We start from the raw sequence: 57,492 nt of genomic DNA, 5'->3' as shown, positions 1-57,492 counted from the left end.
GCCCGGGCGACGGCGGCGGTCCGCGGGACGGCGGTCCGGACGGCCACCTCCCGGACGGCGGGCTCCTGGACGGCGGGCTCCCGGACGGCGGGCCGGCGAACGGCGACCCGATCGGCGCGCTGGCCGCGGCGGCCGGCCACGACGACGCCGAGCGCTGGTGGGAGGACGTGGTCGAGCACCGGGCGCCCGGCGCGGACGCGCTCGCGCCCTTCACCGCGGTCGCCGAGGCGATGACCGCGCTGCGCGAGGACGGCGGCGCCGGGCGGCGCGACGAGCTGCGCGAGGCGTACATGCGCCAGCAGATCCGGGCCGCCCGCCGGGCCGGACACCGGCGGATCGCCGTCGTCTGCGGCGCCTGGCACGTCCCGGCGCTGGCCACGATGCCGACCGTCGCGCACGACCGGGCCCTGCTCGCCACCCTGCCCAAGAAGGTCCGCACCGAGATCACCTGGGTGCCCTGGACCCACCGCCGGCTCTCCCAGCACACGGGCTACGGCGCCGGCATCGCCTCGCCCGGCTGGTACCACCACCTGTTCAGCACCGACGGCGACCCGCTCGCCCGGTGGATGACGCGGGCCGCCGACCTGCTCCGCCAGGAGGACCACCCCGTCTCGTCCGCGCACGTCATCGAGGCCGTCCGGCTGGCCGGCACGCTCGCGGTGATGCGCGGGCGCCCGCTGGCCGGGCTGACCGAGACGCTGGACGCCGTCCGCTCGGTGATGTGCGACGGCTCGGACGTCGCCCTGGCGCTGGTGCACGACCGGCTGGTGATCGGCGACGCCCTCGGCGAGGTGCCCGACGCCGCCCCGGCCGTGCCGCTCCAGCGGGACCTCACCCGGCTCCAGCGGACCTTGCGGCTCAAGCCGGAGCCCGAGGCCCGCGAGCTGGACCTCGACCTCCGCAAGGAGAACGACGTCGCCCGCTCGCGGCTGCTGCACCGGCTGCGACTGCTCGGCGTCGACTGGGGCACCCCGAGCCGGTCCGCGGTCAACTCCACCGGGACCTTCCGGGAGAGCTGGCGGCTGCGCTGGGAGCCGGAGTTCGCCGTCCGGATCGTCGAGGCCGCCCAGTGGGGCACCACGGTCGAGGACGCGGCGACCGGCAGGGCGGTGGAGACGGCCGCCCGGGCCGGCGAACTCGGCGCGCTGACCGGGCTGGTGGAGCGCTGCCTGCTGGCGGGCCTGTCGCGGGCCCTGCCCGCCGTGATGCGGGTGCTCGCCGACCGGGCCGCACTGGACACCGACGTCGCCCAGCTGGCCTCCGCGCTGCCCGCGTTGGTCCGCGCCCTGCGCTACGGCGACGTCCGGGGCACGGACAGCACCGCGCTGGACGCGGTGGCCAGGGGGCTGGCCGAGCGGATCTGCGTCGGTCTGCCGCCCGGCTGCACCGGCCTGGACGCCGAGGGCGCGGCGGCGATGCGGCGCTCGGTGGACGCGGTGCACGCGGCGATCGGCCTGCTGGAGAACGCCACCGAGAACGCCGCCGGAGCCGCCGTCGGCGACGGGGCCGGTGACGGCGCCGCCCCGCCGGCCGCCGACTCGCTCGCCGACCGCTGGGCCGCCACCCTCGCCTCGCTGGCCCGCCGCGAACCGGCCGGCGGCGCCGCGACCGGCGTCCCCGGGCTGCTCCGCGGCCGGGCCGTGCGACTGCTGCTGGACGACGGCCGGCTGGACTCCGCGGAGGCGGGCCGCCGGATGGGCCTGGTGCTCTCCACGGCCAGCGCACCGGCCGACGCCGCCGGCTGGGTGGAGGGCTTCCTGGCGGGCGGCGGCGCCCTGCTGCTGCACGACGCCCGCCTGCTGGGCCTGCTGGACGGCTGGCTGGCGGGGGTGCCCGGCGAGGTCTTCACCGATGTGCTGCCGCTGCTCCGCCGGACGTTCTCCGCCCTGGAGGCCGGCGTGCGCCGCACGGTCGGCGAGCAGGTGGCCGCCGGTCCGCTCGGCGCCCCGTCGGCGCGGCCGGCCGGCCCGGCGGCGGACCTCGACGAGGAGCGCGCGGACGCCGCGCTGCCCACCGTGGCCCTGCTGCTCGGCCTGGCCGGGCCGCCGCCGGACGGCCCCGGCCGACCGGACGACGGCCTGCGGCGGATCCCCCGCCAGGCCGACCGCCGCAGCGCCTGAGCCGGCCGGAGCCCCTCGACCAGGAGCGCCCGGGCCGGCCGGGCGCCCCGCTCCGGGAAGGCCCCGCTCGCCGGGAGGGCCGGCGGCGCGAGGACCGGCGCCCGGGAGCCGGGGTCCGGCCGGAGCGGGATCGCGTCCGGACCGTCAGAACGAGAGCCCGTCAGAAGCAGTCCGTCAGAAGCAGAGTCCGTCAGAAGGAGCGCCCGATGTCCGTCACGCCCCAGCTCGCCGGTGCCGATGGTGGCACCGCCTCCACTGCGGCCGCCGGCACCGCCGCCGGCACCGGCCCCGAGGCGGACGCCGAGCGGCTGCGCCGCTGGCGGCTGGTGCTCGGCGGGGAGGCCGACGGGACGGGCTGCCGCCTCTCCGGCCGGGACGCCGCGATGGACGGCGCCCTCGCCGCCCTCTACCGGGGGGAGGCCGGCGAGGGCGCGAGGCCGGGTGCGCGCAGCGCCGGACTGGGCGGGTCGGCGCCGCAGGTGGCGCGCTGGCTCGGCGACATCCGCGAGTACTTCCCGAGTTCGGTCGTCCAGCTGATGCAGCAGGACGCGATCTCCCGGCTGGGGCTGGAGCGCCTGCTGCTGGAGCCCGAGATGCTGGAGGCCGTCGAGCCGGACGTCCACCTGGTCGGCACCCTGCTGTCGCTGAAGCACGCGCTGCCCGAGACCACCCGGGAGACGGCCCGGGCGGTGGTCGGCAAGGTGGTCGCGGACCTGGAGCGCCGGCTGGCCGACCGGACGAGGGCCACCCTCGGCGGGGCGCTGGACCGCAGCGCGAAGGTCAACCGCCCGCGCCACCGCGACATCGACTGGGACCGCACGATCCGCGCCAACCTCAAGAACTACCTGCCCGAGGCCGGCCCGGACGGGCGCGGCACGGTCGTCCCCGAGCGGCTGGTCGGCTACGCCCGGGCGCAGCGGGCGGTGAAGAAGGACGTGATCCTGTGCATCGACCAGTCCGGTTCGATGGCGCCGTCGGTGGTCCATTCGGCGGTGTTCGGCGCGGTGCTGGCCTCGATGAAGACGCTCGACACCCGGCTGGTGGTCTTCGACACCTCGGTCGTCGACCTCACCGAGCAACTGAGCGATCCGGTGGACGTGCTGTTCGCGACTCAGCTCGGCGGCGGTACCGACATCAACCGGGCGCTGGCGTACTGCCAGTCCCGGATCACCCGGCCGTCGGAGACGATCGTGGTGCTGATCAGCGACCTCTACGAGGGCGGCATCCGCAACGAGATGCTCAAGCGGGTCGCGGCGATGAAGGCCTCCGGGGTCCAGTTCATCGCCCTGCTGGCGCTCTCGGACGAGGGGGCCCCGGCGTACGACCACGCGCACGCGGCCGCGCTGGCCGCCCTGGGGGCACCCGCCTTCGCCTGCACGCCGGACGCCTTCCCGGAGATCATGGCGGCCGCGATCGAGAAGCGCCCGCTGCCCGTTCCCGACCTGCAGAACTGAGCGGCCGGATCGGAAATTCACCCGGACGGGTGAACCGGGTCCGACCTCACCGGAGGCCGCCGGGCGTGGTGAGCGGCACGCCCGACACGCCGCGGCGGGGCCGTTGTGACGGTTCTCACCAAACCCGTGCCGGTCCCGGGCGAAACACGCCCGTCGTACGGGGATAACCTGCCAGACGGACGTGACGCGCGTGTTGATTGACGTGTGCGCCCGTGGCTGTGTGGGCCGCAAGGCCGTATCTCTGCGTACCTGCACCGCCTCGACGACCCGCAGCGAAGATCCTGCCGTGGCACGCTCGTAGAGACACAATCCGCGACCACGAACAAGGACGAACACACGTGGACCTGTTCGAGTACCAGGCGAGGGACCTCTTCGCCAAGCACGGTGTACCCGTGCTTGACGGGGACGTCATCGAGACCCCCGAAGCAGCTCGTGCCATCGCCGAGCGCTTCGGTGGACGCGCCGTCGTCAAGGCTCAGGTGAAGGTCGGTGGCCGTGGCAAGGCCGGCGGCGTCAAGCTCGCCGCCGACCCGGCCGACGCGGTCGCCAAGGCCGAGGCGATCCTCGGTATGGACATCAAGGGCCACACCGTTCACAAGGTGATGCTGGCCCAGACCGCGGACATCAAGGACGAGTACTACGTCTCGTTCCTGCTGGACCGCACCAACCGCACCTTCCTGGCGATGGCCAGCGTCGAGGGCGGCGTGGAGATCGAGGTCGTCGCCGAGGAGAACCCGGACGCACTGGCCAAGATCCCGGTCGACGCCAACGAGGGCTGCACCCCGGAGAAGGCCGCCGAGATCGTCGCGGCCGCGAAGTTCCCGGCCGAGGTCGCCGACCAGGTCGCCGACGTTCTGCAGAAGCTGTGGAAGGTCTTCATCGCCGAGGACGCGCTCCTCGTCGAGGTCAACCCGCTGATCAAGTCCGGCGAGGGCAAGATCATCGCGCTCGACGGCAAGGTGTCGCTGGACGAGAACGCCGAGTTCCGTCAGCCCCACCACGAGGAGCTCGAGGACAAGGCCGCGGCCAACCCCCTTGAGGCGGCGGCGAAGGCCAAGGGCCTGAACTACGTCAAGCTCGACGGTGAGGTCGGCATCATCGGCAACGGCGCGGGTCTCGTCATGAGCACCCTGGACGTCGTCGCCTACGCCGGTGAGAACCACGGTGGCGTCAAGCCCGCCAACTTCCTCGACATCGGTGGCGGCGCCTCCGCCGAGGTGATGGCGAACGGCCTGGAGATCATCCTGGGCGACACCGACGTCAAGTCGGTCTTCGTCAACGTCTTCGGCGGCATCACCGCGTGCGACGCGGTCGCCAACGGCATCGTGCAGGCGCTCGCGCTGCTGGAGGAGAAGGGCGAGGCCGTCACCAAGCCCCTCGTCGTCCGCCTCGACGGCAACAACGCCGAGCTGGGGCGTCAGATCCTGACCGACGCCAACCACCCGCTCGTCGAGCAGGTGGACACCATGGACGGTGCGGCCGACCGCGCCGCCGAGCTGGCCAACAAGTAAGGGAGAGGACTGAATCATGGCTATCTTCCTTACCAAGGACAGCAAGGTCATCGTCCAGGGCATGACCGGCTCCGAGGGCATGAAGCACACCCGCCGCATGCTCGCCTCCGGCACCCAGATCGTCGGCGGTGTGAACCCGCGCAAGGCCGGCACCACCGTTGACGTCGACGGCACCGACGTGCCCGTCTTCGGCACCGTGGCCGAGGCCATCGAGAAGACCGGCGCCGACGTCACGGTCATCTTCGTGCCGCCGAAGTTCACCAAGGACGCCGTCGTCGAGGCGATCGACGCCGAGATCGGCCTCGCGGTCGTCATCACCGAGGGTGTCCCGGTCCACGACTCGGCCGCCTTCTGGGCGTACGCCGGCTCCAAGGGCAACAAGACCCGGATCATCGGCCCGAACTGCCCGGGCCTGATCAGCCCCGGACAGTCCAACGCCGGCATCATCCCGGCGGACATCACCAAGGCCGGCAAGATCGGCCTGGTGTCCAAGTCCGGCACCCTGACCTACCAGCTCATGTACGAGCTGCGCGACATCGGCTTCTCCTCGGCCGTGGGCATCGGTGGCGACCCCGTCATCGGCACCACCCACATCGACGCCCTGAAGGCGTTCCAGGAGGACCCGCAGACCGAGATCATCGTGATGATCGGTGAGATCGGCGGCGACGCCGAGGAGCGTGCCGCGGCCTACATCGCCGAGCACGTCACCAAGCCGGTCGTCGGCTACGTCGCGGGCTTCACCGCTCCCGAGGGCAAGACCATGGGCCACGCCGGCGCCATCGTCTCCGGCTCCTCGGGCACCGCCCAGGCGAAGAAGGAGGCCCTTGAGGCCGCCGGTGTCAAGGTCGGCAAGACGCCGTCCGAGACCGCCCGCCTGGCGCGCGAGCTGATCGGCTGACCCAGCCGGTCGGCAGACAGGCCGATCGGGCGCGGCGGCCCCGGCCGCCCCGCCCGTGAGGGCGCCCCTCCCCGGACCACCGGTCCGGCGAGGGGCGCCCTCACGTCTTTCCCCGGTCGTCCGGGCCGGCGCCCCGGCGTCCGGGGCCGCGGCAGGGTCACGGCGGCCCGGCCCCGGCGTCCTGGGTGCGGCGGCCGGGTCACCGCGTCCCGGCCGCCCGGAACGGCGCCGGCAGCGGCGGCACCGACTGCGGGCGCGCCGCGCACGGACGGGGGGTCAGCACCGTGCACCGGGCGGCCGCCGCCCCGTCCGGCCCCGGCGGCCCGGCCGCGTCCGTCGAACCCCGGGCGGCCGTACCCACCGGCCCCCAGAGCGAGAGCGCCGGCAGCGGCGGGGGGCCGAGCACCGCGGCCCGCCCCGGCGCGAAACTGCACCAGGCGGTCCGCAGGCCCGGCGGCACCCCGCCCGGCGCGGCCGGTCCGGCACTGCCGTTCTGCGCGTTGGTGCAGACCGGGTGCGGCACCGGCGGCGACGGCTTGAACAGCTCACCCGGCCCCGCGCCGAACAGGGTGGTCCCCACGGCGGTCGCCATCGCCAGGGTGACCAGCGCCGCGCCGCCGGTCCGGCCGGCCGTCCGGAGCCGGTGCCGGGCGCTCAGCGCGGGGACGGGCGGCCGGTGCGGCTCCGGGCAGCCGCGGACGCCCGCCCGGTACAGCAGGGCGCTGAGCCGGTCGCCGAAGCCCGGGTCGGCCGGGTCCGCCCCGACCAGCTCGGGCAGCGCCGCCGCCAGTGCCACCCGGGCGGCCAGCACCCGGCCCTCGGCCGCGGCCGTGCTCGACTCCACCTCCACGGCCACCGCCGCGGCCGGCAGCCCGATCCCGTCGTGCAGCACCAGCGCCCGGCGCTGAGGCCGGGAGAGCCGCCGCAGCGCCTTGAGCAGGGCCCGGTCCTGGTCCGACAGGCGGTCGTGGTCCGGCAGGACGGCCTGGCTCTCGTCGGCGGGCCGGACGGCCTGTCGGCGCCACGGCCGCCGCACGGCCGCCGCCCGGCGCCGCCCGGCACGGTGCCAGGGGGAGAGCGCGGCCTCGCAGGCCCGGGCCCGGACCCACGCCTCCGGGTCGGGCAGCGCCGACACCTCGGGCCAGACCCGCAGCGCGGCGCCGAACGCGAGGTGCACGCAGTGCAGGGTGTGGCGGCGGGCACCGGTGAGCAGGAAGACCTGCTGGACCAGCCGGGTGTGCGCGGACTCGTAGAGCTCCTCGAAGCCCGGACCGGCCCCGCCGGCCGGGGGCCGGACGGGGGAGCGGGCGGCGGAGGTCCGCCCGGCGGGGGCGGCGGCACCGGCGGCACCGGCCGGCCGGGCGGCGTCCGGCCCGGTGGGCCCGGACGGGGTGGCGTTCGGCCGAACGGGCTTGGACGGGCCCGCGGACCGGCCCGCCGCGGGTCCGCCGGTCGCCGCGGGGGCGGCCGGGCCGGCCTTCGGGGTTCCGGCCTTCGGGGTTCCGGCCTTGGGGGTTCCGGCCTTCGGGTTGCCGGCTCCGGGGGCGCCGGCGTTCGGGGTTCCGCGCTCCCGGGTTGCTGCTTTCGGGGTCCCGGGCCGCGCGTCGACGGTGCCCGGGGCGCCGGCTGCCGGGCGCTCGGCACTCGGGCGCCCGGCACCCGGTGGTCCCGCCTTCGTGACGGCGACTGCGGCCGTCTCGTCCTTCGCCGGTCCTTCCCGGCCCGGCTCCTCCTGCGCCGGACCCTTCCCCCTCGACCCCTCCTCCACCGGGCGGTCCGTCACCGAGCCGCCCGTCACCTGCCCGTCCGTCGGCCCGCCGGCCGCGGGCCGGCACGCCGTCGTCCCGGTTCGCCGCGGGGCCGTCGCGGTGTCACCGGAGACGGCCTCACCTGCGGTGTTTCCGGCCGGAGCGGACGACGCGCCGACGCCGCGGTCCGCGTTCGGGCTCGCCTTGGGGCTCGCCTTCGGCGCCGAGGCCGGGCCCGCGTCCGGGACGCCGAGCAGGGCGGCCGCGGTGGCGGCGGCCTCCGCGGGGGAGCGGGCACCGATCTTGCGCATGGTCCGGTGCAGGTGGGTGCGGGCCGTGGCGGGGGCGATGCCGAGGGCGGCCGCCAGCTGTGCGGCGTCGTCCCCCGCGGCGAGGCGGGCCAGGACCTGCGCCTCACGCGGTGTCAGCAGCCCGAGCAGCCGCGCCGGGTCCGGCTGGGGCCGGGCCCGGCCGGCGTTGCGCCTGGCGCGGCGGCCCTTGGCCGCTGGCGCCTGCTCGACGGCGTTCTCGGAGGCGCGCTCGGCGGGGCGCTCGGCCGTGGGCGGCGTGGTCATCAGACCCTCCGGGCCGGGGTGGCGACGACGGCTTGGTGACGAGGTCTGAAAATGCGCATAAGCCAATAATCTGGGACACGGCGACGGTTTGCCTCTTCACGGGGCAGGGCGAGTCGCCTTGGCACCATGAGGCGCATGACGCAGCTGATGGGCCGTCCGATCCTGGATCTGCCAAGCGAGCTGAGCTCCCGCTCGGTGCTGGCCGACCTGCTCGCGGGGGTGCGGACGGCACTGCTGGGCCTCGCGGCGGTGGCGGTCCCGATTCTCGGCCTCTGGGTGGTCACCCCGTACGCGGACGACACGGCGAGCGGGGCCGCCCGGCTGGCGGGCACCGTCTGGCTGCTCGGGCACGGCGGCCCGCTCGGCCGGGGCGGGTCGGGGGCGCCGGTCACCGTCACGCCGCTGCTCCTCACGGTGCTGACCGCCTGGCAGCTGCACCGCGCGGGCCGGCGGGCGGCCGGCCCCGGCCGGACCGGTCGCCGCGTCGCCGGCGGTGGGCCGGCGGCGCGTCCGGCGGCGCACGGCGGTGGCGGCCGGGGCGGGGCGGTGGCGGTGGGCGCCGGGTACCTGATGGTGGTGACGGGCGTGGCCCTGCTGAGCGCGAGCGGGGAGACGGTCGGCGCGGCCGGGGCCGCCGGGGCGGCGTTCAGGGCCAGGGTGCTGCCGGACGTACTGGCGGCGGCGCTGCTGGTGTGGCTGGCGGTCGGGGCTGGTGTCCGCTCGGCCCGGCCGTACGGCGGGGCCCGGGGGCACGGGCGCCCCGTGCCGGGGCGGGTGCCGTCCTGGGCCTGGCCGGCGGCGCGCGTGGCGGCGGCGGCCGCCGTCCGGCGGGCGGCCCTGGCCGGGGTTCTGGGGCTGGTCGCGGCGGGCGCGCTGCTGGTCGCCACCGCGGCGGTGCTCGACGGCCTGGTGGGCGGCCGGCCGGTGCCGCCGGCCGGTGGCGGGGTGGCGGGGGTGCTCGGGCTGCTGCTGCTCTGCGTGGTGCTGCTGCCGAACGCCGTGGTCTGGGGCGCCGCCTACGCGCTGGGGCCGGGATTCGTGGTCGGTACGGGGGCGGTGGTCGCGCCGTCCGGGGCGCTGCTCGGACCGGTGCCGGCCGTTCCGCTGTTCGAGCTGCTGCCCACCTCGGGGGAGGGGGGATGGCGTTGGCTGGTCTGCCTGCTGCCGCTGCTCGCCGGGCTGACGCCGGCCGTGCTGCTGGGCCGGGCGGCGGCGGGCCGGGGCGGGCCGGCGGGACTCCCGCCGTGGGGCGGGGAGGACATCGGGGGGCCGGACGAAGCCGATGAGTCCGCGGGGGGCGTCGACGAGGACGGCGAGGGCGAGGAGCCGGGGGAGGACGGGGACGGTGGCCGCGTCACCGGGCCGGCCCTCGCGGCCGTCTGGCACCCGGTGGCGACGGCGGCCGTGGCCCTGGCGGCCGCCCTGGTGGTGGCGGTGGTGGTGGCGGTGTGCGGCTGGCTGGCCGGCGGCGCGCTGGGAACGGGGCGGATGGCCCAGCTGGGCCCCGTCCCGTGGCGCACGGGGACGGCGGCGGCCGGCTGGTTCGCCGGGGTGGGGGTGCCCGGGGCCTTGCTGGTCCGGGCCTGGCTGGTGCGCGGCCAGGCGGCGGCGGGCCTCCCCGAGGCCGGGGCCGGAAGTGAAGGGCTCCCGTCCCCCCGGCTGCGGTGGGCCCCATCCGCCTGGGCGGGACTCTCCCGGGCCTGGGCGCCGGACGGGCCCCGGCGCCCCCTCGGCCCCCGGTGGCCGATGGCAGATGCGGCGTCGGGGGCCGGTTCGGGGGCCGGTTCGCCGGCCGGGTCGGCGGCGGCGCCGGGCGTGCTGGCCGCCCGGGCCCGGGCGGCGGCGTACGGACTGGTGCTGCGGTGCGGCCCGCGGGCCCGGCCGTAGCCCGGTCCCGGGGGCCCGTCCGTCCGGAGCCTCCACGTCCGGGGCCCGCCCGTCCGGGGCCTGCACATCCGGGGCCTGCACGTCCGGCCCCCGGCGGGCCGGCTCGCCCGTCCGGGGTACCCCGTCCGTCCCTACTTGCTGGGGTTGACCAGGTTGACGTACCACTTCGGCGCGAGGTCGCTGCAGTTCTGCTCGGCGGTCGCGGTGAGGGCGTCCTTCACGCAGGTGCCGTAGTCCGCGTAGTACAGGCCGAGGCCGATCGAGCAGAGGGTCACCATCACGGCGACCGCGCCGGTGAACAGGCCGCCGAGGGCCGCCGGGCTCTGCGGGCTGCCGGTCGGGCCGTGCGCCGGGCCGAGGGTCGGGCCGAAGCCGGGGCGGGCCGGCGCGGCGGGGGCATCGGTCGGGGCGGGCGGCTTCGGGGTGCCGCGCAGGGCGCCGACCGCCCAGTAGACGGCGAGCGCGCCGAGGAACAGCGCCACGTAGTGGATCGCGGCGAGGGAGCAGACCAGCGAGGCCATGCCGGCCATCAGGGCGTTGCGGGCGCGCCGCTGGACCGGGTCGTTGGGGTCGGGCTTCGGCTGCTGGGGCGCCGGCTGCGGGTGCCAGGGGCCCTGGTAGCCGGGGCTCCACGGGTGCGGCGGCGGCACCTGGGGGTGCTGCTCCTCGCCCTCGGGCGCCTCGGGGGCGTCGGGCTTGCCGCCGGCCGGGGGCGGCGGCGTACGCGGCTGCCACGGCTGGTCCGGAGCGTCCGCCGGCGGCGGCGCGAAGGGGTTGCGCTCGCCGGTGTTGTCGCCGCTGCTCATGGTGTCAGCCAATCCTTCTCGGTCGGTGGGGCCTGCCTGCCCGCCTCCAATGATCCCGCAGGCGTCCGGGCGGCCCGCGGCGGCCTGCCGTCGCGGGTGCGGCGAGATCCCGGTCTCAGCTACGCGCGTAGCGGTATCGGGCCGGTTCAGGACCCGCCGGAGCAGCCGTTATCGTGGTGACGGTCAGCAATCCCCATCGGTTCCCGGAGCCCGCAGCGCAGCGGGAATTCCGCCGTTCCGACCCGCTCGACCTGCCGTTCGTAGTGGCCCCACCACCGGTGGACGTACCAGCGGGCGGCGCCCCGAAGCTACGGAGAATGTCGCAGTGGCCTCCGCCCAAGTGTTCCCGCCCCGTACGCCCGGCCCCGCCCGTCTGGTGGTCCTGGTCTCCGGTTCCGGCACCAACCTGCAGGCCCTGATCGACGCGGCCGCCGACCCCGCGTACGGCGCGAGCATCCTCGCCGTCGGCGCGGACCGGGACGGCATCGCGGGCCTGGAACGCGCCGAGCGCGCCGGCCTGCCGACCTTCGTCCACCGGGTCAAGGACTTCCCCGCCCGGGACGGCTGGGACCGCGCCCTCACCGAGGCCGTCGCGGAGCACCGGCCCGACCTGGTGGTCACCGCCGGCTTCATGAAGATCCTCGGCCCGGAGTTCATCGCCGCCTTCGCCGGCCGGATCGTCAACACCCACCCCGCCCTGCTGCCCGCCTTCCCCGGCGCCCACGGCGTCACCGACGCGCTCGCGTACGGCGTGAAGGTCACCGGCTGCACCGTCCACCTGGTCGACGCCGGGGTGGACACCGGGCCGATCATCGCGCAGGGCGTCGTGGAGGTCACCGACGCCGACCACGCCGATGGCGGCGACGCGCTGCACGAGCGCATCAAGACTGTCGAGCGCCAGTTGCTCGTCGAGGTCGTGGGCCGGCTGGCCCGCGAAGGCCACCGTATTGAAGACCGAAAGGTATGGATCCCGGCATGAGCGCCGCCGCCAGCACCACGCCGCTTGTCTCCGAAGACGTCCGCCCGATTCGCCGCGCCCTGGTCAGCGTCTACGACAAGACCGGCCTGGAGGAGCTGGCCCAGGGCCTGCACGCCGCCGGGGTCGAGCTGGTCTCGACCGGCTCGACCGCCGGCCGGATCGCCGCCGCGGGCGTCCCGGTGACCGAGGTCTCCGAACTCACCGGGTTCCCCGAGTGCCTCGACGGGCGCGTGAAGACGCTGCACCCCCGCGTGCACGCCGGCATCCTCGCCGACCTGCGGCTGGAGTCGCACCGCGCGCAGCTCGCCGAGCTGGGTGTCGAGCCCTTCGACCTGGTCGTGGTGAACCTCTACCCGTTCAAGGCCACCGTCGCCTCGGGCGCCACCCCCGACGAGTGCGTCGAGCAGATCGACATCGGCGGCCCGAGCATGGTGCGCGCCGCCGCCAAGAACCACCCGTCGGTGGCCGTCGTGGTCGACCCGGCCCGCTACACCGACGTGCTGGCCGCCGTGGCCGGCGGCGGTTTCGACCTGGCCACCCGCAAGCGCCTGGCCGGTGCCGCGTTCGCGCACACCGCCGCCTACGACGTCGCGGTCGCCTCCTGGTTCGAGGCCGGCTACGCGCCGAGCGACGCCGCCTTCCCCGAGTTCCTGGGCGCCACCTGGGAGCGCCAGAACGTGCTCCGCTACGGCGAGAACCCGCACCAGGGCGCCGCGCTGTACAGCGACGGCACCGGCGGCCTGGCCGGCGCCGAGCAGCTGCACGGCAAGGAGATGTCGTACAACAACTACGTCGACACCGACGCCGCCCGCCGCGCCGCCTACGACCACGCCGAGCCGGCCGTCGCGATCATCAAGCACGCCAACCCGTGCGGCATCGCGACCGGCGCGGACGTGGCCGAGGCGCACCGCAAGGCGCACGAGTGCGACCCGGTCTCCGCGTACGGCGGCGTGATCGCGGTCAACCGCCCGGTCACCGTGGAGCTGGCCGAGCAGATCGCCCCGATCTTCACCGAGGTCGTGGTGGCCCCGGCGTACGAGGACGGCGCGGTCGAGGTGCTGGCCCGCAAGAAGAACATCCGGGTGCTGCGCGCCCCCGAGGCGCCGGCCGGCCGCCAGGAGGTCCGCCCGGTCTCCGGCGGCGTGCTGCTGCAGGAGACCGACCGCATCCACGCCGAGGGCGACGACCCGTCGACCTGGACGCTGGCCGCCGGTGACGCCCTGTCGGCGGAGGAGCTGGCCGAGCTGGCGTTCGCCTGGCGGGCCTGCCGGGCCGTCAAGTCCAACGCGATCCTGCTGGCCAAGGACGGCGCCTCGGTCGGCGTCGGCATGGGCCAGGTCAACCGGGTGGACTCGGCCAGGCTCGCGGTCGAGCGGGCCGGCGAGCGCGCCAAGGGCTCGTACGCCGCCTCGGACGCGTTCTTCCCGTTCGCGGACGGCCTGCAGATCCTGATCGGCGGTGGCATCAAGGCCGTCGTCCAGCCCGGTGGTTCGATCCGCGACGAGGAGGTCGTGGCCGCCGCGACCGAGGCCGGCGTGACGATGTACCTGACCGGGACCAGGCACTTCTTCCACTGAGCACCCGCCCGGCCGGTGCCCGGCACCGGCCGGGCGCCGCACGCCGGAACGCGGAAGGCCCGCACCCCCTGGAATCCTCCGGGGGTGCGGGCCTTCCGCGTTCGCGTCCTCGTCAGGAGGACTTGACCACGACACTGCTCATGATCTTGTCCGCGAAGGTCTGCTTCTTGGCGTCCCAGAGCGGCCACAGGAAGCCGACGTAGCAAGGCAGGCCGTCGATGGCGTGGCAGAGCTTGCGCACGAACGCCATGCCGAAGCCGAGCGGCTGGCCGTCCGCCTCGCGGACCACCCGGATGTTGACCATCTTCTTGCCGGGGGTCTGGCCGGTCTTGCCCTCCTGGGCGATCAGCCAGAGGTTGCCGGCGATGCCGATGGCCGCGCCGAGCAGGATCAGCGCGATCCCGCCGCCGCTGATGCCGCCGCCGTCACAGGACGTCACACCGTACGAGTCGGTGGAGCAGTCGAGGCTGCCCGCGGTCATCGCCGCGCCGATCAGGTAGAGGATGCCGGCCGGAACGCCGACGATCAGACCGTCGATCAGGTACGCCGCGACCCGCGAGCCCCAGCCCGCGTAGAACGGCTGCACGTAGGCCGCGTGGCCGTAGCCGGGCTGCTGCGGGATGCCGTAGCCGGCCGGCGGCTGCTGGGGGTAGCCGTAGCCGGGCTGCGGCGGCTGCTGCTGGGGGTAGCCGTAACCGGGCTGCGGGGCCTGCTGGCCGTAGGGGTTGTTGGGGTCGGGCGGGTAGCTCATGTGATGCCTCCGGGCAGGAAGGGACGGGGGACGGACAGCAGGGGAGTCCTGGACGGACGGGCAGGTGGGCTGCCGACCGAAGGGGACAATAGCGGAGCCGACCGACGAGGGGGCGGCCGGTGACGGCGGGAAACCTGTCGGCCCGTGAACAGGTGCTGGGTTCGGGTACGAGCGTTCGGGTACGAGCCGTCGGGCGTGAGCGGACGCCGGGTCAGGGCCGGGAGATCCCCAGCCGCTCCAGCTGCCACACCCAGGCGGCGGCCAGGGCGATGGCGATCAGGGTGTTCCGGCGGTCGGCGCGCAGCTCGGACCACCAGCGGCCCGGGCCGAGCGGGGCGAACAGCAGGCCCACGGCGGCGGCGACGGTCACCGGGTTGGCGCCGAGCGCCGCCGCCCAGTGGCCCTGGCCGGCCTCGATGAAGACGGTGGTGCTCCCGCAGACCGGGCACGGGACGCCGGTGATCAGCCGCAGCGGGCAGAGCACACCGGGATCGTGCGCCCGGTGCAGTGCGGCCGCGGCCACCGCGGCCGCCGCGCCGGCGGCCCCGCGCAGCAGCGTGCGCAGCAGCGCGCCCGGCCGCGAGCCGGCGCCGCGCCGCCAACGGACCGCCATCGCGGCCAGGGTGGGTGCGGACACGGCTACTGCGGGGCGATCACGATGAGGACGACCAGACCGACCGAGATCAGCACGGCCAGCGTGTTGAGCGCGATGCCCCCGATCGACATGTTGCGGCCGATCCCGGTGGTGGCCGAGCGGTTGAGCCCGGCGATGCCGACGCCGAGGCCGATCAGGCCGATGAACCCGCCGTAGAAGCAGGAGAAGAGGACGGCGACGAAGCCGAGGACGACGGTCGCGGTGGCGTAGGAGTTCTGCTGGGCGGCGGGCTGCGGCGGGACGTACGCCTGCTGCTGCGGCGGGTAGCCGTAGCCGGGCTGCTGGTACGCCTGCGGCTGCTGGTACTGCGGGGCACCGTACGGCTGTTGCTGCTGGCCGTAGCCGCCGTGCGGGTCCGGCGGCGGTGTCTGGTACGGATTGCTCACTTGTTCTTCCCCCGAGGATGTCTCCGGCGGCCCGTCGCCGGGCTGCGGGCGCGGAGATGGCCGGGCCTTATCGTCAACCGGACGGCAGGGCCCTGTCCAGCCTGGCCCGGGGCGCGGACGGAACTGTGGCGCAACCGCAACTAGAACCACACGTTCCGTATTCGCCGGGGCGCATTCACGGGCACCCCGGCCGATCCAGGAGAATAGGGCCATGACTGCCCAGATTCTCGACGGCAAGGCCACCGCTGCCGCGATCAAGTCCGAACTGTCCGTCCGCGTGGCGGCTCTCAAGGAGCGGGGCATCGTCCCCGGTCTCGGTACCGTCCTGGTCGGCGACGACCCGGGCAGCCGCTGGTACGTCAACGGCAAGCACAAGGACTGCGCCGAGGTGGGGATCGCCTCCATCCAGCGCGAGCTGCCCGTCACCGCCTCCCAGCAGGACGTCGAGGACGTCGTCCGCGAGCTCAACGCCGACCCCGCCTGCACCGGCTACATCGTCCAGCTCCCGCTGCCCAAGGGCCTGGACCAGAACCCCGTCCTGGAGCTGATGGACCCGGACAAGGACGCCGACGGCCTGCACCCGACCTCGCTCGGCCGGCTCGCCCTCGGCATCCAGGGCCCGCTGCCCTGCACCCCGCTCGGCATCGTCGAGCTGCTGCGCCGCCACGGCGTGGAGATCAACGGCGCCGAGGTGGTCGTGCTCGGCCGCGGCGTGACGGTCGGCCGCTCGATCGGCCTGCTGCTCACCCGCAAGAGCGAGAACGCCACCGTCACCCTGTGCCACACCGGTACCCGCGACCTGGCCTACCACCTGCGCAAGGCCGACATCGTCATCGCCGCCGCCGGGGTTCCCCACCTGGTCAAGCCGGAGGACGTCAAGCCGGGTGCGGCCGTGCTGGACGTCGGCGTCAGCCGCAGCGAGGGCAAGATCGTCGGCGACGTGCACCCCGGTGTCGCCGAGGTGGCCGGCTGGATCTCGCCGAACCCCGGCGGTGTCGGCCCGATGACCCGCGCCATGCTGCTCAACAACATCGTCGAGGCGGCCGAGCGCCGCGCCGGCATCTGACCCGAGGGACGGTCTGGCCATGATCGAACGACGACCGGCCAGGACCCGCCGCAGGCCGGTCCGGACGACGGGCACGCTGCCCCCGGAGGGCGCCGGTCCCGCGCTGGGGCACGGGCACCCGCTGCCGGTCCGGCAGTGGCCGATAACGCTGGTCCTGACGGTGGTCCTGACCGGGCTCGCGGTCACCGTGTTCGCCGACTTCGAGGACGGCTTCAAGTACGGGCTGATGGTGGTCGGCGGCGGCATCCTGCTCGGCGCCGTGCTGCGGCTGGTGCTGCCGGAGGTCGGCATGCTGGCGGTGCGCAGCAGGTTCACCGACGTGATCGTGCTGCTGGTGCTCGGTTGCGGGATCGTGCTCCTGACCGCGGTGGCCCAGCCCGATCCGTGGCTGGAGTTCCCGCTGCTGGACAACATCGGCCAGCTGATCGGCCGTCCCCGGCACTGAGGGCCGGGCGTCATGTCGTCCTGACGCCCGGTCCGGTCCGGCCGGCTCCCACGGCCCCCGTCCGGTCCCTCCGGGCGGGGGCCGCGTCGTGCCCGCGGCGCCCGCCCGGAGGCCTGCGGCCACCGTGCGCACAAAGATCATTCATTGGTATGATCCGCGCACTTGTGGGGGTTCTGTGTGGGGGGCGTGGCTGTGCGGCCGTCAGGACGACGGACGCTGCCCGGAACCACCCGCACACCCCCTCCGTCGGATCGCTCGAAGAGGGGACTGCGTGGACGTCAGAGGACTGCGGCGCGGAGCGGGGGCCGTCGGCCTCGTACTCGCCGCCTGCGCGGGCGCGCTGACCGGGGTGCTCCCGGTCGCCACCGCCACGGCCGCCACCGCGGCACAGGGCGAGCTCGTCCTGCCCGCCGCGCCGCGCGGACTGCCCGCCCATGACCAGCTGTACGTGGCCGGCGACACCGGCCTGCTGCACGCCCGGGAGGGCAGCGACCACCTGCTCTGGACCAGGTACGACACCGGCGCCACCGCGGACACCGGGCTCCGGTTGCCCGCGCCGCTCGACGCCGGGCTCAGCCAGGGAGTGCCCTGGAGCTACCTCGGCAAGCCGGACAACCGCTACGGGACCTCCTCGGACACCGTGGCCGTCCCCATCGCGGCCATCGGCGACGCCCCCGCCAAGGTCGTGCTGCACAGCCTGGCCGGCGGCAGCCCGGCCGCCGCGGGCACCGTCGAGATCCCCGCCGGACAGACCTACTACGGCACCTACGGGCGCACCGTGCTGACCTTCGAGGGCAGCCCGGCCGTCGTCACCGGCTGGTACCTCAACCGGCTGGAGGGCGGCTCGGTCGTCCGTACCAAGGTGGCCCTGCCGGCCGGCGCCGAACTCGCGACCTCGGTGCAGGACGGCGACCAGACCTCGCTGATCCTGCGCCACCGCTTCGACGGCGCCAGCCACTCCGTGCTCGTGGACCTCGCGACCGGGGCCACCACGGCCCTGCCCGACGAGGCGCCGTACGCGTTCACCTACAACTTCCGGCTGGCCAAGGGCGCCGTCCTGCGCGCCGAGAGCAATGTGAACAACGTCGACGTCCTCGACCGCGCGCAGCCGCGGACGGTCCTGTCCTCGACGTACGTCAACGGCACGTCCTCGGGCGAGCTGCGACTGCTCGGCAACCTGCTGCTCACCACCGAGTCCACCGTCGGCTCCTCCGGCGACAACCGGGGCCGCCCGCTGCTGTCCTCGGCCGTCGGATCGACCACCGGCATCGCCCAGCAGGTCCTGCCGAGCGCCGGCGCCCAGCTGCTGCCCGCACCGGACGGCTCGCTGCTGGCGGTCGGCTCCACCCGGGCACCGGACCAGGGCCAGCCGGAGACCGCCGTCCTGCGGCTCGGCACGGACGGCTCCGCGAAGCCCGTGGTGGGCAAGCTGACCGACGTCCCGCCCGCGCCCGCCAAGGTGTTCGGCTTCTCGATCGGCGGCGGCGTGCTCACCGTCGCCTCGGACACCGTCCACTACCAGCCCGGTGACATCACCGGCGCCTACCGCAGCTACCGGCTGTCCGCCGACGCCACCCCCGTCCTGCTCTCGCAGACCCTGGACGGCCCGCACCGGCTGAACGACTGCATGAGCCACTCCGCCCTGTGCGTCCCGCTCCGGTCCACCGGGGACGGGCGCTACCTGCCGGAGAAGCCGGTGGTCGGGGACCAGGCGGTCGCGCTCAAGGCCGGCAGCCAGGAGTCCGCCGCGACCGTCCCCACCGGGGGCGTCGCCGACCTGGAGACCATGGACGCCGCCGGCCGCTACGTCGTCCTCGCCCAGAACCCGTACGGGAACTGGCAGAAGGACCGTCCGGTGGTCGTCGGGGACCTGGACACCGGCAGCAGGCTGCTGCAGGCGAACCTGACCGCCGCCGCGGTGGGCGGTGACACCCTCTGGACGTCCAAGCAGGGCACCACCACGGTGACCGCCACCGACGTGCGGGGCAGCGCCTACCGCGACTCCTTCACCACCCCCTGCGTGGCGACCCAGCTGGAGGCCGTCGGGCGCTTCGTCTACTGGGGCTGCCAGGACGCCTGGGGCACGCTGCGCACCAGCGGCGTCTTCGACACCGTCACCCGCTGCACCCTCTCCGTGCCGGTGCAGGCGACGGACTGGGGCAACAACTGGTCCGGCCCGGAGGCGCAGCTCGGCAACGGCTACCTGGTCCGCCAGGACCTCGCCGGCGGCCGGCTGGTGCTGATCGACCTGCGCGACGGCATCCGTGCCTCCGGCGGCGAGAGCACCGTGGAGGTCCGCACCCTGGCCTCCGGCGACTACTGGAAGACGATCCGCTCGCCCCGCAAGCACTGGGCCGTCGACCGGAGCGGCTCGGACGTGGTCTGGGCGGACGACGACTTCCAGCGGCTGCACGTCCTCTCCACGGCCCCGGCCGCCGAGGCCGGCAACCGCTTCACCGCGGTCGGTCCCGACCGGCTGCTGGACACCCGGGCCGGGGTCGGCCGTCCGGGGACGGATCCGGTGCCGGCCGGCGGCGAGGTGTCGCTGCAGGTGTCCGGGCGCTCCGGGGTGCCCGCCTCGGGCGTCAGGGCCGTGGTGCTGAACGTGACGGTGACCGATCCGAAGACGGACGGCCACCTGACCGTGTGGCCCTCGGGCAAGGCCCGTCCGGACTCCTCCAACCTGAACTGGGTGGCCGGCCGCACGGTGCCCAACCAGGTCGTGGTCCCCGTCGGGGCGGACGGCAGGGTCAAGCTGTACAACGCCGCCTGGGGCTCGGCGCACCTGATCGCCGACGTCTTCGGCTACTACACCCAGGACCAGGCCGGCAGCACCTTCTCGGCGGTCGGTCCCGACCGGCTGCTGGACACCCGGGCCGGGGTCGGCCGTCCGGGGACGGAACCGGTGCCGGCCGGCGGCGAGGTGTCGCTGCAGGTGTCCGGGCGCTCCGGGGTGCCCGCCTCGGGCGTCAGGGCCGTGGTGCTGAACGTGACGGTGACGGACCCGAAGTCGGACGGCCACCTGACCGTCTGGCCCTCGGGTGCGGCCCGCCCGGACTCGTCCAACCTCAACTGGGTGGCCGGCCAGACCGTGCCCAACCACGTGACGGTGCCGGTCGGGGCCGACGGCAGGGTCAAGCTGTACAACGCCGGCTGGGGCTCGGCGCACCTGATCGCCGACGTCTTCGGCTACTTCTCCGACGACCCGGCGGGCGCGGTCTTCCGCAGCGCCGGCCCGCAGCGGCTGCTCGACACCCGTGCCGGGCAGGGCGCGGTGCCGGCCGGCGGCCAGCTCCAGCTCGACGTCTCCGGCGCCGTCGCGGGGGCCAGGGCCGTGGTGCTGAACGTGACGGTGACGGACCCGAAGTCGGACGGTCACCTGACCGTCTGGCCCTCGGGTGCGGCCCGCCCGGACTCGTCCAACCTCAACTGGGTGGCCGGCCAGACCGTGCCCAACCTGGTGACGGTGCCGGTCGGGGCGGACGGCAGGATCAGCCTGGCCAACCTCGGCTGGGGTTCCGCGCAGGTGATCGTGGACCTCTTCGGCTCCTACTCCTGACCGGCGCGCGCCGCCGATGCCGGCCCGGGACACACCGTCCCCGGCCGGCATCGGCCTTTCCCGGGCCGGGAAAGCGGGGATGTGAGGTATCAGCCAGGCCCGTGCGCTGGCGTCGCGCCCAGCTTGCGATAGCCTGGGCCGGGTCTCTCGACGTCGAGAGATCGTCCTCGGCTCCAGCGCGTCGGGCGCGCGTGGAGCGCGGTACTGGCGATCGCTGGAGTAGGTAAAAATGACTCGCACCCCCGTCAACGTCACCATCACCGGAGCGGCCGGCCAGATCGGCTACGCGCTGCTCTTCCGCATCGCCTCGGGCCACCTGCTCGGTGCCGACGTGCCGGTGAACCTCCGCCTCCTGGAGATCCCGCAGGGCCTCAAGGCCGCCGAGGGCGTCGCCATGGAGCTCGACGACTGCGCCTTCCCGCTGCTGCGCGACATCACCATCACCGACAACGCCGCCACCGCGTTCGACGGCGCCAACGTAGCCCTGCTGGTGGGTGCCCGCCCGCGCACCGCCGGCATGGAGCGCGGCGACCTGCTGCAGGCCAACGGCGGCATCTTCGGCCCGCAGGGCAAGGCCATCAACGACCACGCGGCCGACGACATCAAGGTCCTGGTGGTCGGCAACCCGGCGAACACCAACGCCCTGATCGCCCAGCGCAACGCGCCCGACGTCCCGGCCGAGCGCTTCACCGCGATGACCCGCCTGGACCACAACCGCGCGGTCGCCCAGCTCGCCAAGAAGACCGGCGTCACCGTCAACGACGTCAAGAAGCTCACCATCTGGGGCAACCACTCGGCCACCCAGTACCCGGACATCTTCCACGCCGAGGTGGCCGGCAAGAACGCCGCCGAGCTGGTCAACGACCAGGCCTGGCTGGAGAACGAGTTCATCCCGACCGTCGCCAAGCGCGGCGCCGCGATCATCGAGGTCCGTGGCGCCTCGTCGGCCGCCTCGGCCGCCAACGCCGCCATCGACCACGTCCACACCTGGGTCAACGGCACCGCCGAGGGCGACTGGACCTCGATGGGCATCGTCTCCGACGGCTCGTACGGCGTGGAGCCGGGCATCATCTCGTCCTTCCCGGTCACCACCAAGGACGGCAAGTTCGAGATCGTCCAGGGCCTGGAGATCTCCGACTTCTCCCGCGCCCGGATCGACGCCTCGGTCGGCGAGCTGGTCGAGGAGCGCGACGCGGTCGCCGAGCTCGGCCTGATCTGAGCCTGACCGGCACCGCCTGACCGGCACCGCCCGGTCGACCGAGGGCCGGCCGCCCCACCCCGGGGCGGCCGGCCTTCGCCGTGGCCCGCCCGGTGCGGGCGGCGCCGTACACTGACCCGCTGTGAACGAAACCCTCGGGGACGCCGCGCTCGTCCTCGTCTTCATCATGCTGGGCGGGTTGTTCAACGTCGCGGAGATCTCGTTGATCTCCCTGCGGGAGGGCCAGATCAGGGCCCTGGAGAGCAAGGGCACCCGACGGGCCGCCCGGGCCGCCCACCTGGCCGCCGATCCCAACCGGTTCCTGGCGGCCGTCCAGGTGGGCGTGACCTGCATGGGCTTCCTCTCCGCCGCCTTCGGCGCCGACACGCTGGCCGGCAAGGTCGCCCCGCTCTTCGTCGACCTGGGCCTGTCCCCGGGCCTCTCCGACGCGGTGGCCCTGGTCGGGCTGACCCTGGTGATCAGCTACGTCTCGCTGGTCCTCGGCGAGCTGACCCCCAAGCGGATCGGCCTGCAGCGGGCCGACTCCATCGCGGTGCTCGCCGCCCCGGTGGTCGACGTGATGTCGGTCGTGCTGCGACCCGCGATCTGGCTGCTCGGCCACTCCACCAACCTGATGGTGCGGCTGTTCGGCGGTGACCCCAAGGCGGGCCGGGGCAGCATGAGCTCGGAGGAGCTGCGTGGCCTGGTCGCGGCCAACACCGAGCTGGGCAGCGACGAGCGCGCCCTGATCGCCGACGTCTTCGCGGCCGGCGAGCGCCAGCTGCGCGAGGTGATGGTGCCCCGCACCGAGGTGACCTTCCTGGACGCCGAGCGGCTGCTCGCCGAGGTGCGGGAGGAGACCAGCTCCTCGCCGCACTCCCGCTACCCGGTGGTCGAGGGCAGCTACGACGCGGTGGTCGGCTTCGTGCACGTCCGCGACCTGTACGGGGCGCGCGGCGAGCAGGCCGTCCGGGTCCGCGACCTGGCCCGCCCGGTGAAGCTGCTGCCGGCCACCAAACGGGTGCTGGAGGCGATGGGCGAGATGCGCCGCGAGGGCCACCACCTGGCGATCGTGGTCGACGAGTACGGCGGCACGGCGGGCATCGTCAGCCTGGAGGACCTGGTCGAGGAGGTGATCGGCGAGATCCGGGACGAGTACGACTCGCAGGAGCCGACCACCACCCGCCGGCTGGCCGGCGGCGGCATGGAGCTGGACGGCCTGCTGAACCTCGGCGACTTCACCGAGGAGACCGGCGTCACCGTCCCGGAGGGCCCGTACGAGACGGTCGCCGGCTACGTGGTCGCGGAGCTGGGCCGGCTGCCGGTGGACGGCGACAGCGTCCGGATGGCGGACGGCGTGCTGCTGACGGTGGCCAAGGTCGAGGGCCGCCGGATCGCCAGGCTGAGGGTGAGTGCGGTCACACTGGCGCAGCCCTCCGTCGAAGAGGTTTCCTGAGCGGTCGGTGAAGCTGGAACAATGGCCCGCATGGTCAACGCAGCGGTCAATGGTCCGGTCAAGGACCGCCCTCGGGTTCTCTCCGGCATCCAGCCCACCTCCGGCTCGTTCCACCTGGGCAACTACCTGGGCGCGGTGCGCCAGTGGGTCGACCTGCAGGAGGCCAACGACGCCTTCTACATGGTGGTCGACCTGCACGCGATCACCGTCGAGCAGGACCCGGCGACGCTCCGCGAGAACACCCGGATCTCCGCCGCCCAGCTGCTCGGCGCCGGCCTCGACCCGGAGCGCTGCACGCTGTTCGTCCAGTCGCACGTGCCCGAGCACGCGCAGCTCGGCTGGGTGATGAACTGCCTCACCGGCTTCGGCGAGGCCGCCCGGATGACCCAGTTCAAGGACAAGTCCGCCAAGCAGGGCAACGACCGTACCTCGGTCGGCCTGTTCACCTACCCGATCCTGCAGATCGCCGACATCCTGCTCTACCAGGCCGACGCCGTCCCGGTCGGTGAGGACCAGCGCCAGCACCTGGAGCTCACCCGCGACCTCGCGGAGCGCTTCAACACCCGCTACGCCCCGACCTTCACCGTGCCGAAGCCGTACATCCTCAAGGAGACGGCGAAGATCCTGGACCTCCAGGACCCGACCGCGAAGATGAGCAAGTCGGCCTCCTCGGCCAAGGGCCTGGTCAACCTGCTGGACGACCCGAAGGTCAGCGCCAAGAAGTTCAAGAGCGCCGTCACCGACACCGGCACCGTGGTCTCCTACGACGAGGAGGGCAAGGCCGGCGTCTCCAACCTGCTGCGGATCCACTCCGCGCTCAGCGGGCAGAGCGTCGAGCAGTTGGTGGCGCACTTCGAGGGCAAGATGTACGGCGCCCTGAAGACCGAGCTGGCCGAGCTGTTCACCGACTGGGTGACGCCGTTCCAGAAGCGCACCCAGGGCTTCCTGGAGGACCCGGCCGAGCTGGACCGGGTGCTGGCGGTCGGGGCCGGGAAGGCCCGGGAGGTGGCCTCCGAGACCCTCGCCTCGGTGTACGACCGGATCGGTTTCCTGCGGCCCGCGAGCCCGAACCCCGCGCAGCGCTGATGCCGCTGACGAGCCTGCCCGGTGGTGGCGACCTCCCCGAGGTCGTCACCATCGGTGTGTCCGTGAGCGTCCCGGAGCCGTACGGCTCCGAGATCCAGGACGCGCGAGCGGGTCACGGCGACCCGCTCGCCCGGTCCATACCGACGCACGTCACCCTGCTGCCACCGACCGAGGTGCCGGCCGTACGGCTGCCCGGGATCGGCGAGCACCTGGCGGCGGTGGCCCGCTCGCACCGGCCCTTCCGGATGCTGCTGCAGGGCAGCGGCACCTTCCGCCCGGTCTCCCCGGTGGTCTTCGTCCGGGTCGAGGAGGGCGCGCACGAGTGCCGGCTGCTGGAGGCCGCCGTCCGTTCCGGGCCGCTGGCCCGGGAACTGGCCTTCCCCTACCACCCGCACGTGACGGTGGCTCACGGCCTGCCCGCGGACGTGCTGGACGAGGCGTACGAGAAGGCCAGGACCTTCCAGGCGGCCTTCACGGTCGCCGGCTTCGGAATCTCGCGCTTCGACGCCGACGAGGTCTGGCGGCCCTGGCGGACGTTCGGCTTCGGCGCCGGCTGACCCCGGCCGCGCCGCCCGGGGCCGGCCCCGGGCGGCCGGTGCCCGGCCCCGGGGTCGGCCGGCCCCGTCCGGGGCCTCAGCCGGCGCCGAGGGCGAGCATCCGGTCGACCACGCGGCCCGCCGCGCCGCCGTCCTCCAGCGCGCAGAAGCGCGCGCGGAACCGCTCGTACCGCTCGCCGTACTTGTCGGCGCCCTCCGGCAGCGCGGCCAGCGCGGCGACCAGCTCCCCGGTGTCGCGCAGCAGCGGTCCGGGCGCCTCGGCCTCGAAGTCGAAGTAGAAGCCGCGCAGGGTGTCGCGGTAGTGCTCCAGGTCGTAGGTGAAGAAGAGCATCGGCCGACCGGTGATCGCGAAGTCGAACATGATCGACGAGTAGTCGGTGACCAGGACGTCCGCGATCAGCAGCAGCTCCTGGACGTCCGGGTAGTCGCCCACGTCGTACAGGAAGCCGTCGCCCGCGCCCGGCAGCGGCTCGCGGACGTGCGCGTGCGGGCGGACCAGCAGGACGTGGTCCTCGCCGAGCCGGCGGCGGACGGCGTCGACGTCCAGCCGCAGCCCCAGCCGGAAGCCGTCCCCGTCCTCGCGCTGCTGGTCCTCGCGCCAGGTCGGGGCGTAGAGCACCACCCGGCGGCCGTCGGGTATGCCGAGCCGGCGGCGGACGGCGGTGGCCGTGGCGGCGTCCGGCCGGGCGAGCACGTCGTTGCGCGGGTAGCCGGACTCCAGGATCTCGCCCCGGTAGCGGAAGGCCCGGCGCAGGACGGTCGTGGCGAAGGCGCTGGGGGAGACCAGCAGGCTCCAGTGCGGGGACTCCCGGTCCAGCTGCTCCAGGTAGCCGCGGTCGGACAGCCAGGGGTTCTCGACGTCGTGGGCGATCCGCTTCAGCATCGAACCGTGCCAGGTCTGCACCACGACCTGGCCGGCCCGGCGCTCCAGGAAGTCCGGGAAGTGCGTGTTGCCGACCAGGTAGCGGCTGGTGGCCAGGGCCTCGTACCACTCGGGGCTCCAGGTCCGCACCGCCCGTACGCCGTCCGGCACCACCGCCTGGGCGTCGTCGACCGTCCAGAGGTGCTCCAGCCGGGCGCCGCGGCGGGACAGTTCGGCGTGCACGGCGCGCGGGGAGTCGCAGTAGCCGCGACCGCTGAAGACGTCGTAAAGCACGGCCTCGCGCAGCGGCCGCTCACGGGCGGCGGGGTAGTGGCGGGTGCGCAGCCGCTCCTGGGCGTAGGCGCTGCGCTCGGCGGGGGCGAGGACCGGCGTGGAGTCGACCATCACGGTGTCGTGCCAGCGGCGCTGGAGGAGTATCCGCTTGCCGCCGGCCTCGGCGGCGGCGGGCAGCGCGGGCAGCGCCGCGGGGGCGACCAGCAGCGGGCGTTCGGCGCCGGCCCCGCGCAGCAGTGGCTCCCAGACGCCCTTGCGCAGCGGCAGCGGCGTTCCGCCGGAGTCGGTGACGGTGGCCGGCAGGTGGACCCGGAACCGGTCGCCGGCACCGAGCCCGACCGGGCGGCGCAGCTCGGCGGTGCCGTTGTCGTGCCGCAGGACGAGTTCCAGCGGGCCGTCGGCGGGCCGCGGACAGCTGCCGGAGAGCTCGAAGCCGTCGGACCGCACGGCGATCCGGTCGACGAAGCCGGCCCCGGGCCGGACGCAGAGCTGGAGCCGGCCGTGCGCCAGGTGCTTGAGGTACAGCACGCGGTCGGGCGCGGGCAGCGGGTACTGGCCGGCGACCGGGCCGCGCCGCTCGTCCACGGTGAGGATCTCGGTGCCGCCGTCGGGGCGGACCAGCTCCGGCTCCCAGTGTTCGAGCGGCTCGGTGCCGCGGCCCCCGGCGGTGAAGGGCGCGAGCGGCAGCCGCACGCCGAAGGTGCTGCCGGTGGTGCGGACCGGCAGGTCCAGCACGGCGCCGGACTCGCGGTGGGTGAGCCGCAGCACGGTGCCGGCCGGGCAGTGCGGGGACGTCCCGCCCAGCTCGACGCCGTCGTCCACCGGGCGGGCCGAGGTGATCCGGGCCCGGGGCCGCTCGACCCGCAGCCGCAGCGCCTCGCCGGCGAAGTACGGCAGGATCCTGACGTCCTCTTCGACCCAGTGGCCCGGCGGGTACTCGCCGGAGCCGCACCAGTGCCGGGACAGCGAGCCCCGCTGGCGGCGCAGCCGGGCCGGGCGGGGCCGGGTGAACAGGCTGGCGCCGATCCGCCATTCCCCGGCCGTCCAGCCGCCGACGGTGCGCAGCCGCCGCGGGTCGATCACGGCGGTGAAGCCGGACCAGTCGTGGTTGAACAGGGTCTGCGCGCTGTCGTCGGTGACCTCGGGGAGGAACCGCGGGCTGGTCCGCACGTTGACGTGCCGCCATCCGCCGATCTGCCGCAGGGTGAGCCAGGTCCGCGCGCTGCCCCGGTGCGAGGTGTCCAGGTCCGACGGCCGGGCGAAGCCGGTCAGCTCCAGGCCGGCGTCCGTCCAGTGCGCCCTGAGCAGGCCGAACTCGGGATCGTCCGGCTGCGTCCCGGTCGCGTCCGGGGCGGTCCGGGCGTGCGGGAGCCCGCGGCGGGTGATGACAGGCATGGGGGAGGCCCTTCATGGCGGCAACCCGGCCATGGCGGTGGGCCGGGGGCCCACCCCGGCCCGGTACTGGCCGATCCTTATCGGTTCGGGTGGGGGCGTGGGCCGAATTGCCATCACATACCGGGGGGGCTTACCGGGTCAACCGCATCTTCCAGGGAATCTCCTGGGAAATTCGTCGACGAAACACATATTCGGGGGCGCGTCGGACGTGGACGCCCGGTTCGTGCGGGGAAGGTCCCGGGACGGCGAAGTGCCCGGTGCGACGCGCGCACCGGGCACTTCGGGGGGCTCCTGGGCCCTGCGGACGGACGCCTCCTAGGCCTGGTGGCCCAGCAGCCCGTCGACCGCCCGGGCGGCGGCGCCGCCGTCGTCCAGGCCGCAGTAGGCCTCGCGGAAGGCCGTGTAGCGCTCCGCGTGCTCGGCGGCGACCTCGTCGACCCGGCCGAGGGCCGCGACCAGCTCCGCGGAGGTGGCCAGCAGCGGGCCGGGTGCCTCGGCCTCCAGGTCGAGGCTGAATCCGCGCAGGTTGTCGCGGTAGTGCTCCAGGTCGTACGTGAAGAACAGGATCGGCCGGCCGGTGCCCGCGAAGTCGAAGACCGCCGACGAATAGTCGGTGACCAGTACGTCCGCGATCAGCAGCAGGTCCGCCATGTCGGGGTAACTGCCGACGTCCCAGATGTAGCCGTTGCCGGCGCCGGGGATCTGGCCGCAGACCAGGTGGTGGCTGCGGACCAGCAGCACCTGGTCGTCGCCGAGCGCGGCCCGGGCCGCCTCCAGGTCCAGCCGCAGGTCGAGCTGGTAGCCCTCGTCGGGGCGCAGCCGGTCCTCCCGGAAGGTGGGCGCGTACAGCACCACCTTCTTGCCCTCCGGCAGGCCCAGCCGCTCCCGGACCTGGTCGGCGGTCTTCTCCCGGTCGGTCGCGTACAGCAGGTCGTTGCGCGGGGAGCCGATCTCCAGCACCTCGCCCCGGTATCCGAAGGCCCGGCGCAGCACCGGCGTGGAGAATCCGTTGCCGGAGAGCAGCAGGTTCCACTGCGCGACCTCGCGGTCCAGGTCCTTCAGGTAGTTCGCGTCGGTGAACCAGATCTTCTCGAAGTCGTGCCCGATCTGCTTCAGCGGGGTGCCCAACCAGGTCTGCAGCACCACCTGGCCGGGGCGGCGGGTGAAGAACTCCGGCAGGTGCCCGCTGGTGACCACGTACTTGGCGGTGGCCAGCGCCTCGAACCACTCGGGGCTCGACATCCGCAGGGCGCGGGCCGTGCGCGGCAGCTCGGTCTGCAGGTCCTCGACGCCCCACAGGTGCTCCAGGTCCGCCCCGCGGCGCACCAGCTCCTCGTGGATCGCCCGCGGCGCGTCGGCGTACTGCCCGCCGGAGGCGAGGTGGTAGACCACCGCGTCGCGCACCGGCCGCCGCTGGGCGGCCGGGTAGTCGACCAGGCGGAGCTGCCGCAGCCGGAACCCGCTGGCCTCCTCGGGCAGCAGCGCGGAGTGCGACTCCAGCGAGAGGCCGTCGTGGTGGCGGCGCTCCAGCGTGATCCGCTTGCCGCGGGAGTCGACGTCCAGCGGGAGCGAGGACCAGCAGGCGGGGGCGGCCAGGGCGCGCGGCCACTGCTGCCCGACGGGGGCGCCTGCCGGGCGGAAGAAGACGTCCCAGGTGCCGAGGACCAGCGGCACCCGGCCGGCGAAGGAGGCCGTCGGGACGGTCGGCAGCGCGGTGCTGAAGCGGCCCTCGGAGATCTCCACCGGGTAGGCGTGCTCCTCCTCCAGCCACTCGTGGCGCACCACCAGCTCGTAGTGGTGCGGGCCGGGCAGCGGGAAGCTGCCGCTGAGCAGGAAGCCGTCCTCGCCGCGGGCGGTGATGGCCTCCACCACGGGCTGCAGCACCTGGTCGGCGAACTGCAGGTTGCCGGTCGGGGAGGGCTTGGAGTAGAGCGCGCGGCGCGGCTGCCCGGCTTCGGCGGCGAGGGCCAGGTCGATGTGGGTGAGCGGCAGGCGGTCGTCGGTGGCCAGCGGCACGACGGTCCCGTCGGACAGCTGCAGCGCGGCGTCCCAGCGGTCCCGGGTGCGGGTCCCGGCGGCCGGGTCGAGGGCGGCCCAGGCCTGCCGGACCTCGGTCAGCGGCTCCGTCCCGAAGCTCGCGGTGAACGGCTGGGCGAGGCCGACCGGGACGCCCAGCTCCAGCGGGAACAGCAGCGAGCGGTCCGACTCGACGTGGGTGAGGCGCAGCTGTGCGCCGGCCAGGTCGGGCCCGGAGCGGGCCGCGCCGGTGATCTCGACCTGCCCCTTGCCGGCGCTCAGCCCGGTCACCCGGGCCCGGACGGTCTCCACCCGCAGGTGGACGTGGGTGTCCTTGACCCAGGGCACGATCCGGACGTCCTGCTCGACCCAGTGGGCCGGCAGGTAGGCGGCGGTGTCGCTGCGGCCGCCGGAGACCCGGCCCTTGTAGACCCCGCCCTTGCCGGCGCCGGCGACCAGTACCCGCCAGGTGCCGTCCTTCCAGCGCCCGCGGTGCTTGAGCCGCTTCGGGTCGACGGTGGCGCTGAACCCCGCCCAGTCGCAGCTGTACAGGTCGTGGGTGGAGCTGAAGGTGGCCTCGGGGCTGTACTGCGCCTTGGTCTGCACGGCGAGCACCCGCCGGCCCTTGGCCTCGCGCAGCACCAGGACCTTGATCATGTCGTGCTTGTTCTCGGCGCCCAGGTGCTCGGGGAAGGCATGCCCGGTGAGCTCCAGCTTGCCGTCCACCCACGCCGAGCTGTACAGCCGGCTGCGCATGACCAGCGAGTTCTCCAGCCGCAGCACGTCGGCCGGGACGCTCTTGCGGCCGCCTCGCAGGAACGGGTAGTCGGCGTACGGGCGCAGCAGCCCGCGGGCGGGGGCGGCGCCGTGGCTGCCGGCCTCGAACTGCAACTGCTCGACGAACTCGTCGATCCGGCCCTGCAGGGTCAGGAAGTACTTCAGCCGCAGCGGGGCGCGCAGCTTGCGGATCTTCTCCGGGCCGATCGCGCGGAGCAGCCGGCTGACACTCTCCTGGTAGGCGTCCCGGTACTCCTGGTCGCCGTCGATCACGGACCGGAAGAACATCGGGATCTCCTCGACGAGGGTGTTCTCGTCGTAGGAGCGCAGGTACTTCGCGAAGCGCGGCTCGCTGCGCCCGATCAGCCACTCGCGGACCAGCTCGACCGACTTGACGCGGTCGGTGAGCCCCCGCGGGTTGGTCCGCATCTGGGTGATCGACATCTCGCCGACCTCGCGCTCGCGCCAGTGGTAGATCGGCTCGGAGAGCACGTCCACGCTGCGCGCGAGGTAGTGGTGCGGCACGCTGACCGGGGCGTCCTCGTAGAGGATGCCCTCCGGGTAGAGGATGCCGGCCTCGTCGAAGAAGGAGCGGCGGTACACCTTGTTCCAGGCGGTGCGGTCGGTGACCAGCGCCGGGATCTCGGTGATGTGGGTCTTGAGCCGGGTCTCCTTGAAGGGCTTGCGGTGCCCGCCGGACGGGTAGTACCCGACGGCCCGGAAGCGCAGCACGTTGCCGGTGGCGAAGTCGGAGCCGGTCTCGTCGAGCGTGTTGATCATCAACTCGTAGGCGCTCGGCGGCATCGAGTCGTCGCTGTCGACGAAGCACAGGAACTCGGTGCCCTCGGTCAGGTTGCGGATGCCCGTGTTGCGGGCGGCTCCGAGTCCCTTGTTGACCTGCTGGACCAGCCGGAACCGGGAGTCCTTGGCCGCGTAGGCCCGGGCGAGCGCAGCGCTGCCGTCCTTGGAGCCGTCGTCGACCATGACGACCTCGAAGTCCTCGAAGGTCTGGGCGGCGATCGAATCGAGGCATTCCACCAGGTAGCGCTCGACGTTGTAGATCGGGACGACGATGGAGAGGCGGGGGGCCATCGGCTACGCGGGCCTTTCATTGGGGGGTGGAACCACGACCGCGCGCACGGGCGGCGGCCGTGAGCTGTTCCGGCTGCACACGTGCGGCCGATCCTACCGTCCGGCCCTCGCCGGTCCGGTGGCCCGACGCCGTCCACCAGGCGCGGATGGGGTCAGGACGCCGTGCGGCGGTTACTCTGCCGCCTGGCGCGCGATCGCCGCCGCGCGCCTCCCCGCGCGCTTCCCCGCCTGCCACCGGGCCGGACGCCCGGCCCGGCAGCACCCCCTGGAATGATTGTCAGATGCCCCGTTTCAGCGTGATCGTCCCCGTCCACCAGGTGCAGGACTACCTGGCCGAGTGCCTCGACTCGGTGCTCACGCAGTCCTTCGAGGACTTCGAGCTGATCGCGGTGGACGACCGCTCCCCGGACGGCTGCGGCGCGATCCTCGACGCCACGGCCGAGGGCGACCGGCGGATGCGGGTGCTGCACCTGCCGGAGAACGTGGGCCTCGGCCGTGCCCGCAACGCCGGCCTCGACGTGGCCTCCGGCGACTACGTGCTCTTCCTGGACAGCGACGACACCTTCACCCCGGGCCTGCTGGCCGCCGTGGAGACGCGCCTGCGCCACTGCCAGGACCCGGACGTCCTGGTCTACGACTACGCCCGCAGCTACGCGGACGGCCGGGTCGTCCGGGCCGCCTCCGCCGCCGTGATGGGCCGCCCCGGCCCCGAGGTCTTCGACCTGGACCAGCGGCCCGACCTGCTGGAACTGCTGCAGGTGGTCTGGAACAAGGCCTACCGCCGCGGGTTCGTCACCGAGCAGGGCCTGACCTTCCCGGCCGGCTACTACGAGGACACCCCCTGGACCTACCCGGCGCTGCTCGCCGCCGGCCGGATCACCCTGCTCGACCAGGTCGGCGTGCACTACCGCCAGCGCCAGGAGGGCGGCAACATCCTCGCCACCCCGAGCCGCAAGCACTTCGACGTCTTCGCCCAGTACGACCTGGTCTTCGCCTTCCTCGACCGCCGCCCCGACCTGGACCACTGGCGGCCGGTGGTCTTCGGGCGGATGCTGCACCACCTCAACACCGTGGTCAGCCGGGCCGGCCGGATCCCGCCCCGGGACCGCCGGGAGTTCTTCCGCCGCGCCGCCGAGCACTGCGCCCGGCTCCGCCCGGCCGGCTACCGGCCCCCCGCCGGGGTGGACGGGATCCGGACCGAACTGCTCAGCCAGGGCCGCTACACCGGCTACCAGGCCGTCCGGGCGCTCGCCCGCACCCGCCGGCTGGTCGCCCGGGGCGCCTGAGCCGGTCCGGGCGGCCCGGACGGTATAACGGGGACGAGCCGTAGCTTCCGGCCGCCCGCTTCCGGCCGCCCCGACCCGAGACAGGTGGCCCCCGCCGTGGAATTCCTCACCCGTCTCCCGGTGGTCGGCCCCCTCGTGGCCCGGGTGCTGCGCAGCCGGCCGTACCGCGTCTACGAGCACTTCACCGCCGTCAAGGGCAACCGGCTGGCCGGCGCGATCACCTTCTTCGGCTTCTTGGCGCTCTTCCCGCTGCTCACCGTGGCGCTGGCGATCGCCGTCGCCGCGCTCACCCCGGGCCGGGTCGAGGAGCTCCAGAAGCGCATCGAGGACCAGCTCCCGGGCCTGTCCGACTCGCTCGACCTGAACTCGCTGGTCGCCAACGCCGGCACGGTCGGCGCGATCAGCGGCGTCCTGCTGCTGCTCTCCGGCCTCGGCTGGGTCGACACCATGCGCGGCGCGATCCGGGACGTCTGGCTGCTGCCCGAGGAGACCGCCAACCCGGTGCTGCGCAAGGCCTGGGACTGCCTGGTGCTGTTCGGCCTCGGCCTGGTCAGCCTGTTCTCGCTGGGCGCCTCCGCGGCCGGCACCACCCTCGCCGGGAAGATCGCCGACCAGCTCGGGCTGGACCGCGGCGGCCCCGGCGGCTACCTGCTCAGCGCCGTCGGCCTGCTGATCGCGATCGCCTCCGACATGGTGCTGTTCGCCTACCTGCTGGCGCCCTTCCCCCGGATCACCGACCAGCGCCGGCGCAGCCTGCTGGAGGGCGCGCTGATCGGCGCGGTCGGCTTCGAGCTGCTCAAGCTGCTGCTCGCCTCCTACCTGGGCTCGGTGGCCGGCAAGAGCCTGTACGGGGCCTTCGGCGTCCCGGTGGCCCTGCTGCTGTGGATCAACTTCGTCTGCCGGCTGCTGATGTACTGCGTGTCCTGGACGGCGCTGGCCGACCCCGCAGCCGCCCGCGAGCGGGCCAGGGAGCACGCCCGGCGGGCCCTGGCGGCCGCGGACGACGACCGGGCGGTCACCGGCGCAGGGGGCGCCTGAGCCCTCCCTGGCGGCTTCCGGGCCGCTCCCGGACGACGTCGGGGCCCCTCCCGGGGAGCTCCCGGCGAGGGGCCCGGGGCATTCCCGGGGCAGGTCCGCGGGCGCTCCGTGAGGGCGTCCGGACGGAATAGAAGCGAGCTGTCCGTATCTCTCGCACAGAGTCGAACAAGTGACTAGGCTCACACCTCACTGCCGACCCCTTCAGTGTCAGCAGGCAGCAGCGGCCACCCCGCTCACCGCAGTCACCTGGAGATTCCCGTGATGAGCGCCGATCCCCACACCATGCGTCCGGTGCGCCCCACCCCACGGCGCCTGGACGACGTCCCCGGCTGGTTCTGGCCCGTCGACCAACTGCTCTTCACCAGGATCCTGGAAGGGCAGACCGACGCCGACACCACCGGTGACCTGCTGGAACTCGGAACCTACCTGGGCCGGAGCGCGATCCTGATCGGCCGGCACCTGCAGGCGGGCGAGTCCTTCACCATCTGTGACCTCTTCGACTCGGACGCGCCCGACGAGGCCAATTCCGACGAGATGTCGATGTCGTACCGCAAGACCCTGACCAGGCAGGCCTTCGAGGCCAACTACCTGGCGTTCCACCCGGAGCTCCCGACCGTCGTCCAGGCACCCACCTCGGTGCTGCAGGACGGCCGGGTCGGCGCCGAGAGCTGCCGCTTCGTCCACATCGACGCCTCGCACCTGTACGAGCACGTCGCCGGGGACGTCCAGGTCGCCCGGGCGGCCCTGGGCAAGAACGGCGTGGTGGTCTTCGACGACTACCGCTCCGCGCACACCCCGGGAACGGCCGCCGCCGTCTGGGAGGCCGTGTTCAGCCACGGGCTGCGGCCGGTCTGCCTGAGCCCCGAGAAGTTCTACGGCACCTGGGGCGATCCGGCCGTGGTCCAGGAGATGCTGCTCGCCCACGACTGGACGGGCGAGGGCTGGGACCTCGGCCGCGACACGCTGGCCGGCGGCGAGGTGCTGCGGCTCTCCGGCACCGGCCTCAACCTGGCCGACCCCGAGATCAGGGCCAGGGTCGCCACCCGCCCCGCCGCGGCCCGCGGGCCCGTCCCGGGGCCCCGCTCGGTCGGTCGCCGGCTGGCGCTCGACCTGTTGCCCCCGGTGGCCACCCGGGCGGTCCGCCGCCGGCTGCAGGCCGCCCGCGAGCGCAGGGCGGGCTGACACCGCGCCGCGGCGGCGGTACGGCCGGCTCACGCCCACCCGCCCCCGTGCACCGCACCGGCAACCCCGTACAGCGGGCCCGGCAGGCCTCGTCCGGCCTGCCGGGCCCGTCGTCCCGTGCTCCTCCCGCCCGGGGTGACCGGGGGCCGGCTCACGCCTCCTGGTCGAACGGCGGCGGCCCGCTCCACCGTCCGTCCGCGGCGGCGGCCTCGGCCCGGCGGGCACGGCGGATCACCAGGAAGGCCAGCAGCGGCAGCAGGGCCGCGGTGGCCACCCCGAGAGCCACCGCCGGTCCGGTGCCCGACCCCTTCGAGGAGGTCCGCGCCACCGGCGGCGCCAGCGCCTTGGCCGGCCCGTTCCCGCCGTCGGCACCGCCGCTCGCGGCGGGGGCGGTGGTCTCCGGGCCCGCGCCGGCGGACGGGGACGCCCCGGCCGCGCTCCCGTCGACCAGCTGACCGACGGGGGTGACCTTGTCCGCGGCGGCGAAACCCCAGTCGAGCAGGGCGGCCGTCTCGTCGTAGACCTTCTGGTAGGTGGTCGGGTGCATCACCGTCACCAGCAGGGTGCGGCCGCCGCGCTCGGCGGCGCCGACGAAGGTGGAGCCGGCGTTGGTGGTGAAACCGTTCTTGACGCCGATCAGGCCCGGGTACTTGCCGAGCAGCCGGTCGGTGTTGGCGATCCCGAAGCTGCCGCGTTGTCCGGTGTTCTTGTCGAACATGCCGGGGAACTGGGCGTCCCGGGTCGCGCAGTAGGCGCGGAAGTCGGGATTGCGCAGCCCGGCCCGGGCGAACAGGGTCAGGTCGTAGGCCGAGGAGACCTGCCCGTCCTGGTCGTAGCCGTCGGGGGAGATCACGTGGGTGTCGCGGGCCTGCAGCGCCTCCGCGCGGGCCTGCATCTCGGCGACGGTCTCCTCGATCCCGCCGTTCATGTGGGAGAGCACGTGCACGGCGTCGTTGCCGGAGCTGAGGAAGACGCCCCGCCAGAGGTCCTCGACCCGGTAGTCCAGGTCCTCCTTGATGCCGACCAGGCTGCTCCCCGAGCCCAGGCCGGTGAGCTCCTCCGGAGTCACCTTGTGCACCTGCTCCTTGTCGAACTTGGGCAGCACGGTGTCGGCGAAGAGGATCTTCATGGTGCTCGCCGGGGGCAGCCGCAGGTGCGGGTTGTTCGCGGCCAGCACCTCCCCGGAGGTGGCGTCGGCCACTATCCAGGACTTGCCGGTGAGGTCCCCGGGCAGCGCGGGCGCGCCGGCCGAGGGGGAGATCTGGACACCGGGCAGACCCAGCCGCTCGCCGCCGATCGCCGGCGGCGGGGGCGGAGGGTCCTCGCCCGGTACGGCGGCGGCGGCCGGAGCCGCGCAGAACGAGGCGGCGGCGGTCAGCGCGGCCAGCCGGCGTGCGAGGTGACGGCGTGTTTGCACTCGCAGACCGTACCCACATTCGGGTGCGTCCGTCCGCAGCAGGGCCGATGTCCCCCGGGGGAGGGGCTGCGGCTGGGCCGTCCGGCGCACTGCGCATACTGGGACGGACCGCTCCCCGGCGGTCCCGCCGCCCGTCCTCCAGAGGAATCGCACCATGAAGCTCAGCCGCCGCACCTCCTGGTTCCTGACCGCCTTCGGCGCCTGGTCCATGATCATTTGGGTGACCTTCGTCAAGAACCTCTGGAAGGACTCCGGCGGCCAGGCCTTCACCGGCGGCGACCACTCCCAGCCGACCGCCTTCTTCTGGATCCACCTCACCCTCGCGGTGACCTCCTTCGTCCTCGGCGTCCTGGTCGGCCTGGTCGGCGTCCGCGGCCTGCGCGCCGGGCGCGAACAGAGCGTGGCCGGCTGACCGCGGCCTAGCCGTTCCCCGCCCCGACCGCTCGCCGACCGGCAGCCGAGTCCCGCGCGGCGCGCGGACGGACTTGCGAACCGCGCGCCGGGCCGACCGGCCCGCGCGAACGCCCGAGGGCCCGTCCGGATCACTCCGGACGGGCCCTCGGGCGTCGGTGCTGCGGTCGGCTGCTCCTAGAAGCGGCGGGTCACCAGGGCCCGCTTCACTTCCTGGATCGCCTTGGTGACCTCGATGCCACGGGGGCAGGCCTCCGAGCAGTTGAAGGTGGTGCGGCAGCGCCACACGCCCTCGCGGTCGTTCAGGATCTCCAGCCGCTGCTCCGCACCCTCGTCGCGCGAGTCGAAGATGAAGCGGTGCGCGTTGACGATCGCGGCCGGGCCGAAGTACTGGCCGTCGTTCCAGAACACCGGGCAGGACGACGTGCACGCGGCGCACAGGATGCACTTGGTGGTGTCGTCGAAGCGCTCGCGGTCCTCGGCGGACTGCAGGCGCTCGCGCGTCGGGTCGTTCCCGTTGGTGATCAGGAACGGCATGACGTCCTTGTACGCCTGGAAGAACGGGTCCATGTCGACGATCAGGTCCTTGAGGACCGTGAGGCCCTTGATGGCCTCGATGGTGATCGGCTTCTCGGGGTTGACGTCCTTGATCAGGGTCTTGCAGGCCAGACGGTTGCGGCCGTTGATCCGCATCGCGTCCGAGCCGCAGATCCCGTGCGCGCAGGAACGACGGTAGGTCAGGGTGCCGTCCTGCTCCCACTTGACCTTGTTCAGCGCGTCCAGGACGCGCTCCTTCGGGTCCAGGGTGAGCTGGTAGTCCACCCACACCGGCTCCGGGTGCTCCTCCGGGTTGAACCGGCGGATGCGCAGGGTCACGGTGATCAGCTGGACGCCGCCCGCCTCGGCCGCGTCCAGAGCGGCCGAGTGCTGCTCCACAGTCGGAGTGCTCATCAGTACTTACGCTCCATCGGCTGGTAGCGGGTGGTGACGACCGGCTTGTAGTCGAGGCGGATGGAGGTGGTGCCGTCCTCGGCGACCTCCTGGTACGCCATGGTGTGCTGCATGAACTTCACGTCGTCACGGGTCGGGAAGTCCTCGCGGTAGTGACCGCCGCGCGACTCCTCGCGGGCCAGCGCGGAGACCGCCAGCACCTCGGCCAGGTCGAGCAGGTTGCCCAGCTCGACGGCCTCCAGGAGGTCCGTGTTGTACCGGAAGCCCTTGTCCTGGATCGCGACGTTCTTGTACCGCTCGCGCAGCGCGGCGATGTCCTCGACGGCCTGCTTCAGGGTCGCGCCGGTGCGGTAGACCATGGCGTTGGTGTCCATGCTCTCCTGCAGCTCCTTGCGGATCTGCGCGACGGACTCGGTGCCGGTGGACTCCCGCAGGCCGTCGACCAGCGCCTGGACCTTCTCTGCCGGGTTCTCGGGCAGCTCGGTGAAGCCGACCGTGGACGAGTAGTCGGCGGCGGCGATGCCGGCCCGCTTGCCGAAGACGTTGATGTCCAGCAGCGAGTTGGTGCCCAGGCGGTTGGCGCCGTGCACGGACACGCAGGCGACCTCGCCGGCCGCGTACAGGCCCGGGACGACGTCCGTGTTGTTGCGCAGGACCTCACCCTCGACGTTGGTCGGGATGCCGCCCATCGCGTAGTGCGCGGTGGGCTGGATCGGGATCGGGTCCGTGTAGGGCTCGATGCCGAGGTAGGTGCGCGCGAACTCCGTGATGTCCGGGAGCTTGGCGTCCAGCTGCTCCGGCGGGAGGTGCGTGAGGTCCAGGTAGACGTGGTCGCCGTCCGGACCGCAGCCGCGGCCCTCGCGGATCTCGGTGTAGATGGCGCGCGAACAGACGTCACGGGACGCGAGGTCCTTCATGACGGGGGCGTAGCGCTCCATGAAGCGCTCGCCGTCCTTGTTGCGCAGGATGCCGCCCTCGCCGCGGGCGCCCTCGGTGAGGAGGATGCCCATGCGCCAGATGCCCGTCGGGTGGAACTGGAAGAACTCCATGTCCTCCAGCGGCAGGCCGCGGCGGTAGACCAGGGCCTGGCCGTCACCGGTGAGGGTGTGGGCGTTGGAGGTGACCTTGAAGAACTTGCCGGTGCCGCCGGAGGCGAACACGACCGCCTTGGCCTGGAAGACGTGGATCTCGCCGGTGGCCAGCTCGTAGGCGACGACGCCCGCGGTCTTGCCGTCGTTGATCAGCAGGTCCAGGACGTAGAACTCGTTGAAGAACTCGACGCCGTGCTTGACGCAGTTCTGGAACAGCGTCTGCAGGATCATGTGACCGGTGCGGTCGGCCGCGTAGCAGGAGCGGCGGACGGCCGCCTCGCCGTGGTTGCGGGTGTGGCCGCCGAAGCGGCGCTGGTCGATCCGGCCGGCCTCGGTGCGGGAGAAGGGCAGGCCCATCTTCTCCAGGTCGAGGACGGCGTCGATGGCCTCCTTGCACATGATCTCGGCGGCGTCCTGGTCGACCAGGTAGTCACCGCCCTTGACCGTGTCGAAGGTGTGCCACTCCCAGTTGTCCTCCTCGACGTTGGCGAGGGCGGCGCACATGCCGCCCTGGGCCGCGCCGGTGTGGGACCGGGTGGGGTAGAGCTTGGTCAGCACGGCGGTACGGCTGCGCTGGGTCGACTCGATGGCCGCGCGCATGCCGGCGCCGCCCGCGCCGACGATGACTGTGTCGTACTGGTGAATCTGCATGGGGGTCTTAACTCGCCTCTGGCCTCTGCCGATTGCCGATTAGATGCTGTGTCGTCAGATGTTGGGGTCGAAGGTGAAGATCACCAGCGTCCCGAGCAGCACGGTGAACACCGTGGCAGCACCCATCAGCGTCTTCAGCCAGAACCGGGTGGAGTCCTTCTCGGCGTAGTCGTTGATGACCGTGCGCATGCCGTTGGCGCCGTGCAGCATCGCCAGCCACAGCATCAGCAGGTCCCAGCCCTGCCAGAACGGCGAGGCCCAGCGGCCCGCCACGAAGGCGAAACCGATCTTGGAGACGCCGCCGTCGAGCACCAGCATGATCAGCAGGTGGCCGAGGATCAGGACGACCAGCACGACACCCGACAGGCGCATGAAGAGCCAGGCGAGCATCTCGAAGTTGGTCCGGGTCCGGCGCGGGGTCTTCTTGGTGCGAGTACGGGGAGGCTCGACCACGAAGGCGTCGGCGGGGTTCCCGGTGCCGAGACCCTGGCCGGTGTGGGCCTGGGCGGAGGGAACCACCAGCGAGTCGGTGTAGGTGTAGTCCGTAGGCATGCCGATCACTTCCCGAACCAGTTGGTCAGCGTGTGCTGGAGGATCGGGTAGAAGGCACCGGCCATCAGGACGACCCAGACGCCGAGCACGGACCAGAGCATCTGCTTCTGGTACTTCGGGCCCTTGGACCAGAAGTCCACGGCGACGAGCCGCAGGCCGTTCAGTGCGTGGAACAGGATGGCGGCCACCAGGCCGTACTCCATCAGGTTCACCAGCGGCGTCTTGTACGTCTGGATGACGGAGTCGTAGGCCTCGGGTGACACCCGCACGAGTGCGGTGTCGAGGACGTGGGCGAACAGGAAGAAGAAGATGAGGACGCCGGTGACTCGATGAGCCACCCAGCTCCACATGCCTTCCCGGCCGCGGTACAGCGTTCCAGCCGGCACGGAAAAACCCTCCGGAAGCGATTGGGGGCTCGGCCGGCTTCGGTGTCGGTCAGCCCGGCCGGTACGGTCCTCCGGCCGCCAGCATCCTATCGACGCGCTGTCGGGAACCGCCTCCGGGGGCCCGAGGTGTGATCAAACAGGCACGGGCGGGCTAATCCGGCGGGAACTCGTCACCGTGCGTCATCGTCCGACTGCGCTACGGTGGCGGCCCGCCCCGCCGCCGACGACTGCCGAGGCCCCCGTGCCGCTCCGCCCTGCCCGTCGCCCCGTCCTCCGCCCGCTGCTGCGGCCCGCCCTGCGGGTCCGCCTGCGCCGCCGGTCGTTCCCCCCGGCGGCGGCCCGCCCGACCGCGGCCCTGGCCGGGGCGTTGCTGCTGGCCACGGGCTGCACCACGGTCGGGGTCTCCGCCGACCGGGTCGCCGAGGGCCGGGCCCTGGCCGCGGCCGAGCTGCGGGCCGCCGCCCTCAGCGACGGGGACCTCGGGCCCGGCTACATCGTGACGGTGATGACTCCCGGTCACGGCGAGACCGGCCCGGCGGACGGCCGGGAGGTCACCGACGTGCCCGCCTGCCAGCCCGTCCTGGACGCGGTCACCCCGGCCAACACGGCCGTCGCGGCCGGCCAGGGCGGCTCCCCGGCACCCGCAGGGCCGGATCTCCCGATCGCCGAGACGGACCTGAGCGTGGCCACCGCGGCCGACCCCAGGGGCAGTGTCTACGCCGGACTGCTGGCCTACCGCCCGGGCCGGGCAGCGGAGTTGCGCCGGCAGGTGGAGCAGGTGCTGGCGGGCTGCGGCAGCTTCACCTCGACCACGGCGACCGGGCGCGGCGCGGCCGGCGCCCGCAAGGGAGTGCCGGCCAAGCACCGGCTCAGCCGGGTCGACACGCCCACCACCGGGGGAGCCGACGCGGTGACGGGGTTCACCCTGACGAATGAATCCGGGGGAGTGACCCTCACCCAGCGGGCGGTACTCGCCCGGGTCGGCTCGGTGCTCGCGGTCTTCAGCACGGTCGGCGTCGGCGCGGAGCCGGCCGCCGCGCCGGACGAACGGGTCGTCCGGCAGCAGGTGGCCAAGCTCCGCGCCGCGCAGCGGGGCGACTGAGGACCGGTTGGCGGACCGGCCCCCGGACGCCCGGTCTCAGCGCGCCCCGGCCTCGGTGTGGGTCGCGACCAGGTGTTCCAGCCGGGTCAGGGCGATCCGGCGGAGCTCGTCGGCGGCGATCAGCCGCTCCTCGTCCGGGTCGTTGGCCAGCCGGGTGCGGACCGAGCTCAGCACGGTGTCCAGCATCTCCTCGGGGGCGATGCCCTCCAGGCAGACCACGAACACGTGACCGAACCGGGCCTCGTACGCCGCGTGCGCCGCCCGCAGGGCGGTGTGCGCGGCCTGGCTGCCGGGAGCGCGCATGCCGAGCAGCGGCTGCGGCATCCAGCTCTCGTCGGCCAGCGCCTCGGCCAGGTCGGCCGGGCGCAGATCGTAGGAGGCCTCGCTCGCGGCGGCGAGCAGGGACCCTATGTCGGGGTACGGCCGGTGCGCGGTGAGCCGCAGGGCCCATCGGTGGCTGCCGCAGCAGGCGAGCAGGGCCTCCTCGGCGGCACCGGCGTCGGCCTCGTTGAAACGGTGCAGTCCGAGCAGAGCCGGCTCCGTCTGGGGGCTCCCCTGGACGAGAGCCGGGGGAAGGTCGAGCCGCTGTGGCGGGACGTCGCTGGCCAGCGGGTCCTCCTCGTGAGGGCGGGAAGGGCGGCACGGTGGAAGGGTGAAGGGAGCCGCGCCGTAACGGGGTGCGGACGGACAAGCCTGCCGATGAATCGGTGCTCGGTGATCGCGTGTGACTGTGCCTCGGTGCGCGGCACGGGTGAAGTATGGGCCGGTCCGGGCGGTTCCGGAGGGTGGCCGGGCAGCGGCACAACGGTAGTTGAGCAGTCATCAGTTGGGGAGAGCGCGCGCGGAATTCACCCGAACGAGCTATCAAGTTGTGACGTTGACAGCTTTGCGTCAGTCCCCGTGGCCGCCTGATGTGCTACTTCGCCCGGTGCGGCCCCGGACGCGCGGCCCGGCGGGAGGGCTCCGCCGGGCCGGCCGCCCGCTCGCGCTACCTGGCGCAGCGGGTCCCGGCGGCCGGCGGGACGCCGTTCACCAGGTACGACTCCAGCGCGGCGTCGATGCAGCCGTTGTCCTTGCCGAAGGCGCCGTGGCCCTCGCCCTCCCGGGTGAGCAGGGTGGCGGAGGCGAACCCCTTCGCGAGGCTCTCGGCGGCCGCGTACGGGGTGGCCGGGTCGCCGGTGGTGCCGACCACCAGGATCGGCGCGCTGCCCTCGGCCCGGACGGTGTGCGGGGTCTCGGTGGTCCGGTACGGCCAGGCCGCGCAGGCGGGGGTGCTGTAGTCCTCGGCCGTGGTGCCCTTGCTGACCAGTGGCGCCTGCTCGCGCAGCCGGTCGAGGACCTGCTGGATCCGCTCGGCGGACGGCGCGGGCGGTGCGCTGTCGGCGCAGCGGATGGCCCGTCCGGCATCCTCCAGGGTGGTGTAGTGCCCCTGCTCGTCGCGGCCGTTGTAGTTGTCGGCCGAGGCCAGCAGGTAGTCGGCCTTGCCGCGTGCCATCGCCCAGCCGAGGGACCAGCGCAGCTGCTGCCAGGCGGTCGTCTCGTCCCCGTAGAGGTAGCTGATGGCGCCGGTCCAGCCGAGGTCGCTGGTGAGCCGGCGGCCGTCCTCGGCGGTCAGCGGGTGCTCCCGCAGGCCGTCCAGGAAGTCGGCGGCCTTCCTGGCGGCCCGGTCGGGCGAACTGCCGAGCGGGCAGTCGTCGGCGTGGTTGCGGACGCAGTCGACGGCGAAGCGCTCCAGCGACTTCTCGAAGCCGGCCGCCTGGTTCACGCTCTGGTCCAGCTTGTCGGCGGCCGGGTCGACGGCGCCGTCCAGCACCAGCCGGCCGGTGTTGGCGGGGAACTCCTCGGCGTACAGCGAGCCGAGGTACGTGCCGTACGAGATGCCGAGGTAGTTGAGCTTGCGGTCGCCCAGGGCCTCGCGCAGGACGTCGAGGTCCCGGGCGGTATTGCGGGTGCCGACGAACGGGAGCAGCTTGCCGGAACGGGCCTGGCAGGCGGCGGCGAAGTCGGCGGCCCGCCCGGCGCGCTCGGCCTGGCGGGCCTGCGGGTCCTGCGGCTCGTCGGTGGAGTTGAGCGCGTCGCGGTCCTTGTCGTCCAGGCAGTTGACGGGGGCGCTGCCGCCGACGCCGCGCGGGTCGAAGCCGACCACGTCGAAGCGGTCGTGCAGGGCGCCCTTGAAGCGGTCGGCGCCGAACCTGACCATGTCGACGCCTGACTCGCCGGGGCCGCCCGGGTTGACCACCAGCGAGCCGATCCGCTGCCCGGGCGCGGCGGCCGGCAGCCGCAGCAGGGCGACGTCGATCGCCTCGGCGCCGGGGTGCGCGTAGTCGAGCGGGACGTGCAGCTTGCCGCACTGCATGGCGGAGGTGTCGACCTTCGCCGCGCGCGGGTCGTCGGGGCAGCCGGCCCAGGTGACCTGCTGGCCGTAGAACGGCTTGAGCGCCGGATCGGCCGCGCCGGTGGGCCGGGCGGGCGGCGCGGGGCTCGCGGCGGCGGTGGCCGCCGGGGCGGGGCCGGTCGTGACGGGGGCGGCGCCCTGCGGCCGCGGGTGTCCGCTGCACGCGGTGAGCAGCAGGGCGCCGGCCGCGAGGCCGGCGGCCAGCAGGCGTGGGCGGGGGGCCCGGGGAGTTCTCATCGCACAGGTGTACCAGGTGATGATCATGTGATGAATCCGCTCGTCGGCCCCCCGGGCGGCGTCCGGCCCGGTCAGGCCCGGTGCACCTTGTGGTTGGCGGCCTGCGCGCGCGGGCGCACCACCAGCAGGTCGATGTTCACGTGCGGCGGCCTGGTCACCGCCCAGGCGATGGTGTCGGCGACGTCGTCCGAGGTCAGCGGCTCCGCCACACCGGCGTAGACGGCGGCGGCCTTCTCCTCGTCGCCGCGGAAGCGGGTGACCGCGAAGCCCTCGGACTTCACCATCCCCGGTGCGATCTCGATCACCCGGACCGGCTCCCCGCACAGCTCCAGCCGCAGGGTGGCCGCGATGGTGTGCGCCGCGTGCTTGGCGGCCACGTAGCCGCCGCCGCCCTCGTAGGCCGTCAGTGCGGCGGTCGAGGAGAGGATCAGCACGGTGCCGTCGCCGGAGGCCCGCAGGGCCGGCAGCAGCGCCTGGGTCACGTGCAGCACGCCCAGCACGTTGACCTGGTACATGGCCAGCCAGTCGGCCGGGTCGCCGGTCTCCACCGACTCGGCGCCGACCGCGCCGCCGGCGTTGTTGACCAGGACGTCCACCCGGCCGAGCTCCGCCGCGAAGGCGTCCACGGCGGGCCGGTCGGTCACGTCCAGGGTGATCGCGCGGGCCGAGCCGCCGCGCTCGGCGATCTCCTTGGCGAGCGCCTCGATCCGCTCGGTGCGGCGGGCCGTGAGCACCACCTCGAAGCCCTCGGCGGCCAGCCGGCGCGCGGTCGCCGCGCCGATCCCGCTGCTGGCGCCGGTGACCACGGCCACCTTCTGCTCGGTCATAGCCGCTCCTTCGTGGGGCCGGCCGGCAGGGGATGCCGGCCGGAGTGGGCCGGCCGCCCGTCGAGGGGCCGCCGGCGGGGCTTGGACGTTCATCCGATCATCTCAAAGTGTTCGCACCCGCCGGAGCCCGGCGGCGACCCGCCCCCCGCGACCGCGCTCCGGGGCGGTCGCGCCCGCGCCGGCCGGGCACGGCACCGCCCCGCGGACTACATTGCGAAGGGCCGGACGCCCGCCGGGCGGCGCCGTCGCGCCACCCTCGGACCCGAGGAGACCCCATGGCAGCCGAGCCCCGCCGCACCGAGTCGGGCCTGCCCGTCGAGCCCGTCTACGGCCCCGAGGCGCTCCGGGGCTGGGACCCGGCCGAGCGGCTCGGCGAACCCGGCGAGTACCCCTACACCCGCGGCGTGTACCCGTCGATGTACACCGGACGGCCCTGGACGATGCGCCAGTACGCCGGCTTCGGCACCGCCGCCGAGTCCAACGCCCGGTACCGGCAGCTGATCGCCGGCGGCGGCACCGGCCTCTCGGTCGCCTTCGACCTGCCGACCCAGATGGGCTACGACTCCGACGCCCCGCTCGCGGCCGGCGAGGTCGGCAAGGTGGGCGTGGCCGTGGACAGCGTCGAGGACATGGCCGTCCTGTTCGGCGGGATCCCGCTGGACGGGGTCTCCACCTCGATGACCATCAACGCGCCCGCCGCGCTGCTCCTCCTGCTGTACCAACTGGTCGGCGAGTCCCAGGGAGTGGCGCCCGCCCGGCTCACCGGCACGGTCCAGAACGACGTGCTGAAGGAGTACATCGCCCGCGGCACCTACATCTTCCCGCCGAAGCCCTCGCTGCGGCTGGTCGCGGACGTGATCCGGTACTGCCGGGCCGAGATCCCGCGGTGGAACACCATCTCGATCTCCGGCTACCACATGGCCGAGGCCGGGGCCGATCCCGCGCAGGAGATCGCCTTCACCCTCGCCAACGGCATCGAGTACGTCCGCACCGCGCTGGCGGCCGGGATGGCCGTCGACGACTTCGCGCCCCGGCTCTCCTTCTTCTTCGTCGCGCGCACCACGCTGCTGGAGGAGGTCGCCAAGTTCCGGGCGGCGCGGCGGATCTGGGCGCGGGTGATGCGCGAGGAGTTCGGCGCCCGGGACCCGAGGTCGCAGATGCTGCGCTTCCACACCCAGACCGCCGGGGTGCAGCTGACCGCCCAGCAGCCCGAGGTCAACCTCGTCCGGGTCTCGCTGCAGGCGCTGGCCGCCGTTCTCGGCGGCACCCAGTCGCTGCACACCAACAGCTTCGACGAGGCGATCGCGCTGCCCACCGAGAAGGCCGCCCGGCTGGCCCTGCGGACCCAGCAGGTGCTGGCGTACGAGACGGACGTCACCGCCACCGTCGACCCCTTCGCCGGCTCCTACGCCGTCGAGCGGATGACCGACGAGGTCGAGGCCCTCGCGCTCGCACTGATGCGCCGGGTGGAGGAGCTGGGCGGCGCGGTCGCCGCGATCGAGCAGGGCCACCAGAAGGCCGAGATCGAGCGCACCGCCTACCGCGTCCAGCAGGAGACCGACGCCGGCCGGCGCACCGTGGTCGGGGTGAACCGGTTCCGGCTGGACGCCGAGGAGCCCTACCGGCCGCTGCGGGTGGACCCGGCGGTCGAGGCCCGGCAGGCGGCCCGGCTGACCGCGCTGCGGGCCGGGCGCGACCGGCGGGCCGTCGACCGGGCCCTGGGGGCGCTGCGCCGGGCCGCCGCTGGGACGGACAACGTGCTCCCCCCGATGAAGGAGGCACTGGCGGCCCGCGCGACGGTCGGCGAGGTCTGCGACGCCCTGCGCGAGGTGTGGGGCACCTACGCGCCGGTCGAACGGTTCTGACCTCACATCACCCGTTCGGGTGGCCCCGCGCCGAGGCCGAAACAGTTGGTACACCCGGCTGTCATGTGCGGGCGGCAGGCTGGGGCGCGGCCGTGTCCGTCCGGGCGGGCGTTCGTTGCACAGGACAGTGATCACCCGGGAAGGCGACAGAAACGAGATGTCATACCCAGCTGCGGGGCCGGTATGCGCCCATCCGGGGACTTCTTCGGGGGAAGTCAGGCCAAATCCCCCACACGGGCCTACCCTTGTTGAGGTGAACGATCCTCGGACCGCCCAACAGGCCACCCTCGCCGCTGCCCGCCCCGCCGACCTGCGCACCCGGGTACGCGCCTTCGAGGCAGAGCTGATCGCGTTCCGCCGCGACCTGCACCGGCACCCCGAGCTGGGCCGACAGGAGTTCCGCACCACCGGGTTGCTGCGCGACCGCCTGGTCGCCGCGGGCCTGGAGCCCCGGGTGCTGCCCGGCGGCACCGGGATGACAGTCGACATCGTCCCGCCCGGCACCCCCGCGGGCATGCCGTTCCTGGCCTTCCGGGCCGACATCGACGCCCTGCCGATCGACGACGCCAAGACGGACGTGACCTACCGCTCCACCGTGCCGGGCCGGGCCCACGCCTGCGGGCACGACGTGCACACCTCGATCGTGCTGGGCACGGCCCTGGTGCTGGCGGCCGCGGCGCGCAACGGCGAGCTGCGCCGGCCCGTGCGGCTGGTCTTCCAGCCCGCGGAGGAGGTGATGCCGGGCGGCGCGCTGGACGTCATCAAGGCCGGCGGGATGGACAACGTCGGCCGGATCTTCGCCGTGCACTGCGATCCCAAGGTCACCGTCGGCAAGATCGGGCTGAAGGTCGGCGCGATCACCTCGGCCTGCGACCGGCTGGTGCTGCACCTGGACGGCCCCGGCGGCCACACCGCCCGCCCGCACCTGACCACCGACCTGGTCACCGCGATCGCGCGGATGGCCGCCGACCTGCCGGCGGTGTTCGCCCGCCGGATGGACCCGCGCTGGGGCGTCAGCCTGGTCTGGGGCCGGATCGCCTCCGGCTCCGCCGCCAACGTCATCCCGCAGCACGCGGAGCTGGAGGGCACCGTCCGCTGCCTGGAGCTGCCGGGCTGGCGCGAGGCTCCGGACCTGCTGCACGAGCTGATCGCCAAGATGGCCGAGACGCACCGCGCCAAGTGGACCCTCGACTACCACCGAGGGGTGCCGCCGGTGGTGAACGAGGCCGTCTCGATCGCCCGGCTGGAGGCGGCGATGACCGCCCGCTTCGGTTCGGCCGGGGAGGTCGTCGAGGAGACCGAGCAGAGCCTCGGCGGCGAGGACTTCTCCTGGTACCTGGAGCACGCGCCCGGCGCGCTGGCCCGGCTGGGCGTCCGGGCCCCCGGCGACAGCGCCGTCCGGGATCTCCACCAGGGCCGCTTCGACGTGGACGAGCGGGCGATCGGGATCGGTGTCGAGCTCTTCGCCGCGCTGGCCCTGGAGCACAGCGAGGTCTGAGGCGGTCGCATCCGAGCGTCGAGGGGGCCCCGGGCAGAGCCCGGGGCCCCCTTCTTCGGACCTGCCCCCTTCTTCGGACCTGCCCAGGCCTTCCCCCTGGTACCGGTCGACGCAGCGCGGGCGTCCGAGGACGCTGCGTGGCCAGGAAGCCCCGGGATGCCCGCTTCGACCGGGGTTCCTGCACGGATCCGACCGGATTTGTCGCGATCGCATCCGATTTGGTTTGGATGTGGGCTCCTGGCCCGTAACACTGGAGGCGGATATTGGTTCCGCACCCTCGGGTGGCACGGTTTGATAACAACCCGGATGCCCGAACGAGCCGTAACACAACCGTGTTCTACGCGCGTTACGGTGGCGTCCGACCACGCTAAACGGGTGCGTGTGAGAAGGAGATACTCCCTTGCGCCGTTCTACTAAGCTCGCCGCGGTTGTGCTCTCGGGTTCCCTGGGCATTGCCTCGCTCGCCGCTTGCGGCGCAAAGAGCACCGACGACACGACCGCTTCCGCCGGCGCCTCCGGCGACTCCGGCATCAAGGTCGGCATGGCCTACGACATCGGTGGCCGTGGCGACCAGTCGTTCAACGACTCCGCCGCCCGCGGTCTCGACAAGGCCAAGGCCGACCTGGGCGTCCAGATCACCGAGGCCGACGCCAAGACCGGCGAGGCCGAGGCCGACAAGGAGACCCGGCTCAAGAGCCTGGTCACCGGTGGCTACAACCCGATCATCGCGGTGGGCTTCGTCTACCAGTCCGCGGTCGAGAAGGTCGCCAAGGACAACCCGAACGTCAAGTTCGCGATCATCGACTCGGCCTCCTCCACCCAGCCGGCCAACGTCACCTCGCTGACGTTCTCCGAGCAGGAGGGCTCCTACCTGGCCGGCGTCGCCGCCGCCAACAAGAGCAAGGCCAAGCACGTCGGCTTCATCGGCGGTGTGCAGTCCGAGCTGATCAAGAAGTTCGAGGCCGGCTACGTGGCGGGCGCCAAGTCCGTCGACCCGAACATCAAGGTCGAGACGACCTACCTGACCACCCCGCCGGACTTCTCCGGCTTCTCCTCGCCCGACAAGGGCAAGGAGGCCGCCCAGGGCCAGCTCGACAAGGGCGCGGACGTCATCTACGCGGCGGCCGGCTCCTCCGGCAGCGGCGCGATCGAGGCCGTCTCCAACAAGGCCGGCACCTGGGCCATCGGCGTCGACTCCGACCAGGCCAGCCAGCCGGCCCTGTCGAAGTACAAGAACGTCATCCTCACCTCGATGGTGAAGAACGTCGACACCGCGGTGTACACCTACATCAAGTCGATCAAGGACAACGCGCCGCTCACCGGCGTGAAGAACTTCGACCTGAAGGCCCAGGGCGTCTCGCTCGCCACCACCGGCGGCCACATCGACGACATCAAGGCCAAGCTGGACGCCGCGACCACGGCGATCACCAGCGGCGCCACCACCGTCCCGACCGCCCCGTAAGGCGCGCGGAACAGGACGTCGGTACCGCTGCCGCCTGCCGGGCAGCGGGATGATTGACGCAGCATCAGGGAGGGGCCCGGCCGGGTGCGCTCAGCGCGTACCCCCGGGCCCCGTCCCGTCCCCCTGAGAACTTTTGGCCCTCCAGCGCAACGACGCGCCTCCAGACCACCAGGAGACCGCCATCACCGCTTCCGACCCCGCCCTGAGCAAGGGCGGCACCCCCAGCGCGGGGACGGCGACACCGGCCGTCGAACTGCGCGGCATCACCAAGCGCTTCCCCGGCGTCGTGGCCAACCACGACATCGACATCACCGTGCGACGAGGCACCGTGCACGCCCTCATGGGCGAGAACGGCGCCGGCAAGTCCACCCTGATGAAGATCCTGTACGGGATGCAGCGCCCCGACGAGGGCACCATCGCCGTCGACGGCGAGCTCGTCGAGTTCAGCACCCCCGGCGACGCCATCGCCCGCGGCATCGGCATGGTCCACCAGCACTTCATGCTGGCCGACAACCTCACCGTCTGGGAGAACGTCGTTCTCGGCGGCGAGAAGCTGCACGGCATAGGAGGGAAGGCCAAGGCGAAGATCCGCGAGATCTCCGACCAGTACGGCCTGGGCGTGCGCCCGGACGCGCTGGTCGAGGACCTCGGCGTCGCCGACCGTCAGCGGGTCGAGATCCTCAAGGTGCTCTACCGCGGCGCCCGGATCCTGATCCTGGACGAGCCCACCGCCGTCCTGGTGCCGCAGGAGGTCGAGGCGCTCTTCGCCAACCTGCGCGAGCTCAAGGCCGAGGGCGTCACCGTCATCTTCATCTCGCACAAGCTGCACGAGGTGCTCTCGGTGGCCGACGCGATCAGCGTCATCCGCCGCGGCACCACGGTCGGCGACGCGGACCCGAAGACCGTGACGGCCCGCCAGCTCGCCGAGATGATGGTCGGTACCGAGCTGCCCTCCCCGGAGAGCCGCGCGTCCACCGTCACCGAGGACGAGATGCTGCGCGTCGAGGGCCTGCGGATCGCCAAGGCGGACGCCGAGGGCATCGAGCGCGTCGTCCTGGACGACATCACGCTGCGGATCCGCAAGGGCGAGATCCTCGGCATCGCCGGTGTCGAGGGCAACGGCCAGGCCGAACTGGTCGAGGCCGTGATGGGGATGCTCCCGCTGGACGCCGGCACCGTCACGCTGGACGGCAAGGACCTCACCGGTACCCTCACCCGGGCCCGCCGCGAGGCCGGCATCGGCTACATCCCCGAGGACCGCCACCGGCACGGCCTGCTGCTGGAGGCCCCGCTCTGGGAGAACCGGATCCTCGGGCACGTCACCGAGGCGCCCAACTCCAAGGGCCCGCTGCTCGACGCGGCCGGCGCCCGCAGGGACACCCTGCGGATCGTCCGGGAGTACGACGTCCGGACCCCGGGCATCGACGTCACCGCGGCCTCGCTCTCCGGCGGCAACCAGCAGAAGCTGATCATCGGCCGCGAGATGAGCCACCACCCCAAGCTGCTGATCGCGGCCCACCCCACCCGCGGGGTGGACGTCGGCGCGCAGGCGCAGATCTGGGAGCAGATCCGCGTCGCCCAGCGGGAGGGCCTGGCCGTCCTGCTGATCTCCGCCGACCTGGACGAGCTGATCGGCCTCTCCGACACCATCCGGGTGATCTACCGCGGCCGGCTGGTCGCGGACGCCGACCCGGCCACCGTCACCGCCGAGGACCTGGGCACCGCGATGACCGGCGCCGCCTCGGGCCACATCGAGTCGGAGCCCGAGGCCGTGGCCGAGGACCGCGCGCTCGCCGCCGAGGGCACCGAGGCCGAGTCCGGCGAAGCCCTGCCGGGCACCACGGACGCGACCACCGAGACCGCCGAAGACCCGCAGGCGGGGGAGTAACCCATGACCAGTTCCCACTCCGCCGACGACGGCAAGCCCGCCGACGGCACCTCCGCCGAAGGCGCGTTCGCCGACGGCCCGCCCTCCGACGGTTCCTCCGGCACGCCCGGTCAGGGCGGGGCCCCGGCCCCGGCGAAGCCCACGGCCAAGCGCTTCGACGGCGAGCGGATCGCGCTCGGCCTCGCCGCGCCGGTGCTGGCCGTGCTGCTGTCGCTGGTGATCTGCTCGGTCCTGCTGCTGGTGTCGGGCAAGAACCCGTTCGACGCCTTCGACGTGATGCTGACGTACGGCACCAAGTCGGACGGCCAGGTGCTGACCCTCAACCGGGCCACCGTGTACTACCTGGCCGCGGCGGCCGCCGCCTTCGGCTTCCGGATGAACCTCTTCAACATCGGTGTCGAGGGCCAGTACCGGATCGCGGCCCTGTTCGCCGCTTACGTCGGCGGCCAGATGGACCTGCCCGCCGTCATCCAGATCCCGCTGCTGCTGATCACCGCCATGCTGGTCGGTGGCCTCTGGGCCAGCATCGCCGGCCTGCTGAAGGTCTACCGGGGCGTCAGCGAGGTCATCTCGACCATCATGCTGAACGCCATCGCCAGCGCCGTGGTCGGCCTGTTGCTCGTCCCCGGCATCTTCGCGCCGGAGAAGGGCACCACCACCAACAGCATCCAGACGAACCCGGTCTCGGCCTCCAGCCACTTCTTCTCGATCGAGACGGCCGGCGGCACCCTCTGGGGCTTCATCGTGATCGCGGTGATCGTCGGCGTGCTGTTCCAGTTCACCCTGAACCGCACCCGCTTCGGCTTCGACCTGCGCGCCACCGGCCGCTCGGAGAGCGCCGCCACCGCGTCCGGCGTCAACGTCAAGCGCATGGTGCTGATCAGCATGGCGGTCTCCGGCGCGCTGGCGGGCCTGATCGGCCTGCCCGACCTGCTGCAGAACTCCTTCTACTACGGCCAGAGCTTCCAGGCCGGCCTCGGCTTCACCGGCATCGCGGTCGCCCTGCTCGGCCGCAACAGCCCGATCGGGATGGTCTTCTCGGCGCTGCTGTTCGCCTTCCTGGACGTCAGCGGCACCCAGCTGCCGCTGCCGCAGAACGGGGCCTTCCCGTTCGAGATCGTCCAGGTCATGCAGGGAACGATCGTCATCTGCGTGGTCGTCGCCTACGAGCTGGTGCGCCGTTACGGCCTCAAGCGCCAGCAGCAGAAGGTGGGCGCCGAACTCGCCGCCCTGGCCGCGTCGACCGCGAAGAAGGAGGTGTCCGCATGAGCACCGCAACCGCCGCTCGCGCGAAGACGCCGGGCAGTGCGCCCGCCAAGAAGCGCAAGCTCTCCCTGCCGGTGGTCCTGCTGCTGATCGCGGGCGCCACCATCCTGTTCTCCGCGGTGGGGATGGCGACGGGCAACCACAGCCTCACCTCCTCCGGGCAGATCGCGGCGGCGCTCGGCGCCGCCGTGCCGATCGGCATGGCCGGTCTGGGCGGTCTCTGGTCCGAGCGGGCCGGCGTGGTCAACATCGGCCTCGAAGGCATGATGATCGCCGGCACCTTCTGCGGCGCCTGGGGCGGCTACCTGGTCAGCCCCTGGTTCGGCCTGCTGGCCGGCATGCTCGGCGGCGCGCTCGGCGGTCTGCTGCACGCCGTCGTCACGGTGACCTTCGGCGTGGACCACATCGTGTCCGGCGTCGGCGTCAACCTGCTGATCCCCGGCATCTGCGCCTACGTCAACAAGATCTACTACAAGGACTACATCCCGTTCGGGGCCGGCGCCAACCAGTCGCCGCCCGCGGATCCGCTGCCGTACATCACCGTCCCGGGGCTCTCCACCGGGCTGAAGAACATCGAGAACCACCACTGGTTCGTGGTCTCCGACGTCGCCGGTGTGCTCGGCGGCCTGGTCACCAACCTCTCGGTGGTCGTGGTCCTGGCGGCGGCGCTGATCGTGGCCAGCTACTTCGTCCTCTGGCGGACGGTGTTCGGCCTGCGGCTGCGCTCCTGCGGCGAGAACCCGACGGCGTCCGAGTCGCTGGGCGTCAACGTCTACAAGTACAAGTACATCGCGGTGATCGCCTCGGGTGCCTTCGCGGGCCTCGGCGGTGCGTACCTCTCGCTGGTCGCGGCGCACTTCTACAAGGACGGCCAGACGCTCGGCCGAGGCTTCATCGGCCTCGCCGCGATGATCTTCGGCAACTGGATGCCGGGCGGCCTGGCCATCGGCGCCGGCCTGTTCGGCTTCACCGACAGCCTCCAGCTGCGCGACCCGGAGTCGGTGCACGTGCTGATCCTGGTGGTCTCGCTCGCCATGGGCCTGTTCGCGCTGTGGCAGCTCTACCGCCGCACGTACCTCGCCGCCGCGATCAGCTTCGTGGTGGCCGGCGGCCTCGGCGCCTGGTACGCGCTGACCGACCAGGTGCAGCGTCCGCTGATCGTCGCCACGCCGTACGTGATCACCCTCGTGGTGCTCGCGCTGGCCTCGCAGCGGCTGCGGCCGCCGAAGGCCGACGGCCAGATCTACCGCAAGGGGCAGGGCAAGTGACGCCCGCTCCGACGGTCGACTGGGAGGCGCTGCGCGCGGTGGCCCGCGAGGCGATGGGCCACGCGTACGCCCCGTACAGCAAGTTCCCGGTCGGTGCGGCGGCCCTGGTGGACGACGGACGGACCGTCAGCGGCTGCAACGTGGAGAACGCCTCGTACGGGCTCGGCCTCTGCGCCGAGTGCGGCCTGGTCTCCGCGCTGCAGGCCTCCGGCGGCGGCCGGCTGGTGGCGTTCACCTGCGTGGACGGCGCCGGCGAGCTGCTGATGCCGTGCGGGCGCTGCCGCCAGCTGCTGTACGAGCACGGCGGGCCCGAGCTGCTGGTCGACCTGCCCTCGGGCCGGCGGCCGATGAGCGAGGTGCTCCCCGACGCGTTCGGGCCCGAGCGCCTGTAGGTCTTGGGAGCGGCTCTGGCCGTTCCGTTTGTTACGCGCGTAGAGTGTCGCGAGAGGCTGTGTGAACCAGTCGGCTCGCGGCACTCTTCGCTTTTTCCGACCCTCCTGGAGAACCCCATGGACGCCCCCTCCGTCATCAGGACCAAGCGCGACAGCGGCGAGCTGACCGATGCCCAGATCGACTGGGTGATCGACGCCTACACCCGCGGCGAGGTCGCCGACGAGCAGATGTCCGCCCTGGCGATGGCGATCCTGCTGAACGGCATGAACCTGCGCGAGATCAGCCGCTGGACCGACGCGATGATCCGCTCCGGCGTCCGGATGGACTTCTCCGCCCTGCCGCTGCCGACCTCCGACAAGCACTCCACCGGCGGCGTCGGCGACAAGATCACCCTGCCGCTCGCCCCGCTGGTCGCCGCCTGCGGCGCCGCCGTCCCGCAGCTCTCCGGCCGCGGCCTCGGCCACACCGGCGGCACCCTCGACAAGCTGGAGTCCATCCCCGGCTGGCGGGCCCTGCTCTCCAACGACGAGATGATGACCGTGCTGCGCGACGCCGGCGCCGTCATCTGCGCGGCCGGCGACGGCCTGGCCCCCGCCGACAAGAAGCTGTACGCGCTGCGCGACGTCACCGGCACGGTCGAGGCGATCCCGCTGATCGCCAGCTCGATCATGTCCAAGAAGATCGCCGAGGGTACCGGCGCGCTGGTCCTGGACGTCAAGGTCGGCTCCGGGGCCTTCATGAAGAACCTCTCCGACGCCCAGGAGCTGGCCCGCACCATGGTCGGCCTCGGCAAGGCCGCCGGCGTCAACACCGTCGCCCTGCTCACCGACATGTCCACCCCGCTCGGCCTGACCGCCGGCAACGCCCTGGAGGTCCGCGAGTCGGTCGAGGTGCTGGCCGGCGGCGGCCCCGCCGACGTGGTCGAGCTGACCCTGGCGCTGGCCCGCGAGATGCTCGCCGCCGCGGGCGTCCACGGCAAGGACCCGGCGGACGCGCTCCGCGACGGCTCCGCGATGGACCACTGGCGCCGCATGATCAGCGCCCAGGGCGGCGACGTCGACGCCCCGCTGCCGGTCGCCCGCGAGCAGCACGTCATCACCGCCTCCTCCTCCGGCGTCCTCACCACCCTCGACGCCTACGCCGTCGGCGTCTGCGCCTGGCGCCTCGGCGCCGGCCGGGCCCGCAAGGAGGACCCGGTGCAGGCCGGCGCCGGTGTCGAGATGCATGCCAAGCCCGGTGACCCGATCGTGGCCGGCCAGCCGCTGCTGACCCTGCACACCGACACCCCCGAGCGCTACGAGTACGCCATCGAGGCGCTCGCCGGCGGCATCGTGGTCGACCCGGCGGACACGCCGTTCACGGCGAAGCCGATCGTGCTGGACCGGATCGCGTGATCTGACGATGCGCCCCCATGCATCACCGTACATATATACTGTGATGCATGGGCGTACCGCGTTTCTCGATCGAGGTCGAGCCTGAGATCCGCAGGTGGCTGTCCGGTCTGCCGGCCCGGCACTTCCTCAAGGTCGAGGACTATGTAGACCTGCTTGCCGAGGATCCGACGGTGCTCAGCGAACCGTACTCCCGCCATCTGGGCGGCCCTCTTCGCGAACTCAGGCTGGGGCTGGGGAGCGAGGCGATGCGGATCACGTACTGGCTCGCACCGGCGCAGCGCGTCGTCCTCCTGACAGTTTTCACGAAGACCAAGATGCGGGAGACTGCCGAGGTCACGCGAGCATCCTGGGCCCAGAAGATCTGCGCGGCGGAGCACGGCCCGGCGCACGACGAGTTCAGCCGGACGATCACGGAAGGGGATCTGCGATGAACCACGCACAGTGGAAGACCGCGCGCACCCGTGCACTGTCGGGTGAGCAGGCTCCGGAGGACCCGGAGGTGTCGGCGGCGCGGCTGGAGATTCGCTATGCCAGAGCACTGGGCCAAGCCCTCTACGACCGTCGTACCGCACTCGGCATCTCCCAGGCCGAGGTGGCACGACGGGCGAACATGACGCAACCGCAGATCTCCCGGATCGAGGGCGGAGACACCGTTCCTACCCTGCCGCTGCTCGAACGCCTGGCGGGTGCGCTGGAGTCGGAACTCGACATTCACCTCGTCCCGGGCGCCGACGCGGCAGTCAGGTTCCACTCCCCGGCTGCCTGACGGGTCGGTCAGGTGTATGCATGCAGGACGCCGGTGTCTAGGGGCCACAGGCTGACGGTGACGGTGTCGCCGAAGGCGAACTCCGTGCGGGAGGTGTACCCGGGTTCGTCGTGCACGATCCCGGTGCCCTTGCGGGGGGCGATCGGCAGGTAGATCGGGATGCCCATGGCCTTCCCGATCCCCGGCAGCCGGTCGGCGATCTCGCGAACCCGGCGTTCTCAGCCGGGTCGATGCTCACACCCGGAGTGTATCGACGGCCATGGACCGCCGGGCCTGGACCGCCTGCCGGGTCGCGTACAGCGTGACGCCGGCGGCGAGGGTCATCGCGGCGAGGCCGACGGCGGCGGCGCCGTCCCAGCCGACCGAGTGGTAGGCGTCGGCGCCGATCGTGCCGCCGAGGCTGTTCCCCAGGTAGTAGGCGATCAGGTAGAGCGCCGAGGCCTGGGCGCGGCCGTGGGTGGCGGTGCGGCCCACCGAGCTGGAGGCGGTGGCGTGGCCGGCGAAGAAGCCACCGGTGATCAGGACCAGGCCGAGCAGCGCGCCCACCAGCGACTCGCTCAGCGAGAGCAGCAGGCCCACCGCCGTGACACCGATCGCCACGTACAGGGCGCCGCGGCGGCCCAGCCGGCCGGAGAGCCGGCCGGCGGCGGCCGAGGTGGCGGTGCCGACCAGGTAGACCACGAAGATCGAGGCGGCCAGCGACTGCGGCAGGCCGAACGGCTCGGCGGTCAGCCGGTACCCGACGGTGTTGTAGACCGCGCCGAAGACCGCCATGAAGAGCATGCCGAGCGCGTACAGCCGGACCAGCAGCGGGTTGCGCAGGTGGGCCCCGACGGTGCGGGCCAGTGCGCGGGCGTCGACCGGGGCCGGGCGGAAGTGCCGGGCGGCCGGGATCAGCAGCCGGAAGGCCAGTGCGGCGAGCAGCGCCAGCGCGGCGGAGGAGGCCAGGCCCCAGCGCCAGCCCCAGGCGGCGCCGGCCCAGCCGGAGACCAGCCGGCCGCCCATGCCGCCGATGC

The 57,492-nt window shown here is 73.4% G+C and carries 46 protein-coding genes (2 of these 46 running past the window's edge); 29 read left to right on the top strand and 17 right to left on the bottom strand.

Annotation, left to right across the window (positions count from 1 at the left end):
• The 4 genes from J2S46_RS16720 to sucD all read left to right on the top strand — a co-directional run.
• Nucleotides 1–2,120, top strand: partial view of a DUF5682 family protein gene (locus tag J2S46_RS16720; protein ID WP_229912645.1) — the 3' portion only. It extends 424 nt beyond the left edge of the window; only the last 2,120 of its 2,544 coding nucleotides appear in the window; its start codon lies beyond the left edge, outside the window; the stop codon is at nt 2,118–2,120.
• Between the two features lie 206 nt (nt 2,121–2,326).
• The gene (locus J2S46_RS16715) at nt 2,327–3,574 is read left to right on the top strand and encodes a VWA domain-containing protein (protein WP_191289696.1); all 1,248 of its coding nucleotides are present in this window, start codon (nt 2,327–2,329) and stop codon (nt 3,572–3,574) included.
• A 338-nt stretch (nt 3,575–3,912) separates the two neighbouring features.
• Entirely contained in the window at nt 3,913–5,085 is a 1,173-nt protein-coding gene (sucC, locus tag J2S46_RS16710; RefSeq protein WP_073924243.1) for an ADP-forming succinate--CoA ligase subunit beta, read from the top strand.
• A 16-nt stretch (nt 5,086–5,101) separates the two neighbouring features.
• Nucleotides 5,102–5,983: a succinate--CoA ligase subunit alpha gene (gene sucD, locus J2S46_RS16705; RefSeq protein WP_190210817.1), complete on the top strand. Its 882-nt coding sequence runs from the start codon at nt 5,102–5,104 to the stop codon at nt 5,981–5,983.
• Nucleotides 5,984–6,182: 199 nt separating this feature from the next.
• Here the strand turns inward: sucD and J2S46_RS16700 are convergent, their stop codons facing one another.
• The gene (locus J2S46_RS16700; RefSeq protein ID WP_191289697.1) at nt 6,183–8,306 is read right to left on the bottom strand and encodes a LuxR C-terminal-related transcriptional regulator; all 2,124 of its coding nucleotides are present in this window, start codon (nt 8,304–8,306) and stop codon (nt 6,183–6,185) included.
• A 135-nt stretch (nt 8,307–8,441) separates the two neighbouring features.
• Between J2S46_RS16700 and J2S46_RS16695 the strand changes: the two genes are divergently transcribed.
• Nucleotides 8,442–10,193 carry a cell division protein PerM gene (locus J2S46_RS16695; RefSeq protein ID WP_191289698.1) on the top strand — a complete coding sequence of 584 codons (1,752 nt, stop codon included), beginning with the start codon at nt 8,442–8,444 and terminating at the stop codon, nt 10,191–10,193.
• A gap of 131 nt (nt 10,194–10,324) precedes the next feature.
• Here the strand turns inward: J2S46_RS16695 and J2S46_RS16690 are convergent, their stop codons facing one another.
• Entirely contained in the window at nt 10,325–10,999 is a 675-nt protein-coding gene (locus tag J2S46_RS16690; RefSeq protein WP_191289699.1) for a hypothetical protein, read from the bottom strand.
• A gap of 325 nt (nt 11,000–11,324) precedes the next feature.
• On the opposite strand from J2S46_RS16690, the gene purN reads away from it, so the two are divergent.
• Together purN and purH are read left to right on the top strand one after the other, a co-directional pair.
• Nucleotides 11,325–11,978: a phosphoribosylglycinamide formyltransferase gene (gene purN / locus J2S46_RS16685; protein ID WP_229912646.1), complete on the top strand. Its 654-nt coding sequence runs from the start codon at nt 11,325–11,327 to the stop codon at nt 11,976–11,978.
• A complete protein-coding gene (purH, locus tag J2S46_RS16680) occupies nt 11,975–13,555 on the top strand; it encodes a bifunctional phosphoribosylaminoimidazolecarboxamide formyltransferase/IMP cyclohydrolase (RefSeq protein ID WP_191289700.1) in 1,581 nt (526 codons plus the stop codon). The genes purN and purH overlap by 4 nt, the downstream gene beginning before the upstream one ends.
• 112 nt (nt 13,556–13,667) lie before the next feature.
• On the opposite strand, the gene J2S46_RS16675 is transcribed toward purH, so the two are convergent.
• The 3 genes from J2S46_RS16675 to J2S46_RS16665 form a co-directional block, all read right to left on the bottom strand.
• On the bottom strand, nt 13,668–14,306 hold the full coding sequence (locus tag J2S46_RS16675; protein ID WP_191289701.1) for an RDD family protein: 639 nt from the start codon (nt 14,304–14,306) through the stop codon (nt 13,668–13,670).
• A 211-nt stretch (nt 14,307–14,517) separates the two neighbouring features.
• Nucleotides 14,518–14,943, bottom strand: a complete 426-nt coding sequence (locus J2S46_RS16670; protein ID WP_229912647.1) for a DUF2752 domain-containing protein — start codon at nt 14,941–14,943, stop codon at nt 14,518–14,520.
• A gap of 2 nt (nt 14,944–14,945) precedes the next feature.
• The gene (locus tag J2S46_RS16665; protein ID WP_191289702.1) at nt 14,946–15,347 is read right to left on the bottom strand and encodes a hypothetical protein; all 402 of its coding nucleotides are present in this window, start codon (nt 15,345–15,347) and stop codon (nt 14,946–14,948) included.
• Nucleotides 15,348–15,558: 211 nt separating this feature from the next.
• Between J2S46_RS16665 and J2S46_RS16660 the strand changes: the two genes are divergently transcribed.
• From J2S46_RS16660 to J2S46_RS16630, 7 genes are all read left to right on the top strand, one after another.
• Nucleotides 15,559–16,413: a bifunctional methylenetetrahydrofolate dehydrogenase/methenyltetrahydrofolate cyclohydrolase gene (locus J2S46_RS16660; RefSeq protein WP_191289703.1), complete on the top strand. Its 855-nt coding sequence runs from the start codon at nt 15,559–15,561 to the stop codon at nt 16,411–16,413.
• A gap of 19 nt (nt 16,414–16,432) precedes the next feature.
• On the top strand, nt 16,433–16,858 hold the full coding sequence (locus tag J2S46_RS16655) for a DUF3017 domain-containing protein (protein WP_191289704.1): 426 nt from the start codon (nt 16,433–16,435) through the stop codon (nt 16,856–16,858).
• A 271-nt stretch (nt 16,859–17,129) separates the two neighbouring features.
• Complete coding sequence (locus J2S46_RS16650; protein WP_191289705.1) at nt 17,130–20,417, top strand: hypothetical protein; 3,288 nt, start codon at nt 17,130–17,132, stop codon at nt 20,415–20,417.
• A 229-nt stretch (nt 20,418–20,646) separates the two neighbouring features.
• Nucleotides 20,647–21,636, top strand: coding sequence for a malate dehydrogenase (locus J2S46_RS16645; RefSeq protein WP_191289706.1), 990 nt, complete (start codon nt 20,647–20,649; stop codon nt 21,634–21,636).
• A 121-nt stretch (nt 21,637–21,757) separates the two neighbouring features.
• Entirely contained in the window at nt 21,758–23,071 is a 1,314-nt protein-coding gene (locus J2S46_RS16640) for a hemolysin family protein (protein ID WP_191289707.1), read from the top strand.
• Nucleotides 23,072–23,101: 30 nt separating this feature from the next.
• Nucleotides 23,102–24,157: a tryptophan--tRNA ligase gene (gene trpS, locus J2S46_RS16635; protein ID WP_191289708.1), complete on the top strand. Its 1,056-nt coding sequence runs from the start codon at nt 23,102–23,104 to the stop codon at nt 24,155–24,157.
• Nucleotides 24,157–24,714 carry a 2'-5' RNA ligase family protein gene (locus J2S46_RS16630; RefSeq protein WP_191289709.1) on the top strand — a complete coding sequence of 186 codons (558 nt, stop codon included), beginning with the start codon at nt 24,157–24,159 and terminating at the stop codon, nt 24,712–24,714. Before trpS ends, J2S46_RS16630 begins: the two co-directional genes overlap by 1 nt.
• A 76-nt stretch (nt 24,715–24,790) precedes the next feature.
• Here J2S46_RS16630 and J2S46_RS16625 read toward each other — a convergent pair whose 3' ends face one another.
• Entirely contained in the window at nt 24,791–27,265 is a 2,475-nt protein-coding gene (locus J2S46_RS16625) for a CDP-glycerol glycerophosphotransferase family protein (RefSeq protein WP_191289710.1), read from the bottom strand.
• A 315-nt stretch (nt 27,266–27,580) separates the two neighbouring features.
• Nucleotides 27,581–31,150 carry a bifunctional glycosyltransferase/CDP-glycerol:glycerophosphate glycerophosphotransferase gene (locus J2S46_RS16620; protein WP_191289711.1) on the bottom strand — a complete coding sequence of 1,190 codons (3,570 nt, stop codon included), beginning with the start codon at nt 31,148–31,150 and terminating at the stop codon, nt 27,581–27,583.
• 281 nt (nt 31,151–31,431) lie between these two features.
• Here J2S46_RS16620 and J2S46_RS16615 point away from each other — a divergent pair, with 281 nt between their 5' ends.
• The 3 genes from J2S46_RS16615 to J2S46_RS16605 all read left to right on the top strand — a co-directional run bounded on the left by J2S46_RS16615 (nt 31,432) and on the right by J2S46_RS16605 (nt 34,656).
• Nucleotides 31,432–32,436: a glycosyltransferase family 2 protein gene (locus J2S46_RS16615; RefSeq protein ID WP_191289712.1), complete on the top strand. Its 1,005-nt coding sequence runs from the start codon at nt 31,432–31,434 to the stop codon at nt 32,434–32,436.
• 96 nt (nt 32,437–32,532) lie between these two features.
• Nucleotides 32,533–33,474: a YihY/virulence factor BrkB family protein gene (locus tag J2S46_RS16610; protein WP_191289713.1), complete on the top strand. Its 942-nt coding sequence runs from the start codon at nt 32,533–32,535 to the stop codon at nt 33,472–33,474.
• A gap of 261 nt (nt 33,475–33,735) precedes the next feature.
• Nucleotides 33,736–34,656 carry a class I SAM-dependent methyltransferase gene (locus J2S46_RS16605; protein WP_191289714.1) on the top strand — a complete coding sequence of 307 codons (921 nt, stop codon included), beginning with the start codon at nt 33,736–33,738 and terminating at the stop codon, nt 34,654–34,656.
• Between the two features lie 151 nt (nt 34,657–34,807).
• On the opposite strand, the gene J2S46_RS16600 is transcribed toward J2S46_RS16605, so the two are convergent.
• On the bottom strand, nt 34,808–36,073 hold the full coding sequence (locus J2S46_RS16600) for a D-alanyl-D-alanine carboxypeptidase family protein (RefSeq protein ID WP_307350361.1): 1,266 nt from the start codon (nt 36,071–36,073) through the stop codon (nt 34,808–34,810).
• Between the two features lie 154 nt (nt 36,074–36,227).
• On the opposite strand from J2S46_RS16600, the gene J2S46_RS16595 reads away from it, so the two are divergent.
• Nucleotides 36,228–36,485: an SCO4848 family membrane protein gene (locus tag J2S46_RS16595; RefSeq protein ID WP_191289716.1), complete on the top strand. Its 258-nt coding sequence runs from the start codon at nt 36,228–36,230 to the stop codon at nt 36,483–36,485.
• 176 nt (nt 36,486–36,661) lie between these two features.
• On the opposite strand, the gene J2S46_RS16590 is transcribed toward J2S46_RS16595, so the two are convergent.
• From J2S46_RS16590 to sdhC, 4 genes are read right to left on the bottom strand one after another with little or no spacing between them, the layout of a single operon-like run.
• Complete coding sequence (locus J2S46_RS16590) at nt 36,662–37,435, bottom strand: succinate dehydrogenase iron-sulfur subunit (RefSeq protein WP_190213113.1); 774 nt, start codon at nt 37,433–37,435, stop codon at nt 36,662–36,664.
• Nucleotides 37,435–39,177: a succinate dehydrogenase flavoprotein subunit gene (gene sdhA / locus J2S46_RS16585; RefSeq protein WP_191289717.1), complete on the bottom strand. Its 1,743-nt coding sequence runs from the start codon at nt 39,175–39,177 to the stop codon at nt 37,435–37,437. The genes J2S46_RS16590 and sdhA overlap by 1 nt, the downstream gene beginning before the upstream one ends.
• Before the next feature lie 54 nt (nt 39,178–39,231).
• The gene (locus J2S46_RS16580; RefSeq protein ID WP_191289718.1) at nt 39,232–39,729 is read right to left on the bottom strand and encodes a succinate dehydrogenase hydrophobic membrane anchor subunit; all 498 of its coding nucleotides are present in this window, start codon (nt 39,727–39,729) and stop codon (nt 39,232–39,234) included.
• A gap of 5 nt (nt 39,730–39,734) precedes the next feature.
• Complete coding sequence (gene sdhC / locus J2S46_RS16575) at nt 39,735–40,115, bottom strand: succinate dehydrogenase, cytochrome b556 subunit (RefSeq protein WP_190213110.1); 381 nt, start codon at nt 40,113–40,115, stop codon at nt 39,735–39,737.
• Nucleotides 40,116–40,356: 241 nt separating this feature from the next.
• On the opposite strand from sdhC, the gene J2S46_RS16570 reads away from it, so the two are divergent.
• Nucleotides 40,357–41,217 carry a hypothetical protein gene (locus J2S46_RS16570; RefSeq protein ID WP_191289719.1) on the top strand — a complete coding sequence of 287 codons (861 nt, stop codon included), beginning with the start codon at nt 40,357–40,359 and terminating at the stop codon, nt 41,215–41,217.
• A 36-nt stretch (nt 41,218–41,253) separates the two neighbouring features.
• On the opposite strand, the gene J2S46_RS16565 is transcribed toward J2S46_RS16570, so the two are convergent.
• From J2S46_RS16565 to J2S46_RS16555, 3 genes are all read right to left on the bottom strand, one after another.
• The gene (locus tag J2S46_RS16565) at nt 41,254–41,694 is read right to left on the bottom strand and encodes a 2-oxo-4-hydroxy-4-carboxy-5-ureidoimidazoline decarboxylase (RefSeq protein WP_307352783.1); all 441 of its coding nucleotides are present in this window, start codon (nt 41,692–41,694) and stop codon (nt 41,254–41,256) included.
• 511 nt (nt 41,695–42,205) lie between these two features.
• Nucleotides 42,206–43,876, bottom strand: a complete 1,671-nt coding sequence (locus J2S46_RS16560) for an alpha/beta hydrolase (protein ID WP_229912648.1) — start codon at nt 43,874–43,876, stop codon at nt 42,206–42,208.
• Between the two features lie 44 nt (nt 43,877–43,920).
• The gene (locus J2S46_RS16555) at nt 43,921–44,676 is read right to left on the bottom strand and encodes an SDR family oxidoreductase (RefSeq protein WP_191289720.1); all 756 of its coding nucleotides are present in this window, start codon (nt 44,674–44,676) and stop codon (nt 43,921–43,923) included.
• 275 nt (nt 44,677–44,951) lie between these two features.
• On the opposite strand from J2S46_RS16555, the gene J2S46_RS16550 reads away from it, so the two are divergent.
• The 10 genes from J2S46_RS16550 to J2S46_RS16505 all read left to right on the top strand — a co-directional run bounded on the left by J2S46_RS16550 (nt 44,952) and on the right by J2S46_RS16505 (nt 56,476).
• On the top strand, nt 44,952–46,541 hold the full coding sequence (locus J2S46_RS16550; RefSeq protein ID WP_191289721.1) for an acyl-CoA mutase large subunit family protein: 1,590 nt from the start codon (nt 44,952–44,954) through the stop codon (nt 46,539–46,541).
• Between the two features lie 253 nt (nt 46,542–46,794).
• Nucleotides 46,795–48,039 carry an amidohydrolase gene (locus J2S46_RS16545; RefSeq protein WP_370882194.1) on the top strand — a complete coding sequence of 415 codons (1,245 nt, stop codon included), beginning with the start codon at nt 46,795–46,797 and terminating at the stop codon, nt 48,037–48,039.
• Nucleotides 48,040–48,439: 400 nt separating this feature from the next.
• Nucleotides 48,440–49,501, top strand: a complete 1,062-nt coding sequence (locus J2S46_RS16540) for a BMP family lipoprotein (protein WP_073924217.1) — start codon at nt 48,440–48,442, stop codon at nt 49,499–49,501.
• Nucleotides 49,502–49,841: 340 nt separating this feature from the next.
• A complete protein-coding gene (locus J2S46_RS16535) occupies nt 49,842–51,389 on the top strand; it encodes an ABC transporter ATP-binding protein (protein ID WP_370882314.1) in 1,548 nt (515 codons plus the stop codon).
• A 3-nt stretch (nt 51,390–51,392) separates the two neighbouring features.
• Nucleotides 51,393–52,658 (top strand): ABC transporter permease, encoded by a 1,266-nt coding sequence (locus J2S46_RS16530; RefSeq protein WP_191289723.1) that lies wholly within the window; start codon nt 51,393–51,395, stop codon nt 52,656–52,658.
• Nucleotides 52,655–53,923: an ABC transporter permease gene (locus J2S46_RS16525; RefSeq protein ID WP_191289724.1), complete on the top strand. Its 1,269-nt coding sequence runs from the start codon at nt 52,655–52,657 to the stop codon at nt 53,921–53,923. The genes J2S46_RS16530 and J2S46_RS16525 overlap by 4 nt, the downstream gene beginning before the upstream one ends.
• Nucleotides 53,920–54,315: a cytidine deaminase gene (locus J2S46_RS16520; protein WP_191289725.1), complete on the top strand. Its 396-nt coding sequence runs from the start codon at nt 53,920–53,922 to the stop codon at nt 54,313–54,315. Before J2S46_RS16525 ends, J2S46_RS16520 begins: the two co-directional genes overlap by 4 nt.
• Nucleotides 54,316–54,432: 117 nt before the next feature.
• On the top strand, nt 54,433–55,710 hold the full coding sequence (locus J2S46_RS16515) for a thymidine phosphorylase (RefSeq protein WP_191289726.1): 1,278 nt from the start codon (nt 54,433–54,435) through the stop codon (nt 55,708–55,710).
• Nucleotides 55,711–55,757: 47 nt separating this feature from the next.
• Nucleotides 55,758–56,141 (top strand): type II toxin-antitoxin system RelE/ParE family toxin, encoded by a 384-nt coding sequence (locus J2S46_RS16510; protein WP_191289727.1) that lies wholly within the window; start codon nt 55,758–55,760, stop codon nt 56,139–56,141.
• Nucleotides 56,138–56,476, top strand: a complete 339-nt coding sequence (locus J2S46_RS16505) for a helix-turn-helix domain-containing protein (protein ID WP_191289728.1) — start codon at nt 56,138–56,140, stop codon at nt 56,474–56,476. Before J2S46_RS16510 ends, J2S46_RS16505 begins: the two co-directional genes overlap by 4 nt.
• Before the next feature lie 8 nt (nt 56,477–56,484).
• On the opposite strand, the gene J2S46_RS16500 is transcribed toward J2S46_RS16505, so the two are convergent.
• Entirely contained in the window at nt 56,485–56,643 is a 159-nt protein-coding gene (locus J2S46_RS16500) for a hypothetical protein (protein ID WP_191289729.1), read from the bottom strand.
• 67 nt (nt 56,644–56,710) lie between these two features.
• Nucleotides 56,711–57,492: the 3' portion of an MFS transporter gene (locus tag J2S46_RS16495; protein WP_191289730.1), read on the bottom strand. It continues 556 nt past the right edge of the window; the window shows 782 of its 1,338 coding nt (coding positions 557–1,338); its start codon lies beyond the right edge, outside the window — the gene reads right to left on this strand; its stop codon occupies nt 56,711–56,713.

This window comes from Kitasatospora herbaricolor (genome assembly GCF_030813695.1).
GTDB classification, from domain to species: domain Bacteria; phylum Actinomycetota; class Actinomycetes; order Streptomycetales; family Streptomycetaceae; genus Kitasatospora; species Kitasatospora herbaricolor.
Note: the sequence above shows the minus strand (reverse complement) of the source record. Positions and strands in the feature narration are given on the sequence as shown.

Bases quoted from the DNA above. Each gene is read 5' to 3' on its own strand.
- J2S46_RS16715 (WP_191289696.1), top strand. From the start codon at position 2,327: ATGTCCGTCACGCCCCAGCTCGCCGGTGCCGATGGTGGCACCGCCTCC.
- sucD (WP_190210817.1), top strand. From the start codon at position 5,102: ATGGCTATCTTCCTTACCAAGGACAGCAAGGTCATCGTCCAGGGCATG.
- J2S46_RS16700 (WP_191289697.1), bottom strand. From the start codon at position 8,306: ATGACCACGCCGCCCACGGCCGAGCGCCCCGCCGAGCGCGCCTCCGAG.
- J2S46_RS16695 (WP_191289698.1), top strand. From the start codon at position 8,442: ATGACGCAGCTGATGGGCCGTCCGATCCTGGATCTGCCAAGCGAGCTG.
- J2S46_RS16690 (WP_191289699.1), bottom strand. From the start codon at position 10,999: ATGAGCAGCGGCGACAACACCGGCGAGCGCAACCCCTTCGCGCCGCCG.
- purH (WP_191289700.1), top strand. From the start codon at position 11,975: ATGAGCGCCGCCGCCAGCACCACGCCGCTTGTCTCCGAAGACGTCCGC.
- J2S46_RS16675 (WP_191289701.1), bottom strand. From the start codon at position 14,306: ATGAGCTACCCGCCCGACCCCAACAACCCCTACGGCCAGCAGGCCCCG.
- J2S46_RS16660 (WP_191289703.1), top strand. From the start codon at position 15,559: ATGACTGCCCAGATTCTCGACGGCAAGGCCACCGCTGCCGCGATCAAG.
- J2S46_RS16655 (WP_191289704.1), top strand. From the start codon at position 16,433: ATGATCGAACGACGACCGGCCAGGACCCGCCGCAGGCCGGTCCGGACG.
- J2S46_RS16645 (WP_191289706.1), top strand. From the start codon at position 20,647: ATGACTCGCACCCCCGTCAACGTCACCATCACCGGAGCGGCCGGCCAG.
- trpS (WP_191289708.1), top strand. From the start codon at position 23,102: ATGGTCAACGCAGCGGTCAATGGTCCGGTCAAGGACCGCCCTCGGGTT.
- J2S46_RS16630 (WP_191289709.1), top strand. From the start codon at position 24,157: ATGCCGCTGACGAGCCTGCCCGGTGGTGGCGACCTCCCCGAGGTCGTC.
- J2S46_RS16625 (WP_191289710.1), bottom strand. From the start codon at position 27,265: ATGCCTGTCATCACCCGCCGCGGGCTCCCGCACGCCCGGACCGCCCCG.
- J2S46_RS16620 (WP_191289711.1), bottom strand. From the start codon at position 31,150: ATGGCCCCCCGCCTCTCCATCGTCGTCCCGATCTACAACGTCGAGCGC.
- J2S46_RS16615 (WP_191289712.1), top strand. From the start codon at position 31,432: ATGCCCCGTTTCAGCGTGATCGTCCCCGTCCACCAGGTGCAGGACTAC.
- J2S46_RS16605 (WP_191289714.1), top strand. From the start codon at position 33,736: ATGAGCGCCGATCCCCACACCATGCGTCCGGTGCGCCCCACCCCACGG.
- J2S46_RS16595 (WP_191289716.1), top strand. From the start codon at position 36,228: ATGAAGCTCAGCCGCCGCACCTCCTGGTTCCTGACCGCCTTCGGCGCC.
- J2S46_RS16590 (WP_190213113.1), bottom strand. From the start codon at position 37,435: ATGAGCACTCCGACTGTGGAGCAGCACTCGGCCGCTCTGGACGCGGCC.
- sdhA (WP_191289717.1), bottom strand. From the start codon at position 39,177: ATGCAGATTCACCAGTACGACACAGTCATCGTCGGCGCGGGCGGCGCC.
- J2S46_RS16580 (WP_191289718.1), bottom strand. From the start codon at position 39,729: ATGCCTACGGACTACACCTACACCGACTCGCTGGTGGTTCCCTCCGCC.
- J2S46_RS16560 (WP_229912648.1), bottom strand. From the start codon at position 43,876: ATGATCATCACCTGGTACACCTGTGCGATGAGAACTCCCCGGGCCCCC.
- J2S46_RS16555 (WP_191289720.1), bottom strand. From the start codon at position 44,676: ATGACCGAGCAGAAGGTGGCCGTGGTCACCGGCGCCAGCAGCGGGATC.
- J2S46_RS16550 (WP_191289721.1), top strand. From the start codon at position 44,952: ATGGCAGCCGAGCCCCGCCGCACCGAGTCGGGCCTGCCCGTCGAGCCC.
- J2S46_RS16535 (WP_370882314.1), top strand. From the start codon at position 49,842: ATGGGCGAGAACGGCGCCGGCAAGTCCACCCTGATGAAGATCCTGTAC.
- J2S46_RS16530 (WP_191289723.1), top strand. From the start codon at position 51,393: ATGACCAGTTCCCACTCCGCCGACGACGGCAAGCCCGCCGACGGCACC.
- J2S46_RS16525 (WP_191289724.1), top strand. From the start codon at position 52,655: ATGAGCACCGCAACCGCCGCTCGCGCGAAGACGCCGGGCAGTGCGCCC.
- J2S46_RS16515 (WP_191289726.1), top strand. From the start codon at position 54,433: ATGGACGCCCCCTCCGTCATCAGGACCAAGCGCGACAGCGGCGAGCTG.
- J2S46_RS16510 (WP_191289727.1), top strand. From the start codon at position 55,758: ATGGGCGTACCGCGTTTCTCGATCGAGGTCGAGCCTGAGATCCGCAGG.
- J2S46_RS16505 (WP_191289728.1), top strand. From the start codon at position 56,138: ATGAACCACGCACAGTGGAAGACCGCGCGCACCCGTGCACTGTCGGGT.
- J2S46_RS16500 (WP_191289729.1), bottom strand. From the start codon at position 56,643: ATGGGCATCCCGATCTACCTGCCGATCGCCCCCCGCAAGGGCACCGGG.